The organism is Corynebacterium sp. HMSC05D08, from assembly GCF_001807215.1.
Taxonomy (GTDB): domain Bacteria; phylum Actinomycetota; class Actinomycetes; order Mycobacteriales; family Mycobacteriaceae; genus Corynebacterium; species Corynebacterium striatum.
On the sequence record NZ_KV788364.1, the window covers coordinates 1 to 55,643 of the forward strand.

57 protein-coding genes and 3 tRNA genes (1 of these 60 running past the window's edge) are annotated in these 55,643 nt (G+C 58.4%); 33 read left to right on the plus strand and 27 right to left on the minus strand.

All coding sequences use genetic code 11. From position 1 onward, the window contains the following. Positions 1–128 precede the first annotated feature (128 nt). Positions 129–1,355 carry a dicarboxylate/amino acid:cation symporter gene (locus tag HMPREF3148_RS12645; RefSeq protein ID WP_049064428.1) on the minus strand — a complete coding sequence of 409 codons (1,227 nt, stop codon included), beginning with the start codon at positions 1,353–1,355 and terminating at the stop codon, positions 129–131. 167 nt (positions 1,356–1,522) lie between these two features. Between HMPREF3148_RS12645 and HMPREF3148_RS12650 the strand changes: the two genes are divergently transcribed. The 3 genes from HMPREF3148_RS12650 to HMPREF3148_RS12660 all read left to right on the plus strand — a co-directional run bounded on the left by HMPREF3148_RS12650 (position 1,523) and on the right by HMPREF3148_RS12660 (position 2,838). Continuing rightward, entirely contained in the window at positions 1,523–1,978 is a 456-nt protein-coding gene (locus tag HMPREF3148_RS12650; RefSeq protein ID WP_005530735.1) for an SdpI family protein, read from the plus strand. A gap of 237 nt (positions 1,979–2,215) precedes the next feature. Next, a complete protein-coding gene (locus HMPREF3148_RS12655) occupies positions 2,216–2,428 on the plus strand; it encodes a hypothetical protein (RefSeq protein WP_115340962.1) in 213 nt (70 codons plus the stop codon). Between the two features lie 38 nt (positions 2,429–2,466). Further along, positions 2,467–2,838, plus strand: coding sequence for a Rieske (2Fe-2S) protein (locus tag HMPREF3148_RS12660; RefSeq protein WP_049064430.1), 372 nt, complete (start codon positions 2,467–2,469; stop codon positions 2,836–2,838). A 120-nt stretch (positions 2,839–2,958) separates the two neighbouring features. Here the strand turns inward: HMPREF3148_RS12660 and HMPREF3148_RS12665 are convergent, their stop codons facing one another. Continuing rightward, on the minus strand, positions 2,959–4,023 hold the full coding sequence (locus HMPREF3148_RS12665; RefSeq protein ID WP_049064432.1) for an NADH:flavin oxidoreductase/NADH oxidase: 1,065 nt from the start codon (positions 4,021–4,023) through the stop codon (positions 2,959–2,961). Between the two features lie 28 nt (positions 4,024–4,051). Here HMPREF3148_RS12665 and HMPREF3148_RS12670 point away from each other — a divergent pair, with 28 nt between their 5' ends. Both HMPREF3148_RS12670 and HMPREF3148_RS12675 read left to right on the plus strand, forming a co-directional pair. After that, positions 4,052–5,011, plus strand: coding sequence for a bile acid:sodium symporter family protein (locus HMPREF3148_RS12670; protein ID WP_049064434.1), 960 nt, complete (start codon positions 4,052–4,054; stop codon positions 5,009–5,011). Continuing rightward, positions 5,008–5,319, plus strand: coding sequence for a hypothetical protein (locus tag HMPREF3148_RS12675; RefSeq protein WP_046646425.1), 312 nt, complete (start codon positions 5,008–5,010; stop codon positions 5,317–5,319). Before HMPREF3148_RS12670 ends, HMPREF3148_RS12675 begins: the two co-directional genes overlap by 4 nt. Here HMPREF3148_RS12675 and HMPREF3148_RS12680 read toward each other — a convergent pair. The 4 genes from HMPREF3148_RS12680 to HMPREF3148_RS12695 are packed head-to-tail and all read right to left on the minus strand — an operon-like array spanning position 5,316 to position 8,373. Further along, positions 5,316–5,648: a branched-chain amino acid transporter permease gene (locus HMPREF3148_RS12680; protein WP_005530729.1), complete on the minus strand. Its 333-nt coding sequence runs from the start codon at positions 5,646–5,648 to the stop codon at positions 5,316–5,318. The genes HMPREF3148_RS12675 and HMPREF3148_RS12680 overlap by 4 nt on opposite strands. After that, positions 5,648–6,352 (minus strand): AzlC family ABC transporter permease, encoded by a 705-nt coding sequence (locus tag HMPREF3148_RS12685; RefSeq protein WP_049064436.1) that lies wholly within the window; start codon positions 6,350–6,352, stop codon positions 5,648–5,650. Before HMPREF3148_RS12685 ends, HMPREF3148_RS12680 begins: the two co-directional genes overlap by 1 nt. Before the next feature lie 17 nt (positions 6,353–6,369). Further along, positions 6,370–6,966, minus strand: a complete 597-nt coding sequence (locus HMPREF3148_RS12690) for a YqgE/AlgH family protein (RefSeq protein WP_049064437.1) — start codon at positions 6,964–6,966, stop codon at positions 6,370–6,372. 3 nt (positions 6,967–6,969) lie between these two features. Further along, positions 6,970–8,373 (minus strand): CCA tRNA nucleotidyltransferase, encoded by a 1,404-nt coding sequence (locus HMPREF3148_RS12695; RefSeq protein ID WP_070509281.1) that lies wholly within the window; start codon positions 8,371–8,373, stop codon positions 6,970–6,972. Between the two features lie 28 nt (positions 8,374–8,401). On the opposite strand from HMPREF3148_RS12695, the gene HMPREF3148_RS12700 reads away from it, so the two are divergent. From HMPREF3148_RS12700 to HMPREF3148_RS12740, 9 genes are all read left to right on the plus strand, one after another. Next, positions 8,402–8,986 (plus strand): NUDIX hydrolase, encoded by a 585-nt coding sequence (locus HMPREF3148_RS12700; protein ID WP_005530725.1) that lies wholly within the window; start codon positions 8,402–8,404, stop codon positions 8,984–8,986. Beyond that, positions 8,983–11,010 carry a DUF6049 family protein gene (locus tag HMPREF3148_RS12705; protein WP_049064441.1) on the plus strand — a complete coding sequence of 676 codons (2,028 nt, stop codon included), beginning with the start codon at positions 8,983–8,985 and terminating at the stop codon, positions 11,008–11,010. Before HMPREF3148_RS12700 ends, HMPREF3148_RS12705 begins: the two co-directional genes overlap by 4 nt. Before the next feature lie 20 nt (positions 11,011–11,030). After that, positions 11,031–14,171: a murein biosynthesis integral membrane protein MurJ gene (gene murJ, locus HMPREF3148_RS12710; RefSeq protein WP_049152010.1), complete on the plus strand. Its 3,141-nt coding sequence runs from the start codon at positions 11,031–11,033 to the stop codon at positions 14,169–14,171. Positions 14,172–14,386: 215 nt separating this feature from the next. After that, positions 14,387–14,914 (plus strand): YceI family protein, encoded by a 528-nt coding sequence (locus HMPREF3148_RS12715; protein ID WP_049064445.1) that lies wholly within the window; start codon positions 14,387–14,389, stop codon positions 14,912–14,914. 110 nt (positions 14,915–15,024) lie between these two features. After that, entirely contained in the window at positions 15,025–17,505 is a 2,481-nt protein-coding gene (gene pepN / locus HMPREF3148_RS12720) for an aminopeptidase N (protein WP_070509296.1), read from the plus strand. A gap of 81 nt (positions 17,506–17,586) precedes the next feature. Further along, entirely contained in the window at positions 17,587–18,141 is a 555-nt protein-coding gene (locus HMPREF3148_RS12725; RefSeq protein ID WP_005530716.1) for a sigma-70 family RNA polymerase sigma factor, read from the plus strand. A 142-nt stretch (positions 18,142–18,283) separates the two neighbouring features. After that, complete coding sequence (gene trxB, locus HMPREF3148_RS12730) at positions 18,284–19,210, plus strand: thioredoxin-disulfide reductase (RefSeq protein ID WP_005530714.1); 927 nt, start codon at positions 18,284–18,286, stop codon at positions 19,208–19,210. Between the two features lie 6 nt (positions 19,211–19,216). Beyond that, positions 19,217–19,546: a thioredoxin gene (gene trxA, locus HMPREF3148_RS12735; RefSeq protein ID WP_049064447.1), complete on the plus strand. Its 330-nt coding sequence runs from the start codon at positions 19,217–19,219 to the stop codon at positions 19,544–19,546. A gap of 61 nt (positions 19,547–19,607) precedes the next feature. Then, the gene (locus tag HMPREF3148_RS12740) at positions 19,608–20,789 is read left to right on the plus strand and encodes an N-acetylmuramoyl-L-alanine amidase (protein ID WP_005530710.1); all 1,182 of its coding nucleotides are present in this window, start codon (positions 19,608–19,610) and stop codon (positions 20,787–20,789) included. 29 nt (positions 20,790–20,818) lie between these two features. Here HMPREF3148_RS12740 and HMPREF3148_RS12745 read toward each other — a convergent pair whose 3' ends face one another. Genes HMPREF3148_RS12745 through rpmH form a run of 8 tightly spaced genes read right to left on the minus strand, consistent with a single transcriptional unit; the run spans position 20,819 to position 25,677 of the window. Next, entirely contained in the window at positions 20,819–21,394 is a 576-nt protein-coding gene (locus HMPREF3148_RS12745) for a hypothetical protein (RefSeq protein ID WP_005530708.1), read from the minus strand. Continuing rightward, positions 21,394–22,407, minus strand: a complete 1,014-nt coding sequence (locus HMPREF3148_RS12750) for a ParB/RepB/Spo0J family partition protein (RefSeq protein WP_049064449.1) — start codon at positions 22,405–22,407, stop codon at positions 21,394–21,396. The genes HMPREF3148_RS12745 and HMPREF3148_RS12750 overlap by 1 nt, the downstream gene beginning before the upstream one ends. A 6-nt stretch (positions 22,408–22,413) precedes the next feature. Next, positions 22,414–23,262, minus strand: a complete 849-nt coding sequence (locus HMPREF3148_RS12755) for a ParA family protein (RefSeq protein ID WP_049160470.1) — start codon at positions 23,260–23,262, stop codon at positions 22,414–22,416. A gap of 10 nt (positions 23,263–23,272) precedes the next feature. Beyond that, positions 23,273–23,881 (minus strand): 16S rRNA (guanine(527)-N(7))-methyltransferase RsmG, encoded by a 609-nt coding sequence (rsmG, locus tag HMPREF3148_RS12760; protein ID WP_034657290.1) that lies wholly within the window; start codon positions 23,879–23,881, stop codon positions 23,273–23,275. Positions 23,882–23,906: 25 nt separating this feature from the next. Then, the gene (yidC, locus tag HMPREF3148_RS12765) at positions 23,907–24,899 is read right to left on the minus strand and encodes a membrane protein insertase YidC (RefSeq protein ID WP_005530700.1); all 993 of its coding nucleotides are present in this window, start codon (positions 24,897–24,899) and stop codon (positions 23,907–23,909) included. A gap of 9 nt (positions 24,900–24,908) precedes the next feature. Next, on the minus strand, positions 24,909–25,124 hold the full coding sequence (yidD, locus tag HMPREF3148_RS13400; RefSeq protein ID WP_005530697.1) for a membrane protein insertion efficiency factor YidD: 216 nt from the start codon (positions 25,122–25,124) through the stop codon (positions 24,909–24,911). A gap of 47 nt (positions 25,125–25,171) precedes the next feature. Further along, positions 25,172–25,531, minus strand: coding sequence for a ribonuclease P protein component (gene rnpA, locus HMPREF3148_RS12770; protein ID WP_034657288.1), 360 nt, complete (start codon positions 25,529–25,531; stop codon positions 25,172–25,174). 2 nt (positions 25,532–25,533) lie between these two features. After that, positions 25,534–25,677 (minus strand): 50S ribosomal protein L34, encoded by a 144-nt coding sequence (gene rpmH, locus HMPREF3148_RS12775; protein WP_005530694.1) that lies wholly within the window; start codon positions 25,675–25,677, stop codon positions 25,534–25,536. A 611-nt stretch (positions 25,678–26,288) separates the two neighbouring features. Between rpmH and dnaA the strand changes: the two genes are divergently transcribed. From dnaA to gyrB, 5 genes are all read left to right on the plus strand, one after another. Beyond that, positions 26,289–27,902: a chromosomal replication initiator protein DnaA gene (gene dnaA / locus HMPREF3148_RS12780; protein ID WP_005530692.1), complete on the plus strand. Its 1,614-nt coding sequence runs from the start codon at positions 26,289–26,291 to the stop codon at positions 27,900–27,902. A 593-nt stretch (positions 27,903–28,495) separates the two neighbouring features. After that, entirely contained in the window at positions 28,496–29,677 is a 1,182-nt protein-coding gene (gene dnaN, locus HMPREF3148_RS12785; RefSeq protein ID WP_005530690.1) for a DNA polymerase III subunit beta, read from the plus strand. Next, positions 29,677–30,855, plus strand: coding sequence for a DNA replication/repair protein RecF (recF, locus tag HMPREF3148_RS12790; RefSeq protein ID WP_049064454.1), 1,179 nt, complete (start codon positions 29,677–29,679; stop codon positions 30,853–30,855). Before dnaN ends, recF begins: the two co-directional genes overlap by 1 nt. Then, positions 30,848–31,369: a DciA family protein gene (locus tag HMPREF3148_RS12795; protein WP_049064461.1), complete on the plus strand. Its 522-nt coding sequence runs from the start codon at positions 30,848–30,850 to the stop codon at positions 31,367–31,369. Before recF ends, HMPREF3148_RS12795 begins: the two co-directional genes overlap by 8 nt. A gap of 135 nt (positions 31,370–31,504) precedes the next feature. Beyond that, a complete protein-coding gene (gene gyrB / locus HMPREF3148_RS12800) occupies positions 31,505–33,559 on the plus strand; it encodes a DNA topoisomerase (ATP-hydrolyzing) subunit B (protein ID WP_005530684.1) in 2,055 nt (684 codons plus the stop codon). A gap of 98 nt (positions 33,560–33,657) precedes the next feature. Here the strand turns inward: gyrB and HMPREF3148_RS12805 are convergent, their stop codons facing one another. From HMPREF3148_RS12805 to HMPREF3148_RS12820, 4 genes are all read right to left on the minus strand, one after another. Beyond that, positions 33,658–33,864 (minus strand): nitroreductase family protein, encoded by a 207-nt coding sequence (locus HMPREF3148_RS12805; protein WP_005530682.1) that lies wholly within the window; start codon positions 33,862–33,864, stop codon positions 33,658–33,660. A 20-nt stretch (positions 33,865–33,884) separates the two neighbouring features. After that, positions 33,885–34,325 (minus strand): DUF6918 family protein, encoded by a 441-nt coding sequence (locus tag HMPREF3148_RS12810; protein WP_005530680.1) that lies wholly within the window; start codon positions 34,323–34,325, stop codon positions 33,885–33,887. A gap of 69 nt (positions 34,326–34,394) precedes the next feature. Then, positions 34,395–34,664, minus strand: coding sequence for a hypothetical protein (locus HMPREF3148_RS12815; RefSeq protein WP_005530678.1), 270 nt, complete (start codon positions 34,662–34,664; stop codon positions 34,395–34,397). Next, positions 34,661–34,873 carry a hypothetical protein gene (locus HMPREF3148_RS12820; RefSeq protein WP_005530675.1) on the minus strand — a complete coding sequence of 71 codons (213 nt, stop codon included), beginning with the start codon at positions 34,871–34,873 and terminating at the stop codon, positions 34,661–34,663. Before HMPREF3148_RS12820 ends, HMPREF3148_RS12815 begins: the two co-directional genes overlap by 4 nt. A gap of 77 nt (positions 34,874–34,950) precedes the next feature. Here HMPREF3148_RS12820 and gyrA point away from each other — a divergent pair, with 77 nt between their 5' ends. The 7 genes from gyrA to HMPREF3148_RS12855 all read left to right on the plus strand — a co-directional run bounded on the left by gyrA (position 34,951) and on the right by HMPREF3148_RS12855 (position 41,047). After that, positions 34,951–37,521: a DNA gyrase subunit A gene (gene gyrA / locus HMPREF3148_RS12825; RefSeq protein WP_049152009.1), complete on the plus strand. Its 2,571-nt coding sequence runs from the start codon at positions 34,951–34,953 to the stop codon at positions 37,519–37,521. A 3-nt stretch (positions 37,522–37,524) separates the two neighbouring features. Beyond that, positions 37,525–37,869, plus strand: coding sequence for a DUF3566 domain-containing protein (locus HMPREF3148_RS12830; RefSeq protein ID WP_034657287.1), 345 nt, complete (start codon positions 37,525–37,527; stop codon positions 37,867–37,869). A 123-nt stretch (positions 37,870–37,992) separates the two neighbouring features. Further along, a tRNA-Ile gene (locus tag HMPREF3148_RS12835) sits at positions 37,993–38,069 on the plus strand. A 9-nt stretch (positions 38,070–38,078) separates the two neighbouring features. Then, positions 38,079–38,151, plus strand: a tRNA-Ala gene (locus tag HMPREF3148_RS12840). Between the two features lie 302 nt (positions 38,152–38,453). Beyond that, complete coding sequence (sucC, locus tag HMPREF3148_RS12845; protein ID WP_049062958.1) at positions 38,454–39,626, plus strand: ADP-forming succinate--CoA ligase subunit beta; 1,173 nt, start codon at positions 38,454–38,456, stop codon at positions 39,624–39,626. A gap of 8 nt (positions 39,627–39,634) precedes the next feature. After that, positions 39,635–40,519 carry a succinate--CoA ligase subunit alpha gene (gene sucD / locus HMPREF3148_RS12850; protein WP_070509283.1) on the plus strand — a complete coding sequence of 295 codons (885 nt, stop codon included), beginning with the start codon at positions 39,635–39,637 and terminating at the stop codon, positions 40,517–40,519. Between the two features lie 42 nt (positions 40,520–40,561). Further along, positions 40,562–41,047 (plus strand): MarR family winged helix-turn-helix transcriptional regulator, encoded by a 486-nt coding sequence (locus HMPREF3148_RS12855; RefSeq protein WP_070509285.1) that lies wholly within the window; start codon positions 40,562–40,564, stop codon positions 41,045–41,047. Between the two features lie 6 nt (positions 41,048–41,053). Here HMPREF3148_RS12855 and HMPREF3148_RS12860 read toward each other — a convergent pair whose 3' ends face one another. From HMPREF3148_RS12860 to HMPREF3148_RS12870, 3 genes are all read right to left on the minus strand, one after another. Next, positions 41,054–41,602 carry a DNA-3-methyladenine glycosylase gene (locus HMPREF3148_RS12860; RefSeq protein ID WP_070509287.1) on the minus strand — a complete coding sequence of 183 codons (549 nt, stop codon included), beginning with the start codon at positions 41,600–41,602 and terminating at the stop codon, positions 41,054–41,056. Continuing rightward, on the minus strand, positions 41,602–42,450 hold the full coding sequence (locus tag HMPREF3148_RS12865; RefSeq protein WP_070419736.1) for a polysaccharide deacetylase family protein: 849 nt from the start codon (positions 42,448–42,450) through the stop codon (positions 41,602–41,604). The genes HMPREF3148_RS12860 and HMPREF3148_RS12865 overlap by 1 nt, the downstream gene beginning before the upstream one ends. 132 nt (positions 42,451–42,582) lie before the next feature. Next, on the minus strand, positions 42,583–42,855 hold the full coding sequence (locus HMPREF3148_RS12870) for a class III extradiol ring-cleavage dioxygenase family protein (protein WP_005530660.1): 273 nt from the start codon (positions 42,853–42,855) through the stop codon (positions 42,583–42,585). Between the two features lie 171 nt (positions 42,856–43,026). Between HMPREF3148_RS12870 and HMPREF3148_RS12875 the strand changes: the two genes are divergently transcribed. Next, positions 43,027–43,099 (plus strand) — tRNA-Ala (locus HMPREF3148_RS12875). Between the two features lie 85 nt (positions 43,100–43,184). On the opposite strand, the gene HMPREF3148_RS12880 is transcribed toward HMPREF3148_RS12875, so the two are convergent. The 5 genes from HMPREF3148_RS12880 to HMPREF3148_RS12900 form a co-directional block, all read right to left on the minus strand. Next, positions 43,185–43,664, minus strand: coding sequence for a GNAT family N-acetyltransferase (locus HMPREF3148_RS12880; RefSeq protein WP_049192035.1), 480 nt, complete (start codon positions 43,662–43,664; stop codon positions 43,185–43,187). A gap of 10 nt (positions 43,665–43,674) precedes the next feature. Further along, complete coding sequence (locus HMPREF3148_RS12885) at positions 43,675–45,360, minus strand: ABC transporter ATP-binding protein (RefSeq protein ID WP_236081530.1); 1,686 nt, start codon at positions 45,358–45,360, stop codon at positions 43,675–43,677. Positions 45,361–45,452: 92 nt separating this feature from the next. Beyond that, positions 45,453–47,027: an ABC transporter transmembrane domain-containing protein gene (locus tag HMPREF3148_RS12890; RefSeq protein WP_070509290.1), complete on the minus strand. Its 1,575-nt coding sequence runs from the start codon at positions 47,025–47,027 to the stop codon at positions 45,453–45,455. A 64-nt stretch (positions 47,028–47,091) separates the two neighbouring features. After that, complete coding sequence (locus HMPREF3148_RS12895) at positions 47,092–47,295, minus strand: hypothetical protein (RefSeq protein ID WP_046646015.1); 204 nt, start codon at positions 47,293–47,295, stop codon at positions 47,092–47,094. Between the two features lie 114 nt (positions 47,296–47,409). Then, positions 47,410–48,222, minus strand: a complete 813-nt coding sequence (locus HMPREF3148_RS12900) for a hypothetical protein (protein WP_049146247.1) — start codon at positions 48,220–48,222, stop codon at positions 47,410–47,412. A 386-nt stretch (positions 48,223–48,608) separates the two neighbouring features. Between HMPREF3148_RS12900 and HMPREF3148_RS12905 the strand changes: the two genes are divergently transcribed. Together HMPREF3148_RS12905 and metE are read left to right on the plus strand one after the other, a co-directional pair. Next, positions 48,609–49,532, plus strand: coding sequence for a methylenetetrahydrofolate reductase (locus tag HMPREF3148_RS12905; protein WP_049062924.1), 924 nt, complete (start codon positions 48,609–48,611; stop codon positions 49,530–49,532). Next, the gene (metE, locus tag HMPREF3148_RS12910; RefSeq protein WP_070509292.1) at positions 49,529–51,793 is read left to right on the plus strand and encodes a 5-methyltetrahydropteroyltriglutamate--homocysteine S-methyltransferase; all 2,265 of its coding nucleotides are present in this window, start codon (positions 49,529–49,531) and stop codon (positions 51,791–51,793) included. The genes HMPREF3148_RS12905 and metE overlap by 4 nt, the downstream gene beginning before the upstream one ends. On the opposite strand, the gene HMPREF3148_RS12915 is transcribed toward metE, so the two are convergent. Further along, positions 51,790–52,428: an HAD family hydrolase gene (locus HMPREF3148_RS12915; RefSeq protein WP_034657349.1), complete on the minus strand. Its 639-nt coding sequence runs from the start codon at positions 52,426–52,428 to the stop codon at positions 51,790–51,792. The two genes, metE and HMPREF3148_RS12915, sit on opposite strands and share 4 nt — an antisense overlap. Positions 52,429–52,496: 68 nt before the next feature. Here HMPREF3148_RS12915 and HMPREF3148_RS12920 point away from each other — a divergent pair, with 68 nt between their 5' ends. The 4 genes from HMPREF3148_RS12920 to HMPREF3148_RS12935 all read left to right on the plus strand — a co-directional run. Further along, complete coding sequence (locus tag HMPREF3148_RS12920) at positions 52,497–53,027, plus strand: peptidylprolyl isomerase (RefSeq protein ID WP_005530645.1); 531 nt, start codon at positions 52,497–52,499, stop codon at positions 53,025–53,027. 67 nt (positions 53,028–53,094) lie between these two features. Next, positions 53,095–53,739: a rhomboid family intramembrane serine protease gene (locus HMPREF3148_RS12925; RefSeq protein ID WP_070509293.1), complete on the plus strand. Its 645-nt coding sequence runs from the start codon at positions 53,095–53,097 to the stop codon at positions 53,737–53,739. Between the two features lie 518 nt (positions 53,740–54,257). Further along, positions 54,258–55,544: a hypothetical protein gene (locus tag HMPREF3148_RS12930; protein WP_049062928.1), complete on the plus strand. Its 1,287-nt coding sequence runs from the start codon at positions 54,258–54,260 to the stop codon at positions 55,542–55,544. A 55-nt stretch (positions 55,545–55,599) separates the two neighbouring features. Then, positions 55,600–55,643, plus strand: the beginning of a protein-coding gene (locus tag HMPREF3148_RS12935) for a hypothetical protein (protein ID WP_070509294.1). It continues 526 nt past the right edge of the window; the window shows 44 of its 570 coding nt (coding positions 1–44); the start codon lies at positions 55,600–55,602; its stop codon lies beyond the right edge, outside the window.

Sequence of the window (55,643 nt, forward strand, 5' to 3'; positions counted from 1 at the left end):
CGCCGCCAACATCCGACACAGAATCAATGCACTCCAAAACCGGAAGAGCCACTTTTTCATCGTTCTTCTACTACCCCAAAAGGGCATAAAAATGACCCGGTAAGACCGGGTCATCGGGAGCAAAGAGTCTAGCTCAGTTCTTGGCGAGCAGGTTCAGCATCAGCCTCAGCCTCAAGCCCGTCAATCTTCTCGCGAGCAAAGCGGTCCACAATCATGGCGATAGCACCATCACCGGTGACATTAGCAGCGGTTCCCACTGAGTCGATTGCAATGTAGGCGGCGATCATGAGAGCAACGAGAGATTCATCGAAGCCCATGTTCGCCTGCAGTAGGCCAACTGCCACCATTACAGCACCACCTGGAACACCCGGTGCAGCAATCATCATGATGCCCAGCAAGAAAATGAAGCTCATCGCCTTGCCGAAAGAAACATCCATATCGGTCATCGTGACGATGGCGAAGGCATAAAGCGTCAGCTTCATCATCGATCCGGACAGGTGGATGGTGGCACACAGCGGGATGACAAAGCCCGCAACTGGCTTAGAAATACCGTTCTTTAATGAGGATTCAAGTGTCACCGGAATGGTAGCCGCGGAGGATGACGTACCCAGTGCAGTGAAGTACGCAGGAGCCATATTCTTCAAAGCGGTAAACGGATTTTTGCCTGAGATGATGCCAGCAAGGATGTACTGGAAGATCAGGTAAACGATGGTCATAACGACGGCAAGGATCAGCACCTTTGCAAATGCAACCAAAACATCGCCCAGGTTTCCATTCATACCCAACGACAGGAACATACCGAAGATGTAGATAGGCAACAACGGAATGACGAAGCCCCAAATCACCTTGACTACAACGTTCTCAAATTCCTTAGTTATTGCGTAGAGATTGTCAGACTTTACCGCAGTCATGGCTACGCCAATGCAGAAGGAAAGCAACAACGCCGACATGACCTCAAATGGCGCCGGCATCTCGACGGTGAAGTAGGGAGCGAGTGCGCCTTCCTCAATATCGGAGACATTAGTGTTGATGGACTGACCCGCCAGAAGGGTGGGGTAGAGGGCAATCGAGAGACCGTATGCGATCAGACCGGAAATGATAGTAGAGCCATAGGCAATTCCGGCGGTGATGCCAAGCCACTTACCGGCACCGCGGCCGAGGCCAGCGATAGCAGGAGCGACGAGAGCGAAGATCAAAACTGGGATGAAGAAACCCAGGAAGTTACTGAACAATCCGTTAAAGGTGGCAAAAAGACGGCCGGCCCACTCCGGGAAGAAAGAGCTGGCAATGATACCTAGAATGATCGCAACGATGATCTTGAAGAGCAAAGAGTTAGTAATACCCTTGAGGTTCATATCGTTTTCTTTTCATTGTCGTGCGCTGAGTGTGACCACAAATTTCTATTGGTCGACACGCTCAGAATATTACCAAAGTACGTGAATAAATTACATATAACTGATGGATTATTTTGGCAGGCTACCCTCGATTTTCTTCTGACAAATTCAGGGTTAAACTAAGGGGCATGCTCGCGATCGCAATCATCTTCTTTATCCTTGCCGCTATCCTCCTCGTTGTCGGTGGACTGGCCACCGCACGAAAACTTCCGGGCAATAGCGTTGTAGGACTTCGCCTGGTGGAAATCCGCAAATCCAAAGAGGCTTGGGATAATGCACACGCGATCGCCGGCCCGTTCTGGGCACTCGCAGGAGTCTCCCTTGTTTTCGGTGGCATCGTAGCAATCTCCGCCTCTGGTTGGATGTGGACAATCCCGGCGTTGACTTTCGTCATCGCGGTGCTCGCCCTGTCCATCGGTTCCAACATGGGCTCCCGCGCTGCATTCCTGTGGGACGAGGCCCACAAGGAAGAAGAGGGTTGCGGCGATAGCTGTAATTGCGGCGACGGTGGTTGTGGTTCGGAGGCACCCGAGGTTGATCTCGGCGCACTCCGCAAGGCCGCTGAAAAGTCAGACCACGCCTAAAAACAGTTTCAGCCCTCGATTTCGGGGGCTATCTTTATACCCAATTTTAAAGACACAGTGACTAAAACGGCAGGGCCCGCTCTACAGGTTAAAAACTACGTCAGTGGTGACGATATTCTGCCGTTAATCAAATTCTGAAAATCTGAAGCTGGGTAAAGTCTGGGAAGATTGCACCAAGCCGCTTGGAAACGGCGCGGAAGCGTGCCGCACGCAGAACTCGCGCGCACAATGGATGACATGAAAGAAATGAACATCAAAAGCCTCGCCGTCGCGGCAGTAGCGGTATCCGCGATCGCCGTAGGCGCCATCATCAACAACGTAGGCACCAGCGGCGCCGACAAACAAGATTCTGCATTAGCCATTTACGATGATCTCGGAAACGAGGTTGGGTCTTACGATCTCGGGGGAGCAAACGCAGACTCTGTTCCCACTTGGGACCTAGAAGTCTAAAGAGTGAGATAGCTTAGAGAGTGAGATAGTCTAGAAACATGAATACGTGCTCTCGTCGTATGTTCCTCCTCGGCACCGCAACAACATTCGCCGGCGCCTACCTTGCTGCGTGTGGCAAGGAGCCAAGCGCAGAGATTGCCGCCACTGAGATCCCAGTGGGCTCGGCGGTCATGGTGGACAAAGTGATCTTTGTCCAGCCAACAGAAGGGGAGTTTAAGGCATACTCCCAAACCTGCCCTCACCAGGGAAGCTTGATTACCAAGATTGATGGCATGACCGCCACCTGTACTTCCCACTTCACGTCTTATAACCTTGCTGACGGTTCGGTCATCGACGGCCCGGGCACCAAGCCACTGACCGAGTACGGCGTCGAGTCGGACGGCACCACCGTCAAGAACGTCTCTGCTTAAGCCACAACAGCGCTTTAAGTTAGCACTATTGAATTACGGCGCTGACCCTCTAGAGCTTTAGGCACCCGGTAGCATCAGAGCGTTTCACGTGAATCCATTGTTTCACGTGAAACATCATAACTACTTTGCACGGCTATAGGAGGGGAGGGGCTCCAATGGCTCACCCAGTTCCTCAGCCGCGTGGCGTGCCCAGTAGGCGTCCTTCAATGCGGCACGCCCAATCTCGATGACATCAGCACGATCATCTGAAAGAATCTGCTCCGCGTGCTGCGCCTCGGTAATGAGACCCACCGTTGATACTGGAAGCCCCGCCTCTCGAACGCGCGTGGCGTACTCCACCTGATACTCGTGACCCACGGGGATCTCGGCGTGCTCGTTGCCGCCAGTAGAAACATCGACGAAGTCAACGCCATGTTCCCGCAAGAGCCTGGCAAATTCGACGGTTTGCTCCACGTCCCAGGCAAGACGGTCAGTAACCCAATCAGTCGCCGAAACGCGCATGATCAACGGCATCCCCTGAGGGATAACAGCACGAACCGCATCAACCACCTCAAGAGGGAAACGGACGCGGTTCTCAAAGCTGCCACCGTAGGAGTCGATACGCTGATTGCTCAACGGACTCAAGAAGTTGTGTAGCAAGTAGCCATGGGCACCGTGCAGTTCAATGGTGTCGAATCCTGCCTCCACGGCACGCTTTGCCGCAGCGGCAAAATGCTCAACTGTTGCAGCAATGTCTTGCGTGCTCATCTCGCGTGGGGCAGTGTAACCCGGGTAGCTAATCGCGGAAGGGCCTATCGTTTCCCAGCCGCCCTCCTCTAGCGGGACCGAGCCACGGGCGTAGCCAGGCAGCATTGGATAAGTCGATGCCTTGCGGCCGGCGTGGCCAAGCTGGATGCCGATCGGCGCGTTGAGGCTGTGGGAAAACTCGACAATCTCTTTCCACTTGTCGCGCTGTTCATCATTCCAGATTCCGGCGCACTTAGGGGAGATCCTACCTTCGGGGGATACAGCGGTAGCTTCAACAATGATGAGGCCGAAACCACCGGCCGCACGGGAGCCGTAATGAACTAAGTGCCAATCCTGCGGAAGACCCTCCACCGCCTGGTACTGACACATCGGCGGTAACCACGCACGGTTCGGGAACTCGAAGTCACGCAGGATAATCGGAGAAAATAGTTTAGTCATGGGCCTATGCTACCGATATGCTTTGAGGATGACTTCGCGCCTAAAGAGGATAGATCCGCTTATTCTCCTCATCATTTCCGCAGTGGTCGTGGCGATCATCTTTCCGGCACGCGGCCACTTTGCAGAGGTCTTTGACTCGCTGACCAACGTGGTCATCGCGTTGCTGTTCTACCTCTACGGCGCGCGCCTGTCCACACAAGAAGCCCTCAACGGTCTGAAGAACTGGCGCCTACACCTGACTATCTTGGCGTTTACCTTCGTCCTGTACCCGATCCTCGGCTTGGCTCTGCGCCCACTAACGCTGTTCATTTCCCACGACATGTACCTCGGCATCTTGTACCTCACCTTGGTGCCGTCCACCGTCCAGTCCTCCGTGGCGTTTACGTCAGTAGCCAAGGGAAACATCGCCGGCGCAATCGTGTCAGCGTCGGCATCGAACCTCGTGGGCGTCATCATGACGCCACTGTTGGTCATGGCTCTGATGGGCGCCGGAAATGGCATCTCTATCGACAGCTCAGTCTTCGTCGAAATCAGCCTCCTGTTGCTTGCACCATTCATCCTCGGCCAGCTGACCCGTAAGTGGGTCAAGGACTTCGCAGCAAGCAAAGGCACGAAGATTGTCGACCGCGGCTCCATCACAATGGTGGTCTACGCCGCGTTCTCCAAGGGAGTAGTCGATGGCATCTGGGGCTCAATCAGCATCTGGGAGATTGTGTTCTTGGTGGTCCTATCGATCTTGATGGTCGCCTTTATGCTCTGGCTCACCAAGATCCTGGGCTCCAAGCTTGGCTTCCCCCGCGCAGACGTCATTGCCATCGAATTCTGTGGTTCTAAGAAGTCCCTCGCTACAGGACTACCGATGGCCTCGGTCATCTTCGCCTCCGGCAGCACCTCGCTGGGCCTGCTGATTCTGCCACTCATGATCTACCACCAGGTTCAGCTCATGATCTGCTCCTGGCTCGCGGCCCGGTATGCTGGGCAGTCATGAGCACTCTGATGTACGTCCGCACCACCATGGAAGTTCCCGGCGTAGGTTCCGCCATCCACATCGCGGAGATGGAAGAGGTCGATGCTAATACCTGCACCATGCTGCGCATGATTGCGCTGGCGCCAAACGACGCCGTCGCAGGCGCAGCCACTCCTTCCAAAGCCGTGGGAAACGCAGACATTCCCCAGCGCCAGGTGCCACATCCCAACACCTACAACGACTTCCCCGACATCACGGCAGAGCACATTTCCGCTGACGAATTCGCGGCGCTATGGCGCGAAGCAGTGGCTCTTTACGGAGAGCTTTAGAATACGAAGTTAACCAGCACCATGTAGGCAGCGGTGCCGCCAAAGATGGAGAGGGCGGAGTCCTTCCGCCACCAGTGCAGCCCGGCAGTAATCGCCACGCCAATCAGAGCGGCGAGGATTCCGCCGGGCGCTTCTTTTTGCCCAAAGACCGTATAGACCACGAGCACTGTCATAACGCCGACAGGCATCGTCATGCCAAGCAGGCCAATAAACTGACTGCCCTTGAGCGCCTTGATGAAGGAATAGGGAAGCTGCCTAAGCAACACGGTAACGATGCAGACCGGGATGAGGACTGCAGCAACCATGGAGAGGGTTACACCGGCTGGCATTAGCGCTCACCCTTTCGCAGCACCATCGCAGAATCCAGACGCGGCGAGAAGTAGCGCAGGAGGAGCAAGCAGAAATAAGCCACCAACGCCACCATGAGAACCTGGCCAGGAAAGAGCACCGTGGCGAGAATGCCGCAGACTGCAGCAGAAAAAGGCAGCGAGTAGTCCTTATTGTTGTGAAAAGAATCCATGGTCAAAACTACGAAGAGCGCCACGAGAGCGAACTCGAGTCCTTTTACGTTTGGCGGGATAATCTGCCCAGCCAGCGCACCTACGATGCCGCTGAGCACCCACAATAACTGACAAAAGGCCTGGATGGTGAGAATGTTCACACCGGACAATCGCTCGTCACGCGGCTTGGCGGAAACGATGGCATAAGACTCGTCCGTGAGGGCATACGTGGAATAGGCGCGGCCCAAGAAGCTCTTAATATTGTCCCGCGGGAACGTGAGGCCATAAAAGATGTGGCGGAAGTTCACCATGAAAGCGGTGACCAACGAGGTAATCGCACTCGTTCCACCAGTGACCATGCTGATTGCGAGAAACTCCATCGAACCGGCGTAAATCACCACCGAAAAAATGGGTGCCCACCACCATGCGAAGCCGGTTTGGACAATCAAAATTCCGAAGGCGAGGCCGAGTGGGACAAGACCCACGGCCACCGCCCATGTATCTTTCAGTCCCTTCAGTATCTCCTCGCGCATGAGGAAATACTAGAACACTAGTTATCGTCGATGTTCGCAGGGTAAGTGGAATACAAAGGCAGCGGCATCGGCTGGCGCTTCATCACGTCGCCCCACAGATCCGCCGCGCCAGGTGTCAGGACATCTTGAGCAAGTGCGGGAGCCACGTACCAATCGCCCCGCTCAATCTCTTCTGCGAGTTGGCCAGGGCCCCACTCGGCGTACCCGGCGAAAAGCCGCGCGCCGGTGACGAGTTCAGCGATGTCCTCGGGTTCTGAGCGCAAATCGACATGAACGAGACGCGGGGCCAACTTGTTGAGCTGCGGGTGCTCCTCGATGCGAACGCCCTGTTTGGCCATTCCGAGGGCCACGACGGACTGCTGATTCAGCGGTCCACCGATGTACAGGGCCTGGGGCTTAGCCACGACCGGCAGCCACTCGGGCAGCACGTTAAAGACGGCCACCTCCGAGCGCTTGGTCAGGTCCACGCCAAAGGTCATCATGTCATTGTGCTCAATGACAAGGATGACGGAGCGAGCAAACTCAGGGGAAAGCGTTCCCGGCGCGGCGACGAGCAGCTGACCCGGTCCTGGTTCGTTGCGCTCTAGGGCGTTGAAAAGTCTGTCGGCATACATGTTCTACCTAGACTCCCACCACTCGCGCAGCTTCGCAATAGCAACGTCACGCTCGAGGGGTCCTTCCTCCAAGCGCAGCTCCTTGAGGTAGGACCACGCTTGACCCACCTCGGGCCCTGGGTTGAGCCCGAGGATCTCCATGATCTCGTTACCGTCGAGGTCAGGACGTACGCGGGCGAGGTCCTCCTTGGCGGCGATCTCAGCGATGCGCTCCTCAAGATGGTCGTAGGTGCGCTGCAGGCGCCGTGCCTTCTTGGCGTTACGGGTGGTGCAATCCGCGCGCACGATCTTGTGGAGGCGGGGGAGCAGGTCACCAGCATCGGTGACGTAGCGGCGCACAGCGGAGTCGGTCCACTGACCTTCGCCGAAGCCATGGAAGCGCATATGCAGGTACACCAGCTGCCCGATGGCCTCGATGGTGGCCTTGGGGTACTTCAGCTTCCGCAGGCGCTTGCGCACCAACTTCGCACCAACGACTTCGTGGTGGTGGAAGGTCACCTTGCCGTCGGTGGTGTCACGCGTGTCAGGCTTACCGACATCGTGAAGCAGCGCCGCCCAGCGCAGGATCAGGTCGGGCTCCTCCTCCTGATCGATGGCCTGGCGCAAGACCGTGAGGGAGTGCGCGTAGACATCTTTGTGCTGCGCGTGCTCGTCGGGAGCCATGCGCAGGGCAGGAATCTCGGGGAAAATATGATCCAGAATTCCCGTATCAACCAGCAGTTCAATGCCGGTTTCCGGGTTCTTGCCCAACATGAGTTTGTCGAGCTCCCCCTGCACGCGCTCGACGGTGATCCTGCGGATTTCACCCGCCATTTCAGTCATCGCGGTCTTGACGCGCTCGGCCACGTCAAACTCCAGCTGGGAGGCAAAGCGCGCTGCACGCAGCATGCGTAGCGGATCGTCGTGGAAGGAGATCTCCGGCTTATCCGGGGTATCGAGGATCTTGTTCTTGAGATCCGTCAACCCTCCCATGGGGTCATGGAATTCGTAACCATCCTCTTTGAGCTCGATGGCCATGGCATTGACCTTAAAGTCACGACGCACGAGGTCGCCCTCCAGGGAATCACCGAAGACAACCTCCGGATTGCGGGAATCCCCGTCGTAGGAGTCGGAGCGGAACGTGGTGATCTCGATCTGCTGTCCCTTATATACAGCCGAGACGGTACCGAAGTCGATGCCTGTGTCCCAGACAGTCTCGGCCCATCCATCGAGGATTTCCTGGACCACCTCGGGGCGAGCGTCGGTGGTGAAATCTAGATCGTGGCCCAAGCGCGACAACAACGCATCACGCACGGAACCGCCGACGAGGTAAAGCCGGTTTCCGCGAGCTCGTAATTGCTCTGCGAGGCCACTGAGCGAGGCAAGAGTCGTTTCAACGCCGTTTAGCTGAGTGTCCTGAAAATTCACGGGTGTTAGTCTACTACGATTAGCAAGGATGACTAAGCACGAACAAGGCTCCCGCAGGCGGCGTCGCGGCCGCCGCCCGGAAAGGCGCCCGCAGCGCAACTCCATCACGCGCATGACAACGCGTGATGAGACCTCCGCGGGTGGACTTGTCGTGTCTGGGCTCGCTGAGGCAGTCGACGGAGACAACGTCGATCTTTCGCGCATTTACGTAGCCCTGATCGGCCGCCTCGACCGGCGCGGCCGCCTGCTGTGGTCGATGCCCAAAGGCCACGTGGAAAACGGCGAAGATAAACACGTCACCGCCGAGCGTGAGGTCTGGGAGGAAACCGGCATTCACGGCAAGGTCTTTGCGGACCTGGGCATGATCGATTACTGGTTCGTCTCTGATGGGGTGCGCATCCACAAGACGGTGCACCATCACCTGCTGCGCTTTGTCGACGGCATCCTCAACGACGAGGATCCAGAAGTCACCGAGGTTTCGTGGGTTCCTGTCTCGGAGCTCATCGAGCACCTCGCTTACGCCGACGAACGCAAGCTGGCGCGCATCGCTCATGACCTCTTGCCGGACTTGGCACGAAAGGAAGCCGCCGCAGGAAAGGCGACTCCGCGGTGAAGCGGCTTTCAGCGCTGATACTCGCAGGCCTATTAGCAGCCCCGGTTCCTGCGCAAGCGCAAACCAGACTTCCGGGCACCCTCGACTTCGATCTGCTTTCTGAAGCCACCGAAGACGGGGTCATGGAAGCGACCTTCCGCATTCACAATCCCACCGAGAACAAGGTGGAGGATCTCCAGATCAACAGCCGCCGCAACGATGCGGTGTCAACCACCGAGCAGGCTCAGGAAGAGCTGGCGGCGGGCGCCTACCCGTATTATGGGGCGTCGCAAAGCATAGGCTCAATCGATCCTGGTGAGACCAAGGAAGTAACTTTCAAGGTCCCGCTCTCGCTGGGGCAGGAACCCACGCTGGCCATGACGGAGCCGGGAAACTACCCGCTCCAGTTCACCCTGACGGGAATGCAGGAGGGCCAAGCCAACAGCTTCGCCGACGAGCGGATGATCTTTGAATTCAACGCCGAGAAAGCACCAAGCGCTGAAACAGAAGATGCCGCGGATCTGCCTGAAGAACCGAACGCACTGACAGTGATTTACCCGATCACCTCGGAGATCAACATCGTGCCTGGAGAAACCGGGGGAGAGTCGCTCATCTTGAGCGATGATCACCTGGCGGAGGAGCTGCGCGAAGGCGGCCGCCTTGATAAGCTGCTGGATTCCTACCTCGATCACGATCTCAAAGGCGCAGGCTGCGTCGCACTGGATCCCGCGTTAGTGGATACCGTAAACCGCATGGCCGAAGGCTACACGGTCAATGACACGCGTCCCTCCATCGCCGAGCGCCCCAAGCGCTTACGTGACTCCTGGTTCAATGACGACGCTTCGCAGCGCGGCAAGCCGGGTACTGGAGCAGCCGATGCCAAGGCTTGGATCGAGCGCCTTCAAAACCTGCAGTGCCACATGCCGCTGCCGTGGGCAAACACGGACATTAATGCCGTAGCTCATGTTAATAATGACTTCCTCACCTACGAGGCGCTCAATCGCACTTACGAAGACATCGTGGGCAAACCCACGTCCACATTGCTGCTTCCCAGTTCAGGGTACGTAAACCACAAATTTAAGCGGCCGGCGCTCGTAGCAAATAACACCGGTTGGGTGGGTCAGGCAGCCACTTTCGACGCCTCTCTTGGCTCCCTGCTAAACCCCGGCGCAGGTTACACGAACCCCTTCCTGCGCTATGATTTCGCGCAAGACTCGCCGGCCTCGCAGGCCTTGACCAGCGCGGCGTCGGTTAGCGTGGCGGCATCCGAGGGTGACGTGGTGGCAAAGCTGCCGAACTATCTGAGCCCGGAAACAGGGGAGCAGGTCCTCGACACAGCAACGAAGCTGTTGGACGCCGGAAAGGTGCGCCCCCGTGCGGTGACGGATCTGCCACTTGAAGAGACCGACCGCCCATTGGGCACGCCCTATGAGGACGAGTCTGCTTTCAGTGACGCCGACATCGTGCGCGTGGAACAGCAGGCGCGCTACACGGACGAGTTGACCAACATCATGGTCAACGATCCGGCTATTGCGATGACGCGCTACGACTTCACGCTCCCACTACGCCGCGACCTCCTTGTGGCGCTGTCGGGTGACTTCAACGACCGCCTGAGCAAGCAATCTGAGGTGTTACGCACGTTGCGCTCCTCAGTGTCGCTGATCCCACCTGGCAACGTTTACACGCGCGTCTCGGAGTCATCGCCGCTGCTCATCGTGGCAGAAAACGGGCTTCCGCTGCCTGTCGACGCCTCGCTCATCTACGAATCTGAAACAGCAACGCTTAACACTCCGTCGCGCGTGCGCATACCGGCAAAGGGTTCCATTACGGTATCCATGACCGCAAACATGCCTAACGTCGACCGAACTAACATCAGCTTGTGGTTGGCCACGCCGTCCAAACAGGCCATCTCCGAGCCGGTAAATATCGCAGTTCAGACCCGTGCCGGTATCGTAAGCGTGTACGGAGTCGGCGCCATCGCCGCTCTAACTCTCATTTTGGCCCTGCTATTCCGGCTGGGGCGGAGAAAAAAGAAAAGTTCCTAAAGAGATAGTTAGTTCCTTTTATGACTAATGAAAATGGCTCTCGTCGTCGCATTGTGACGCCCACGCCGCCGGCACCTGTGCCGGAAAAGAGGGTTGCACCGATGCCAGTGGCGGAAGACAAATCCGCGTTGAAAGGCGAACATGTAGAGACTGCTACTTCCGACGGCGCGGTTGTTCGCGCCACCGGATCCATGGCGATTGCCACGCTGATCTCCCGCATCACAGGCTTCCTGCGCAACGTTCTCATCGGTTCGTCGCTCGGTCCCGCGATTTCTTCCGCGTTCACCACAGCGAACCAACTTCCCAACCTCATCACTGAGATTGTCCTCGGAGCTGTTCTAACTTCCTTGGTCGTCCCAGTCCTGGTGCGTGCCGAGAAGGAAGACGCGGATAGGGGAGAGAACTTTGTACGTCGCCTCTTTACCTTGGCGTTCACTTTGCTGGGTATTGTCACGGTGGCCTCATGCATTTTTGCGCCCCAACTGACAACAATTATGTTGACAGATGACGGCGAGGTTAATGCCACCCAGGCAACGTCCTTCGCATATCTGCTTCTCCCGCAGATCTTCTTCTACGGCCTCTTTGCGCTTTTCCAAGCGGTACTCAATACCAAGAATGTTTTTGGACCTGGTGCTTGGGCACCGGTGGTCAACAACATCATCTCCATCGCGGTGCTGGTGGCATATCAAGTGGTACCAGGGTCCTTGCACCCAGAGGCACCATCTCCGGTTTCTGACCCTCACGTTCTCTTGCTGGCACTAGGTACCACTTTAGGTGTCATTGTCCAATGCCTGATCTTGTTCCCATACTTAAAGAAGGCAGGCATCAACCTCAAACCGCTGTGGGGTTTGGACGATCGCCTCAAGCAGTTCGGCGGCATGGCCATGGCGATCGTGGCTTACGTTGCCGTATCCCAGCTGGGCTACATCATCACCTCGCGTATTGCATCGCAGGCAGATGAAGGTGCTCCCTTTACTTACCAGCAGGCATGGCTGTTGCTGCAGGTTCCATATGGCGTTATTGGCGTCACGTTGCTCACCGCAATCATGCCACGCCTGTCCCGCAATGCAGCGGACGGTGACGTCAAGGCAGTCGTACGCGATCTCACCTTAGGCACCAAGCTGACCTTCATCGCGCTGATTCCAATCGTCATCTTTATGACCGGATTCGGCATTCCGATTGCCCGCGGCCTCTTCCAGTACGGTGCCTTTGACGCAGATGCCGCTGAGCTGCTGGGCCTAACCCTCAGCTTCTCGGCATTTACACTTATTCCTTATGCGTTGGTGCTACTGCATCTACGCGTGTTCTATGCCCGTGAAGAAGCCTGGACACCGACCTTCATCATTGCCGGAATTACCTTCACCAAGGTTGTTCTATCCATGCTCGCACCACACGTGGCGGATTCCCCAGAGCGCGTTGTTATTCTTCTGGGTACGGCAAACGGCTTTGGTTTCATTGCCGGTGCGGTTATCGGCGGCTTCCTCCTCAAGCGCAAGCTGGGCAGCCTCGGTGGAAAGGAAGTCCTGGGCACCACCTTGTGGGCCACGTTGTCTTCCGTAGCTGGCCTCGTTGTGGCCTTTGTCCTCAACATGGTCATCAATCTCGTTCTACCGGACTCCCTACCGCCTTTCGTCGAGCTCATCCGCTTGATGGTGGTAGGACTTACCTTCGTTATTGCAACTGGCCTGGTGCTCTCACGCTCTGGCTTGCCAGAGGTTATCAACCTGGGCCGCCAGCTGCAGCGCATTCCGGGAATGAACCGTCTTATCAAGATCGACGACGCCGAAGCCATCGAGGTCGAGGAGCCGGAGATCCAGGAAATCCAACCGATCTTCAACCAGGATGCGTTCAACTCCTCGCCAGTCCCACCGCCTATGTCGGCCGGCATTGTCCGCGGCCCGCGCCTGGTACCAGGTGCTCCAGTATCCGACGGACGCTTCCGCCTCCTTGCCGACTACGGTTCGGTCCCCGGCGCTCGCTTCTGGAAGGCCCGCGAACAAGCCACCGGCCGCGTCGTTTCCCTGACCTTCGTAGACACAACGGGCGAGGCTCCGATGGCTCCGGCAACCCCAACAGTGGCAGCACGTCGTTCTGCCGACATTTCTCGCAACACCCGCAAACTCGCCGAGCTTGGATTGGAAGCGGTGGCATCCAACATCCAGATTCTGTCCTACCGCCAGGGTTGCCTTGTGGTGGCCGACTGGATTGAGGGCACGCCGCTTAAGACGGTTGCGGAAGAAGGCGACCTCGATCCGCGTGCAGTAGCACGTGCGCTCGCTCCGCTGGTCGACGCCGCAACTACAGCGCACGAGCACGATCTTGTACTGGGTATCGATAACCGCAACCGCATCCGTATCGCTACGGACGGCGTCGCCAAGCTGGCGTTCCCTGCCGTACTCGAGCGCAATAGTGTGGAAACGGACGTCGATGGAATCAACTCCACCATTACGTTGCTGACCGAATCCACGGCATCTACGCCACAGGAACTACGCGACGTTGCACATTCTGAGCAGTCGCTCGAGGAGCGCGCAAAGGTCTTGCATGCATATGCAAACGAGACTGAGCAGACTCTGGAAGTGCATGAAGAAAAGGTCGAAGCTCCTGAAGCCACTCCAGGCTTCGGTGGCCGCGGCTACTCGGGATCGGGCGCGATCATCTTGGGTGTCTTTGCCACCATCTTTGTTGTGGGTATGGCTGCACTGACCGCGTGGATCATGTCTTTGGTGGGGGAGGAGTCACCCGTAACCAAGCCGACGCAGACCGTGACCAGCTTCCCGAACACCCCGCCGGTGCTACTCAAGGAAAAGTCAGCGTTCACTGTTCCGGATAACAAGGAACAGAAGGCACTCGTCGACGGCAAGGGTTCCGCGCGAGTAGACATCGCCGAGGGCGCACTCGTTACCTTGGAGAAGCCGACTCAGCTGCATGTGCTGCAGGTCAGCCAGTACGGTTCCACGGGCACTAAGTTCACCGTCTATGGCGTGAACACTGATAAGTTTGATCCGGAGGACCCCGAGGGCACCGAGCTGGCTAAGGGCAAACTCAGCGCCAGCAAGCAGGACATCGAGCTGAAGAAGGTGCAGAAGGGCTTCGACGGAGTCCTCATCATGTTCGACGGCAAGGTCGCAGTCTCCGAACTACAAACCGTGGGCTTGTCCTAATTTTATTCATCTCCTTATAGCGCCATCATGTCAGTTCAGGCATGGTGGCGTTCCCTTTTGGAAATAGCAACATTACTTCAAGCGTTGACTAATTTAGTGGCGCGAGTAAGCTATATGTTGTTACATCAACAAACGACAGTTTCGACCGCGCGGTTTCAAGAACTCGTTTCCGGAACTCGCCGTCACAGACAAAGCAGAATTTTTAGGAGAACATCATGATTGCAGGTACCTACGTACTCGACCCAGCACACACCACCATCGGCTTCGTTGCTCGCCACGCAATGGTTACCAAGACCCGCGGCAAGTTCGAGGACTTCGAGGGCACCATCACCGTTGCAGAGAACATCGCTGATTCCAAGGCTGACGTCACCATCAAGTCCGCTTCCATCAACACCGGCAACGATGACCGCGACGGCCACGTTAAGGGCGACGACTTCTTCGCAGTAGAGAAGTACCCGGAGCTGACCTTCACCGCTATCTCCTTCAACGTTGACGAGGCTGGCAACGGCACCGTTACCGGCGACCTCACCATCAAGGGCGTTACCAAGCCGGTCACCCTGGACGTTGAGACCGAGGGCCTCGCTGAGGATCCTTTCGGCAACACCCGCTTCGGCTTCGAGGCAACCACCAAGATCAACCGTCTTGATTACGGCATCGACTTCAACGCACCGCTGAAGACCGGCGGCGTCCTGGTCTCCGAGGAGATCAAGATCGAGCTCGAGGTCTCTGCAATCAAGCAGTAAGTCACACAGCACACTGCTGCTAACGCGCAACGCCCCAGGAAAACCTGGGGCGTTTTTCGTATGCAGCCAGGTGCTAGCCACTGCCACAGCCAGGTTCTAAAATGACCGTCATGTCTAACTCGAACTCTTCTCACCAGGCTGGCAGCCTCACGCATGCTGAAGCCATCGCCCGCACCCAGGCGATCGATCTCAGCTCCTACCATCTCCACCTCGATGTTTCGGGAGCACAAGACAACCTGACCTTCCCTGTAACCTCCCGAATCACCTTTAGCACCCAGGAGCCCGAGCTCTTTGTGGACTACCTCGGCGAGCAGGTTACGAGGGTCGCTGTGCAGGGCGAGGACGTAGAGGTCGACTTCCACGACAGTCGCATATACCTCCACGAGCTGCCGGTGGGAGAAGAGATCACCGTGGAAATCCAAGGTGTCTCTGCGTTCTCCCGCACCGGCCAAGGCATGCACCGCATGGTGGACAACGCGGACGGCAACACCTACCTGTACTCCCACTTGGAGCCATCCGATGCCCGACGCATCTTCCCGTGCTTTGACCAGCCGGATCTCAAGGCGGTCTTCTACACCACCATCACCGCGCCAGAGGGTTGGCAAGTGCTCTCCAATCAGCCGGAGGTGCGTCGCCAAGCAGCGGAAAACGCAACTGCCGCGAACGCTGTAACCGTGGAGTTCAACGAGACCCCACTGCTGTCCACCTACCTAACCTCCTTTGCCGCCGGTCCCTACATTGTTAAGACGCGCACCTGGCGCGACATCGAGCTCCGCGCCTTCGCGCGCGCCTCGATGGAGGGCTACCTCGATGACGAGATCCTGGAAATCACCGCTCAGGGCATGGATTTCTTCGACGAGGCCTACAAGTTCCCATACCCGTGGGGCAAGTATGACTCCATCTTCGTTCCCGAGTACAACCTCGGGGCCATGGAGAACCCAGGCCTCGTGACCTTCACCGAGACCTATCTTTTCCGCTCCCGCGCTACCCGTGCGCAGCGCGCGGGCCGCACGAACACCATCCTTCACGAGATGTCCCACATGTGGTTCGGCGATCTCGTCACCCCGCAGTGGTGGGATGACCTATGGCTCAAGGAATCCTTCGCCGAGTTCATGGGCGCAGATTCTTCTGTCGAGGCCACCGAGTACACCGAGGCATGGACCAACTTCGCAGGTCAGCGCAAGAACTGGGCGTACCTGCAGGATCAGCTGCCCACCACGCACCCCATCAAGGCAGACATCCCTGACGTTGACGCCGCCCGCCAGAACTTCGACGGCATCACCTACGCCAAGGGCGCTTCGGTGCTCAAGCAGCTGGTGCATTACGTGGGCCGCGAAAACTTCTACGCCGGCGCCCGCGACTACTTCCGCAACCATGCTTTTGCGGCCGCGACCTTCGACGATCTGCTCAGCGCCCTCAAACAACACACCGACCGCGACCTGGATGCCTGGTCCACCGCATGGCTCAAGACCTGGGGCCCGGACACCCTGACACCGGAGCTGCACGTTGAGGGTGACAAGATCACCGAGCTAGCGATCCTCGCCGAGGCAGAAGACCGCACGCGTCCGCACCGCTTGAACGCTGCGCTTTTCGACGCCTCCCTGCACAAGTACGCAGTCCTCGACATCGATGTCGCTGGCCCGCGCACGATTGTCGACGAGGCTTCCGGCCTGCAGGCACCGGCGCTGTTGTTGCTTAACGACGGCGACCACACCTACGCCAAGGTGCGCTTCGACGAGACCTCCTTGCAGACCATCCAGGACAAGCTCTCTGATATTGATGACGAGCTCTCCCGCGCGGTCATCTGGACTTCCCTGTGGAACCTCACCCGCGATGGCGAGTGGCCGGCCCAAAACTACGTCGACACCGTGCTTAAGCACGCCGTAGGGGAGGCTCCCTCCCTGCTCACCACTGCTTTGTCCAACGCCCAATTCGCGGTCAACCACTACCTTCCGGAGTCCCCGGATTATGCCACCCAGATCTGGGAGCTGCTGCAGCAAGCGGAGAAGGGCACGGATACGCACTTGCTGCTGACCCGCGCCGCTATCAATGCGCTGGGTAGTACCCCGGAGCCGGGCAACGACCGTTTGCGCGCAGTGCTTGACGACGCCACCGATCCCGACATCCGCTGGGCGGTGCTGCGTGCGCTCGCGGCACGCGAAGCGGTCTCCCAGGAAGAACTCGACGCCGAGAAGGAGCGCGACAACACTTTGACCGGTGCAGCTGCTTACCTGGGCGCTTCCCGCTCCTTCCCGGGCTGCAAGCGCGAGGTCTTCGACATGGTCCGCGAGCCGGGCGCCTACTCCAACGCAGAGGTGGATTCCTTGCTCGCCGCATTCAATGCGCCGCGTTCGAAGCACCTCACCGAGCCTTTTGCGGAGGAGTTCTTCCAGGTACTCGACAAGATCTGGCAGGAGCATCCGATCGAAATCGCCAATCGCCTGGTCCGCGGCCTTTATCCGGAGCTCGAGATGGCCGATGCCGCCACCGACGAATTCCTGCGCGAGGAGCGTCCGCGTGCGCTGCGCCGCGTGCTGCTCGAGTGCCAGGATCACCTGCGCCGCACCTTGCGCGTGAAAAATGGTCAATAGAGTAGACACTCTTCGCTAGCGTCCGGTAGAACCCCTCGGATAAAACAGGTTTAAGTACTTGTTGATCCGGGGGGAATCTACATGGCTGATCGCAGTGATCACGAACTTGTTGACGCATTCATAGCAGGGGATAACAAAGCCTTTTCGCTCATCGTGGAAAGACACCGTGCCAGGCTGACCATGGTGGCACGACGCTATACGCACAACGACACCGATGCGCAGGATGTACTCCAAGAAGCACTCTTGCGCGCAAGCTGCAACCTGCACAAATACCGCAGGGAATCCGCGTTATCTACATGGCTGCACCGTTTGGTGATGAATTCGGGATATGACTTCCTCAACCACCGAGCCAACCGCGAAAATGCTTCGCTGGACGTGGACTTTGTCGAAGATGACAGAAATCATCTCTTGGCTCACAACCCCAACGAGAACCTCGAGGACACACTGGCCGTCCGGGAGGCCATGGAGCTTCTCCACAAAGACCACCGCGAGGCCCTGTATTGGACCGACGTCGAGGGCTACGCCATCGCCGAAGTAGCTGCTTTCCAGGGAGTCGCTCCCGGCACCATTAAGTCCCGCCGCGCACGGGCGCGGCGAGCGCTTCGAGAAGCAATGCTGCAGGGAGCAAATACTTAAAAAGGAATAACGCTCCCTGACCTCTCGTTGAATGAGAGGTCACGTTTAAGCATCAACCCCGTTTCTGATACCCGTAATTTAACGTAGCGCGGGTAGGATCTGTGGGGTTGATCCAGCAGTACATTGCAAGGGAGTTATTTAAATGACCGTCCACGATGTCGCCATCGTAGGCTCCGGCCCTGCCGGTTACACCGCTGCGCTTTATGCCGCGCGCGCTGAGCTCAAGCCGATCGTATTCGAGGGTTTCGAGTACGGCGGCGAGCTCATGAACACCACCGAGGTGGAGAACTACCCAGGCTTTCAGAAGGGCATCATGGGCCCAGAGCTCATGGAGGAAATGCGCTCCCAGGCAATCCGCTTCGGCGCTGACCTGCGCATGGAGGTTGTTGACTCGGTCGAGCTCGAAGGCGAGATCAAGAAGCTGCACGTAGGCGACGAGGTCTTTGAGGCCCGCGCCGTCATCCTCGCCACCGGCGCCGCTCCACGCTACCTGGGCATTCCAGGCGAGGCAGAGCTTTCCGGCCGTGGCGTTTCCGCCTGCGCTACCTGCGACGGCTTCTTCTTCAAGGGTCACAACATCGCCGTTGTGGGCGGCGGCGACTCCGCAATGGAGGAAGCAACCTTCCTCACCAAGTTCGCTGAGACCGTCACCATCATCCATCGCTCTGAGAACTTCCGCGCTTCCAAGATCATGCTGGAGCGTGCAAAGGCCAATCCACAGATCAAGTGGGCTACGAATAAGACAGTGGAGCGTGTGATCGAGGGCGAAGGCAAGGTCGCCGGGCTCGAGATCAAGGACGCAATCACGGGTGAGGTTTCGACGCTGGACGTAACCGCAATGTTCGTTGCCATTGGCCACGATCCGCGCTCCGCCTTCCTTGAAGGCCAAGTCGCGCTCAACGAAGGCGGCTACGTCGTTGTTGATCAGCCTTCCACCAAGACCAACCTTCCGGGTGTCTTTGCCTGCGGCGACTTGGTCGATGACCACTACCAGCAGGCTATTACCGCAGCAGGCTCCGGCTGCCGCGCAGCCATCGATGCTGAACATTTCCTCGCAGAAAGCCGTTAAACATTCATGAGCAACGTAAAAAACGTAACCACCGACTCCTTCCGTACCGACGTAATCGAGTCCTCCGCCTCCAAGCCTGTCGTCGTTGACTTCTGGGCTGAATGGTGTGGCCCTTGCAAGAAGCTTTCACCAATCCTCGATGATGTCGCGGGCGAGCTTGGTGACGACGTCAAGGTCGTCAAGGTCAACGTCGATGAAGAGCGCACTCTTGGCGCCATGTTCCAGATCATGTCGATCCCTTCCGTGCTGATTTTCCGCAACGGTGAGAAGGTCGACGAATTTGTTGGACTTCGTTCGAAGTCTGACATCGTGGCGCAGATTCAAAAGCAGCTCTAGCTGGTAGCCTTATTCACATGCGTCTCAGGACGCACAGTATTAACACGAGAAAGGGGTAGGTGTGAATCGCGTCCTTCACATTGGCGACCAAAGTGTCCGAGTCGCTGAGGCACGTGCAACCCTCGCCCGCCTCGGCCTCATGAAGGATTACCAGGGAACTCTGTCCGACTGGAAACAGCAAAAGTACTCCGAGTCAGACAAAATCTTTGACGCCGAACTATCCGAGGTCATCAAGGCCTTCCAGCAGTCCCGCGGCATAGTGCCCAGCGGCGTCATTGATGATCTCACCCTTCGTGAGCTGCGCCAAGCGTCTTATACCCTTGGTGCACGCGTACTGGCGTACGAGCCGGGCAACGTTCAGGTTGGTGACGATGTCGCGCAACTCCAACAGCAGCTCCAGGAGCTTGGCTTTTATCAACAGCGTGTGGACGGTCACTTCGGCCCAGACACTCACGCGGCGCTGGCTGAATACCAATTGAACTACGGGCTGCAAAATGATGGTGTCTGCGGCCCCACGACCATCAATGCGTTGAGCCTGTTGGGGCGCCGCATCACGGGCGGTTCTGCACACAACATTCAGGAGCGCGAGCGAGTTCGCAACGCTGGCCCAAAGTTGGCCGGCAAGCGAGTGGTCATCGATCCTGCGCTCGGCGGTGCGGACAAAGGCCAACGCGTTAAAGGGCGCTTTGGTGAAATCAGCGAGGAAGACCTCTTGTGGGATCTTGCCGAGCGCGTCGCCGGCCGTATGATTGCCGCGGGCATGGAGACCATCATCTCCCGCCCTCGCACGGATAACCCCACCACTAAGGACCGCGCTGAGCTGGCCAACGCTTTCGGCGCTGATCTTGTCATTTCTTTGGCTTGCGACAGCTACCAAAATGACAAAGCTAACGGTGTTGCGACCTTCTACTTCGGATCAGAGCAGGGCAACTCCTCACTGATCGGTGAGACCCTCTCCGGCTTCATCCAGCGTGAGATTGTCGCACGTACGCCGTTGCAGAACTGCTGGAACCACGGTCGCACATGGGATCTGTTGCGTCTTACTCAGATGCCGGTTGTGCAGGTTGTCATGGGCTACCTCACCAACCCAGGTGACGTGGCTATCTTGACCAACCCACACATGCGAGATGACATCGCGGAGGCAATCGTTGTTTCCGTTAAACGTCTCTACCTGTTGGATGAGGACACCGCAGTAACAGGCACCTACAAGTTCGACGAACTACTGCGCGCCGAGAAGGCCTAAGCCCCCTTTGGCCAACGTGGGCCAAGGGCTTAGGCCAAGGCCCTAGCCAGCATATCTTCCACTGCCGCATCCGAAAGCAGATCGAATGCTGGTGGGAGATCAAGGCGCAGACGAGGCGTAATTGGGTGGTCTTGCACCACCATGAAACCCGCTGATTCGAGTGTTTCCACTGGAAGCAACCCGATGAAGGCGGGTTTTTCGCGTAGGAGGAACTCCGCTTCCTTGGCGTCGCGGTAGCCAAAAGCCTCGACAGCGCTGAAATCGCGCGAGGTAAGGTTCATCACCGCGGCGTCGAGAAGCACTGCTTCTAAACCCCGCGCCGCACGGTGCGATTTCACAAACAACGAGGACAAAATAGCCGCATCTTCAGATACCGGTGAGGAAGGAAGTTTCGCGGCACCTGGTGCGTACTCGGAAGGGCAAAAGAACACCGTGGCTTCATCGCCAACGGTAAGTCCACAGTCGCCGTGGCTGAGCAGCATCGCCGAGATCCAAGCCTCCTTCTCAAAGGCCGGATCAACGACGGCAGTTTTGAGCTCCCAGAAAACAGATCGAGCCGCCAAGGGGTTGATGGTCACCCCTTCCTTGACGGACTCGACCAGCATTACTTGCCCTCGATGAGCGCGAGGATGCGCTCAAAGTCTTCCTGATCTCCGAACTCCACGACCATCTTGCCCTTACGCTTACCCATGGTCACGGTGACCTTGGTGTCAAAGCGATCGGAAAGACGCTCAGCAGAGTCGGTGAAGTATTGCGGCTGGGCAGCAGCAGGCTTCCTTTCCTGCTGTGGCTTCTCGCCCTTCTTGTAGAGGGTTACAGCCTCCTCAGTAGCGCGCACGGAGAGGCCCTCTGCGATGACGCGGTTAGCCACGATCTCCATGGCCTCGGTGTCCGGAAGACCAAGAATTGCACGGGCGTGGCCGCCCGACAAGGTGCCGGCCGCAACGCGCTTTTGGACGTTGACCGGAAGCTTGAGCAGGCGAATCATGTTGGTCACCTGCGGGCGGGAACGGCCAATGCGATCAGCCAGCTCGTTCTGGGTGACACCGAACTCTTCCAGCAACTGTTGGTAGGCATGCGCCTCTTCCAGCGGGTTCAGCTGAACGCGGTGGATGTTCTCCAGCAACGCATCACGCAGGAGGTCGTCATCCTTGGTGTCGCGGACAATCGCCGGGATGGTTGCAAGCCCTGCCTTGGAGGATGCACGCCAACGGCGCTCACCCATGATGAGCTCGAAGCCGCCCTCATCAGCCGGGCGCACAACGACCGGCTGCAGGAGACCAAACTCCTTAATGGAGTGAACAAGCTCTGCGAGGCCCTCTTCGTCAAAGACGGTACGTGGCTGCTTAGGGTTCGGAATGATGTCACCGACCGCAATCTCACGGTAGGTGGCTCCGATGACGGAAGGCTTGGCCTGACGCTTTTTGGAGTTGGACTGCTGGATAGTCGGAGCACCCTTCACGCGGCGCTTATCACCAGCTGGACCGCCGGTAGCAGCACCAAGGATGATGTCAGCAGCGTCGTTGCCCAGGCGCGGCTTACGGGAGGGTGAATCAGGGCCGGAGGGAATAAGAGCTGCCAGACCTTTACCGAGTCCACCTTGCTTATGTTCTGCCATGCTTTATTATCCTTCCAATTCCGCGTAAATCTCTGGGCTAACACCAATGGCGCCAGTGGTGGGGTGTGGGCGATAATCACCGCGGGAATTCAGTTCCCGGGCCGCCGCCGAATAAGCTCGCGCACCGGTGGAGGTTGGGTCATATTGAATAACAGTCTTGCCATAACCTGGTGCCTCGGACACACGCACCGAACGCGGAATTACATTACCAAGAACTACGGCACCGAACTGTTCGCGCACTTCACTAGCCACTTGCTCGGCCAACTTCGTGCGGGCGTCATACATGGTGAGCAATACCGCGGAGATGTGTAGCTCCTCGTTGAGGTGCTCACGAATCATGGAGATGTTACCCAACAGCTGGCCCACCCCCTCCAGGGCGTAGTACTCACACTGAATAGGAATGATGACCTCTTCGGCACACGTCATTGCGTTGATGGTGAGCAAGCCGAGGGAAGGCGGGCAATCGATGAAAACGTATTCGAAGCCATGCTCCTCAAGGAAGCCCTTGTGCAGCGCGTCATAAAGACGGAACTCACGACGCACCAAGGAGACCATTTCGATCTCAGCACCCGCCAAGTCAATCGTGGCTGGGATGCAGAAGAGGTTAGGGCTGCCGGGGGAGGACTGCATAGCCTGTTCCGCGGTGCGGTCCCCGAGAAGTACCTCATAGCTAGAGTCAGTGCCCGAGGTATGAGCAGCACCCACGGCAGTGGAGGCATTGCCCTGCGGGTCCAGGTCGATCACCAACACTTTCTTGCCGGCTTCAGCAAGTGCCGCGGCAAGATTGACAGCCGACGTGGTCTTGCCGACGCCGCCCTTCTGATTCGCGATGGTGATAAGACGTGGATTAGTCATGCCGTCTACTCTAGTTCACGCGAGGGACACGGATGATAGTCGTGCCCTTAATGGTTGTGACCTCGGCTTTTCCGCCGCCCGCGCGTTTGATGTCAGCGGCGTCACGCTCCAGCTCCTCATGAACCGAGGAACCCTTGAGTGCAATCATCTCGCCGCCAATCTTCACCAACGGCAGAGACCACTTGGCGAGCTTGCCCAGCGGAGCGACTGCGCGGGAGGTAACGATGTCAGCACCCTTCACAGCCTTCTTCACAGGGCCTTCCTCGGCGCGGCCACGGATAACGGTGACGTTGTCGAGGCCGAGCATCTCCTTGACCTCTAGGAGGTAATTAGAGCGCTTGAGGAGTGGCTCAATCAAAGTGATGTCGAGATCTGGGCGGGCGATAGCCAGTGGGATGCCAGGCAGGCCTGCGCCACTTCCGACGTCGATGACGCGGGCGCCTTCCGGCATCACTTCGCCGATCACGGCGCAATTCAGGATGTGGCGATCCCATAGGCGAGGCACTTCGCGGGGGCCCATAAAACCACGAATGGACCCGTCTGTAGCGAGTGAATCGTGGTAAGTCTGCGCGAGGTGCAGACGGGAGCCAAATACTTCAGACGGGTCCAATTCGGACACTTAAAACTCCTGTGTGAGGTTGTGTTTAGTTGTTGTTGCTGTTCTTGCGCTGCTTCTTGGTGCGGTTGTCCTTCTTGCGAACGCCCGGCTTAGGAGCAGAGGTGCGCTTAAGCTCAGCCTTAGCAGCCAGCTCGCGCTCTTCTTCCTCGTCCATCTTCTTGTACACGATGCGAGTCTGGAAGAAGGTCCAGACGGTATTGGCCAACATGTAGAACAGCAAACCAATAGGCCAAATAGCACCGGAGAAGACCAGCATGCCTGGCATGACCCAGAGCATCATCTTGTTCATGATGGCCATCTGCTGCTGCATCATCTCCGCGTTCTGACCCTGCGGGGCGGCAGTCTTACCGGAAGCACGGCGTGCCTCCTGGCGGTTGAGCGACATACGGGCATTGAAGTGGGTCAAAACCGCAATGATGACAATCAACGGAACGATGATGACCGCTGCCTGCGACATCGTGATGCCCTGCTGATCCAGAATCGGCGAGTTCACGCGCAAGTTAGCAATCAGCGGAACGCCAAAGATCTTGGCGTCCAGGAACTGCTGCACCAATTCCGGCTTGAAGATGTAGTTCGCAGTGTTCGCGTTGGCGTCGACGCTCATCGGCTCGCCTGCTGGGTGTCCAATGCCACCTGCGACCTGAACCGTACGGTCGAAGGAGCGCAGAACGTGGAACAGACCAATGAACATTGGGATCTGAGCTAAGACTGGCAGGCAGCCTGCCATCGGGCGAACGCCAGATTCCTTGTAGATGCGCTGCATCTCTTGCGCAGCCTTGGTTTGGTCATTCGCGTACTTGGTACGCAGCTCCTGGATTTGCGGCTGGATTTCCTGCATCTTGCGGGACGAGCGCAGCTGGGTAATGGTTGGCTTGACCATCACAGCCTTCAGTGTCCACGTCAGCAAGACAATGGATAGAATCCACGTGATGCCCTGGGCGGGATCCATCACGAAGCTCAACAGCCAGTGCCAGAACCAGAGGACGGCCGAGATTGGCCAGTAGATGAAATTAAGCAAGGATTTTCCTCAGTTGTTGTTCGTGCCGGGTACAGGATCAAATCCTCCCGGATGCCAAGGGCCGCATTTGCAGACCCTAGCGATGGCCATGCCGGTGCCTTTGAAAGCTCCGTGAACGGAGAGTGCTTCAAGGGCATAGGCACTGCATGTCGGTTCAAAACGACAGGTGGAAACCATCTTAAGGGGTGACAGATACTTTTGGTAGAAGCGCACCGCCTTCACCATCGGTTTTGCCGCCCCATGCGCGTGCGGTATTTCCTCACCGGAGGAATTTAGATATCCCATTTGCGCAGTGCCTTACGGATATCTTTTGCGAGTTGCTCACTAGAGGCCGCTGCGCTAGCAGGAAGCGCCCGGATGACAATGTCGGCGGTGGGAGGGAGGGCGTCGAAAAGCGACATGCACACATGCCGAAGCCGCCGGGAGGTGCGGTGGCGAACCACTGCGTTCCCGACGGCTTTCGAGACCACAAGTCCGAATCGCGGGCCAGAGGCTGCGATGTCGTGACTTAAGTCTTGGCTTTTGTTGTTACGGTAGTGCACAACAACAGTGCGTGTACCCGCCCGGCGCCCGCCCTTAATCGTCCTGCGGAATTCCGCGGGTGAGGTGAGCTTATGCTGGGCTGGAAGCACGATTATGCCGACAGCTTTGCGCGGCCCTTCTTACGGCGAGCTGCGACGATTGCGCGACCTGCACGGGTGCTCATGCGGGTGCGGAAGCCGTGCTTACGAGCACGACGACGGTTGTTGGGCTGGAAGGTACGCTTACCCTTTGCCACGATTATCTCCTTGAAGTTGTGCGCAGGGCTCCGGGAAGTAAATTCCTGAGCCCCACTGATGAATGGTTGCGTGAGTGGTTAGTAACCCTCGGATGGGTTCACCCTCACGCGCAACATCGGTTTGTTGCGATAGACCATGACAGATTACGTGACGAATGCACCCTGAAACAAATCGACACCCGGGTGTACCCAGAATTACAAAGATGTTTTTATCTGCAGCTAAACGGCTACTTTGCGGGGTCAGAGCACATACGGCGGCTTGCATTTTAAGTTCACGCCGTGCAAGCGCCGAAAAGCGTTAGACAGTCCCGCTAACTCGGCGGTAAAACTAAAGAATCGAATTCCACAGCTACCCACAGACTGTGAATAACTCTAAATCTACACTTTAGACTTTTTGCATTTTAGCAGCTAAAGACCCTAAAGTACCCTATAGCGAGTTATCCACAGCTATCCGATAGGCTGTGGATAAACAATTCATCCACACTTGTGGATAACTCTGTGGAGATCGAGGTCGTACCGCAAATCCCAATGTGGATACTTCCGTGAAATTCACTGTTATTTTCTCCGTCCAAACTAGGGTCCCACACTAGGGTCCACACAAGGTAGGCGCTTTGTCTGATCAACAAGCGGTGCTTAACGCCAGCTGGCGAGCAGTAGTCGAAGACCTGCTCGCTCAATCTGAGAAACCCAACTCAGATGTACCGAACTTTAACCACACGCAGCGGCTGTACCTGCAGCTCGCGCGACCCATCATGATGATGGATGGTTATGCGTTGCTGGCAGCACACAACGAAACGGCCAAATCCGTCATCGAGAATGACTTAGGTCCGCACATCTCGCGCGCCCTCGCACGCCATTTGGGTCGCCCATGTTCACTCGCTGTAACTCTGGCGAACCCGGAGGATGACGCAGCGCTTAACGACACCGCCAGCACTCAAAGCCAGCCTCAAAACCAGGCGCCGTTTCAGTCATCTGCTTCGACGCAGCACTACGGGCAGCACTCTGTGCCGCAACCTAACCAGCAGCAGGTTCAGCGTCCCATCCAGCAGGAAGCCAACCAAACACAGCCACCAGCCTGGCAAACCAGCCACGCTCCGGCCAGCTTGGATGAGCTTGCCAATCACTACAACCAGCAACAACACTCCAATGCCCGCATTCCGCGCGAGGCACCGGCTCATGATCCCAATAGGGAAGAGTCGCTGAACCCGAAGCACACTTTCGAAAATTTCGTTATTGGTTCTTCAAACCGCTTCGCCAATGGCGCGGCCGTGGCCGTGGCTGAGAACCCTGCGCGTGCCTATAACCCGTTGTTCATTTGGGGCGGTTCTGGCCTGGGTAAGACTCACCTTTTGCACGCTGCCGGAAATTACGCGCAGCTGCTGCATCCGGGCCTGCGCGTGAAGTACGTATCCTCTGAGGAATTTACGAACGACTACATCAACTCCCTGCGAGATGACCGCCAAGAGTCATTCAAGCGCCGCTACCGCAACCTCGACATCTTGATGGTTGATGACATTCAGTTCTTGGAAGGCAAGGAGTCCACGCAAGAGGAGTTCTTCCATACCTTTAATGCGTTGCACCAGGCCAACAAACAAATCATCTTGTCCTCCGACCGTCCGCCAAAGCAGCTGACCACCCTGGAGGATCGCCTGCGTACCCGCTTCGAGGGCGGCCTCATCACGGACATCCAACCGCCAGATCTCGAAACGCGCATTGCGATTTTGATGAAGAAGGCTGCCGCGGATGGCACGGAAGTCGATCGCTCGGTGCTCGAACTGATTGCTTCGCGCTTTGAATCTTCGATTCGTGAGTTGGAAGGCGCGCTCATTCGCGTCTCTGCTTATTCCTCCTTGGTCAACGAGCCGATCAGCTTGGAGATGGCAGAAATTGCTCTGCATGATCTCGCTCCGGACTCCGCGGGTCGCGAAATTACAGCAACCGCCATCATGGAGGTCACCGCAGAGTACTTCAATATCGACGTCGAGACCCTGCGCGGTGCTGGAAAGAAGCGCGCCGTCGCGCACGCGCGTCAGCTCGCCATGTACCTGTGCCGCGAGCTCACTGAATTGTCATTGCCCAAGATCGGTGATCAATTCGGAGGCAAGGACCACACCACTGTTATCTATGCAGACCGCAAGATCCGTAAGGAGATGACAGAAAATCGCAATACCTATGACGAGATCCAGGCGCTGACCCAACGCATCAAGAATCACAGCCACTCTTAGTTCTGTATTCGGTGTTCTGTATTCGGTGTTGAGTATTCACCGCCAGCTTCTGTTTAAAACCGCCCGCCACCTGCCTAGGTGGCGGGTTATTTTTTATCCACAGCGTTATTCACAGTTGTGTAATTTCATTGTTGTAATTCGTAGATCTTCCTCACAAATTTCTTTTCCACAGCGCATTCCCGCTGATCAGGAGCCTGTGATCAGCGCTGTGATCAAATTCCACAATTCTGGGGATAGGTTGTGGATAAAACCGACACCCGCCCAGTTACTCACAATTTTTGTCATTTGATCACACAGATCCCACAACTCAGATCACAACGCTGATCAGTGCAAAGAGCTTGTCATTTACAGGGTTATCCACAGATCTCACAACGGTTATTACTACTACTAACTAAATTCTCTGATCTATGAAGTAAAAAGAGGATGTGTGTAATTCGACGCTCCGCTGGGCCCAAGGCCCAGAGCAAAGAGTGAATTACAAAAGTCTGTCGTGTCGGAGCTATGCGGTAAGTTGGAAACAGCTTTTGTGACTTACAAAAACACCGCGTTAGAACGCCTCACCACAACAACCCAGCAAGGAGCTCGTCGAGACCATGGACCAATCTGTGTCATTTCGTGTTGCCAAGGATGATCTGGCCAACGCAGTTGCTTGGGTAGCCCGCAGCCTGCCCTCCAAGGTGACGCAGCCAGTGCTTCGCGCAATGCTGATCACCGCGGATGACAATGGTTTGGAATTCACGGGCTTTGATTACGAGGTTTCCACCCGCGTCCGCATCGCTGCCATGGTCGATGAGCCAGGCCGCATCGCCGTTGCAGGAAAACTCCTCGCGGACATCGTTGCCTCTCTTCCGAACAAGGAGGTGGAGATGACTCAGCAGGACTCCAAGGTGCTGCTGACCTGTGGTTCTTCACGTTTCGAGCTGCCTGTCATTCCGCTTGATGATTACCCGCAGCTGCCAGTCTTGCCCGAGGTCACCGGCACGGTGAACCCACAGCTCTTCGTTGAGGCCATCAGCCAGGTTGCCTCTGCAGCAGGCAAGGATGACACCCTGCCTATGCTCACCGGTGTGCACATGGAAATCCACGGCTCTCACGTAGAAATGACAGCCACTGACCGTTTCCGCCTGGCCATGCGCACCTTCGAATGGGAGCCCACCTCACCTGACGTCGAGGCCAAGCTCTTGGTCCCTGCAAAGACCTTGCAAGACACCGGCCGCTCCCTGGATACTCACCTCAACATCCCGGTTGAGATCGCGGTGGGTACCGGTGAGAACATCGGCGCTGAAGGCCTGTTCGGTCTGCACGCAGACAACCGTGAAACCACCACTCGCATGCTCGATGCAGACTTCCCCAACGTCTCCCCGCTGCTGCCAAAGACGCACACCGCTATGGCAAGCATCGAGGTTGCGCCGCTGCAGGAAGCCATCCGCCGTGTGTCCCTGCTGACTGACCGCAACGCGCAGATCCGCATGGAGTTCTCAGAAGGCCAGGTCACCCTGGCTGCTGGTGCAGATTCCGGTAAGGCCGATGAGACCCTGCCATGCGCTTTCACCGGCCGCGATGAATTCGTCATCGCCTTCAACCCGAGTTACCTGAAGGACGGCTTGGCCGTCGTTCATACCGACCGTGTTGTCTTCGGATTCACCGAGCCTTCCCGCCCAGCCATCATGATCCCAGAGCCGGAAGAGATGCCTTTGGCAGATGAAGATGGAGTCTTTCCAACCCCGGAGACTAACTTCACCTACCTTCTCATGCCGGTTCGCTTGCCAGGTTAATGTTCATCCGCGAACTCGACGTCCGGGATTTTCGCTCGTGGCCTGAGCTCAGCATTGAGCTCGGCCCGGGAATCACGTTGTTCGTCGGACGCAACGGCTACGGCAAGACCAACATCGTCGAGGCCATTGGATACGTAGCTCATTTGTCCTCGCACCGCGTCAGCCATGACGCGCCGTTGGTGCGACAAAGTGCAGTAAATGCACGCATTTCGACGACGGCCGTAAACCAGGGCCGAGAGCTGACTGCCCATCTGCTCATCAAGCCGCATGCAGCCAACCAAGCGCAGATCAACCGCACGCGGCTCAAGAGTCCGCGTGAGTTACTCGGCGTGGTTAAGAGCGTGTTGTTCTCCCCGGAGGATCTTGCGCTCGTGCGCGGCGAGCCCGCTGAGCGCCGCACCTATTTGGACAACATCATTGCGTCGCGCACCCCGCGTTTAGCAGGCGTAAAGGCCGATTATGACAAGGTCTTGAAGCAGCGCAATGCGCTGCTGAAGTCGGCGTCGTCAAGCTTGCGTCGTGGGTACGGGGACAGCGATGGTGCCTCGGCCTTAGCCACCTTGGACGTGTGGGATGCGCAGCTGGCACGTCTCGGTGCGCAGGTCATCGAGGCACGTTTGGCGCTTGTCGACGCCCTGTCGGAACTCATTCCTTCCGCCTACGCAGGTCTGGCGCCGGAGTCGCGGCCGGCTCATATCGAGTACAAGTCCACCATCGATGTTTCTGATCGGGAAGTTCTGGAAGCCGTGATGCTGACAGAACTTGCTGCTAAGAGGCAGCGTGAGATCGAACGCGGAGTTTCCTTGGTGGGGCCGCATCGCGACGATTTGGTGTTGAACCTTGGTACGCAACCCGCCAAGGGCTTTGCCAGCCACGGCGAGACGTGGTCATACGCCATTTCTTTGCGCTTGGCCGAGTTCAATTTGTTGCGCCAAGATGGAACCGACCCGATTCTCATCCTTGATGATGTCTTCGCTGAGCTGGACGCCAAGCGCAGGGAAAAGCTCGTGCATCTTGCTGCAGAGGCCGAGCAAGTGTTAATTACCGCTGCCGTTGATGAAGATCTGCCGGGCAACCTGGAACCCATCGTGCGCTACGAGGTCACGGTGACAGACACCGAGGATGGCAGAATTTCTGAAATTTCAAAAGTTGATGACCAAGTGAGTGGCGATGACTGATCCCGTCAAGGACTTCTTTGATCGTGTGCGCGCGAATTCCAAGAACGCGCCAAAGCTCAACAGACCTGCGCCAAAGATGAACGTCGAGGCTCCCAAGGAGCAACGGAAATATCAGGTGGGAAGGCCCACTGGACCCGATGGCCGGCGCCTGCGCCGCAGCCTCGACGTCCCTAGTCTCGGGGCCGCATTGAGCAAGGAAATCTCCCGCCGTGGCTGGGAGAGTGATCTTGCCGATGGATGGGTCATGGGCAACTGGACCAATTTGGTGGGGGAGCGGATCGCCGCCCACACAAAGCCCGAGCGCATCAAGGATAAAGTGGTTTATATTTCCTGTGATGCTTCCGTTTGGGCCACCGAACTGCGATATCTGCAGCGCCAGATCCTTAAGAAAATTGCGGAGCGCTTAGGTCCCGATGTCATCGTTGAGCTGCGGATTCAGGGGCCAAAGCAGCATCGAAACTACCAAGGCCGGCAGTGGGTAAAGCCCCAAGGATCGCAAGATACTTACGGATAGGCTATAAAACTCGGATCGAAAAATCGGGCTAAATTCCGCCCTCTGACTGGTGTGGAGTGCTCTTCAGTAGGGGGACACCGTGTAGAATGGCTAAAGTCTTAGATTTTGCTATAGCCAAAAGGAGTACACGTTTCCGTGGCTGAAGAACACGCATATGATGCCGGTTCAATTACCATCCTGGAAGGCCTCGAGGCCGTCCGCAAGCGCCCGGGTATGTACATCGGTTCTACCGGTGTGCGCGGTCTACACCACCTCATTTGGGAGGTTGTAGATAACTCGGTGGACGAGGCAATGGCTGGCTATGCCACCAAGGTCGTCGTCAAGCTGCTCGCTGACGGTGGCGTCGAGGTCATCGATGATGGCCGCGGCATTCCTGTTGAGATGCACGCTACCGGTGCTCCAACCGTCCAGGTTGTTATGACCCAGCTGCATGCCGGCGGTAAGTTCGACTCTGATTCCTATGCCGTTTCCGGTGGTCTGCACGGTGTCGGTATCTCCGTCGTGAATGCACTGTCGACCCGCGTCGAAGCAGAGATCAAGCGCGATGGAAAGCACTGGTACCAGAACTTCTCTAACGCTATTCCTGATGAACTGGTCGAGGGCGGAAACGCGCGCGGAACGGGTACCACCATCCGTTTCTGGGCTGATCCAGAGATCTTCGAGACCACCGAGTATGACTACCAGACCATTGCTCGCCGTCTCCAGGAGATGGCCTTCCTGAACAAGGGTCTGACTATCGAGCTCATCGACGAGCGCGTGACCAAGGAGCAGCTCGAGCTCGAGGCAATCGCCGATGCTGAGTCTGGTGAGACCGCTCTCGAAGCTGAGTCCTTCGATGACATTGACGTTGACGCTGAAGCTGATGGTCCGAGCGAGGAAAAGCCGGCAAAGAAGCTGCAGAAGAAGGTTGTCTACCACTACCCAGACGGCCTGATTGACTACGTAAAGCACCTCAACAAGACCAAGACCTCCATTCACCCGACCATCGTGGCTTTCGATGTCAAGGGAGAGGATCACGAGGTTGAGGTGGCGTTACAGTGGAACCAGGGCTACAAAGAGTCTGTTCATACCTTTGCGAACACCATTAATACCCATGAGGGCGGTACTCACGAAGAGGGCTTCCGCGCTGCGTTGACCTCCTTGATGAACCGTTACGCCAAGGAACACAAGCTCATCAAGGAAAAGGATGGCAACCTTTCTGGTGAGGACTGCCGTGAGGGTCTCTCCGCAGTCATCTCGGTCAAGGTCGGTGACCCACAGTTCGAGGGCCAGACTAAGACCAAGCTTGGTAACTCTGAGATCAAGGGCTTTGTCCAGCGTGCCGTAAACGAGCACGTCAACGATTGGTTCGATGCTAACCCGGCTGAGGCAAAGGCCATCATCAACAAGGCTGTTTCCTCCGCGCACGCACGTGTTGCAGCGCGTAAGGCCCGTGAGATGGTGCGTCGCAAGTCTGCAACGGACCTGGGTGGTCTGCCCGGTAAGCTCGCTGACTGCCGTTCCAAGGACCCGAAGATTTCGGAGCTTTACATCGTGGAGGGTGACTCCGCAGGTGGTTCCGCAAAGGCAGGCCGTGATTCGATGTTCCAGGCAATTTTGCCGCTGCGCGGCAAGATCCTGAACGTGGAGAAGGCCCGCATGGACAAGGTTCTGAAGAACGCCGAGGTCCAGGCAATCATTACTGCTCTGGGTACCGGTATCCACGAAGAGTTCGACATTGAGAAGCTGCGCTACAACAAGATCGTGCTGATGGCCGATGCCGACGTTGACGGCCAGCACATCGCAACCCTGCTGCTGACACTGCTCTTCCGCTTCATGCCGCAGCTGGTTGAGGATGGCCACGTCTACTTGGCTAATCCGCCGCTGTACAAGCTCAAGTGGGGCAAGGGTGAACCTGGCTACGCCTTCTCTGACGACGAGCGCGACAAGCTGCTCGCCGAGGGCCTGGAGAACAACCGCAAGATCAACAAGGATGACGGCATCCAGCGTTACAAGGGTCTGGGCGAGATGAATGCGTCCGAGCTGTGGGAGACCACGCTCGACCCGTCCACCCGTATCCTGCGCCGTGTCGACCTTGAAGACGCGCAGCGTGCTGACGAGCTCTTCTCCATCCTCATGGGTGACGATGTCTCGGCTCGCCGTTCCTTCATTACTCGCCGCGCGAAGGACGTTCGCTTCTTGGACGTTTAATTTTAGGTGTTCGGACCTGCACGCAGACCGATAAAGCTAAAGGCCTTGTAGAAACATGATCTACAAGGCCTTTAGCTTGTTTTAGCGGTTAATACGTCTTACAGTTCCACGTCGATTCCGGGAAGCGTGACGCTCTCGGAAAGGTCAGCATGGCCCGGCTCAACGTTGAAGATGGAGCTAGACGGTGCCGATTGGGCGTCGATAAGCACCTGCTCAATTACCTCTGCCGGGATGGATTCCGGCAGGTAGGCACGGGCAGAGTGGCGGCTGCGGATGAATTCAGAATAGTTATTGCTTGAAGTCATGCGGGCCAGACTACACCCCTTTAATGCATGTGCTTTTGTAGGATGCGGCCGAACTCAGGGACGTGAGGCTCAACGATCTTGGAGACCTTGTTGCGCAGAGAGTTGTAGGCCTTAGCCAGGGCCGCGTTGTTGATCTGATCGGCGTTGCGGTCTGCCACGTTCATCAAGGAATCCGTGACCCGCTTGTCATTGCCGCCGAGGTAGGAGCCAAAATCATCCTGTGCGGAAGACTGGAATTCCTGCCAGTAAGACTCCAGCTCACCGAGCAGATCTGGGAGCATGCGGTTGATGCCCTTGGAAACGATGTCGGAGTCGACCTTCTTTGCCGCGGAAACCGCGCCCTTGATGGCCATGCCGGTGATACCGGACTGCTCAGCGACGACCTTGTCCACCAAAGAGACGAGTTCTGCCACCACAGCAGTGCGGATGGGGGTTTCCAGGAGCTGGGAAAGACTAGACATGCGCCTAATCCTACTGAAGCTGCAAGGTTTCGGAGGTGGCGCGTTTGAGAGAAGCTGGGCAGTAATAAGTCAGCGTAAAGAAAGCCTGTCTTCTATTTCCATGTAGACGCGCGCGCAGACAGTGGCAAAGGCGTCGTTGTGCGCGTTTAAAGCGGGGTAGGCCACGAGCAGGTCGCGCATGGCCCGGGCGGCCTGGACCCTGTTTCCGTGGATTGCGATTCCCTCCATTTTCGCCGTGCTTAACGACGCCGCGGCCACCAATGCCCCAAAGTTCGTCACCGTCACCTTGTGCTGGGCGCAGAACTCGCGGGCGACGAGAAGGAGCTGCTCAGGCGTCATGGGCGGGCCCTTCGGATTTCGGCTTCCAACTCGGCACGGCCGGGGAGGAGGTGGCGTGCGGTGTCTTGCACGGCGGCGTCGGAAAGCGTGCGTGCTGCAGCCGCAACTACCGCGCGCACCACCGCCTCGTGCTTGGAGGTGCCTTGGGCGGAGGCGAGGAGCGTGAGCGCGTGGTCTTGTTCAGGTGTTAAACGAAGGGTCATGGCCATGCCTAAACGGTATCACTGTGATATCACCAGCGCGGCGTAAGAGGCGCTGGAGGCCTCAGAGGGTAGAATTTGCGGTTATGAGTGACCAAAATGGCGATCTTTTTGATCGTATTCAACCGATTGATATCAACGAGGAGATGGAGTCGAGCTACATCGACTACGCCATGTCCGTCATCGTCGGCCGTGCGCTTCCGGAGGTTCGCGATGGCCTCAAGCCCGTGCACCGCCGCATCCTTTATGCGATGTTTGACTCGGGTTACCGCCCAGAGCGCGGCTACGTAAAGTCCGCCCGCCCGGTTTCTGACACCATGGGTCAGTTCCACCCGCACGGTGACTTCGCAATTTATGCCACGTTGGTGCGTCTGGCGCAGTCCTGGAACATGCGCTACCCGCTGGTTGACGGCCAGGGTAACTTCGGTTCCCGCGGCAACGACGGCCCAGCGGCAATGCGTTACACCGAGTGCCGCATGACCCCGCTGGCCATGGAAATGGTCCGTGACATTCGCGAAAACACCGTCGACTTCTCCCCGAACTACGACGGCAAAACCCAGGAACCTGACATCCTGCCTTCCCGCGTTCCGAACCTGCTGATGAACGGCTCTGGCGGCATCGCCGTTGGTATGGCCACTAACATCCCGCCGCACAACCTGAACGAGCTGGCTGAGGCTATCTATTGGCTGCTGGATAACCCAGAAGCCTCCGATGAGGAAGCACTTGCAGCCTGCATGGAGCGCGTGAAGGGCCCAGACTTCCCAACCGCAGGTCTCATCGTCGGCGATCAGGGCATCAAGGATGCCTACACCACTGGCCGCGGTTCCATCCGTATGCGCGGCGTGACCTCCATCGAGGAGTCCGGCAACCGCCAGACCATTGTCATCACCGAGCTGCCGTACCAGGTCAACCCGGACAACATGATCTCCAACATCGCAGAGTCCGTGGCTAACGGCAAGATCGCCGGCATCGCCAAGATCGAGGACGAGTCTTCCGACCGCGTCGGCATGCGCATCGTGGTCACCCTGAAGCGCGATGCCGTCGCTCGCGTCGTGCTCAACAACCTCTACAAGCACTCCCAGCTGCAGACCTCCTTTGGTGCCAACATGCTCTCCATCGTCGATGGCGTGCCGCGTACCCTGCGTCTGGATCAGATGCTGCGCTACTACGTTGCGCACCAGATCGAGGTCATCGTTCGCCGTACCCAGTACCGTCTGGATGAGGCCGAAAAGCGCGCCCACATCCTGCGTGGTTTGGTCAAGGCCCTCGATATGCTCGACGAGGTCATCGCGCTTATCCGCCGTTCCCCAACGGTCGACGAAGCGCGAGAAGGGTTAAAAACCCTTCTCGCGGTAGATGATGTACAGGCAGACGCCATCCTGGCGATGCAGCTGCGCCGTCTGGCAGCCCTGGAGCGTCAGAAGATCATTGACGAGTTGGCTGAGATCGAAGAGATCATTGCTGACCTCAAGGATATCCTCGCCCGCGAGGAACGCCAGCGTCAGATCGTCCACGACGAGCTCGCTGAGATCGTCGAAAAGTACGGCGATGAGCGCCGTACCCAGATCGTGGCCGCTTCTGGCGACGTCACTGACGAGGATCTTATCGCCCGCGAGAACGTGGTCGTCACGATCACCTCTACTGGCTACGCAAAGCGCACCAAGGTTGATGCCTACAAGGCGCAGAAGCGCGGCGGGAAGGGCGTGCGCGGTGCGGAGCTCAAGCAGGACGACATCGTCAAGAACTTCTTTGTCTGCTCCACGCACGACTGGATCCTCTTCTTTACCAACTTCGGCCGTGTTTACCGCCTCAAGGCTTATGAGCTGCCGGAGGCAGGCCGCACCGCACGTGGCCAGCACGTGGCTAACCTGCTGGAGTTCCAGCCGGAGGAGAAGATCGCACAGGTCATTCAGATTCAGTCCTACGAGGACGCTCCTTACCTCGTCCTGGCCACCAAGCAGGGCCGCGTCAAGAAGTCCCGCCTCACCGACTATGAGTCCGCTCGTTCTGCTGGCCTCATCGCTATCAACCTCAACGAGGGCGATGCGCTCATCGGTGCTTCCCTCGTCGACGAAGGCGATGACATCCTGCTGACCTCTGAGCAGGGCCAGGCCATCCGCTTCACGGCTGACGACGACCAGCTGCGCCCGATGGGCCGTGCAACAGCCGGTGTGAAGGGTATGCGCTTCCGCGGCGATGACCAGCTGCTGTCGATGTCCGTGGTCCACGACGGCGGGTACCTGCTCGTGGCCACCTCCGGCGGCTATGGCAAGCGTACGGCGATTGAGGAATACACCCCGCAGGGCCGTGGCGGCCTGGGCGTGATGACCTTCAAATACACCCCGAAGCGCGGCAAGCTCATCGGTGCGATTGCAGTGGACGAGGAAGACGAGATCTTCGCAATCACCTCTGTTGGCGGTGTTATCCGTACTGAGGTTAACCAGATCCGTCCTTCTTCCCGTGCGACCATGGGCGTTCGCCTGGTCAACCTTTCCAACGACGTCGAATTGCTTGCAATCGACCGCAACGTTGAGGACCATGGTGAGGAAGACGCTCAGGCTGTGGCCAAGGGCGAGAAGTCCGTGGAGGATGTTCAGCAGGAGCACCTGAAGATTGCGGATTCGAAGAACACTAATGATGAGGGCAACGAGGAGTAATCCATGGCAAGACGAGACGTAACCCTTACGCGAATCTCCCCAATGTCGGCGTTTCGCGTGGGCTTGGCGATGTCCCTCGTCGGCCTCGTCGCATGGATCCTCGCGGTATGCATCTTGTACTTCGCCTTGGACCAGGCGGGAATCTGGGATTCCCTCAATAGCCTGGTTGGCGGCGTGGGTGGCGCTTTCGAGGTCACTTTTGGTGTGGTCTTGTCCATCTCGGCGTTGATCGGTGCCATCGTGGCCGTGTTCGGCACGTTGATGGCTCCGCTACTGGCGTTCATCTACAACTCCATCGTGGACGTCTTCGGTGGTTTCAAACTGGGTATCCAAGAGAGCGTCGACTAAGACGAAAAGCATTTAACCGGCACCTGATTTTAAGTGTCGGTTTTCTGCTTTTATTAGCCCTCTGACCATACGATTTGTGTTATCTCGCAAAGAGTATGTAAAGTTACAACTCGTTCCGCACAAGGGCCTATAGCTCAGTCGGTTAGAGCGCATCGCTGATAACGATGAGGTCGCAAGTTCGATTCTTGCTAGGCCCACCACGGAACAATGGGGCATTAGCTCAATTGGTAGAGCATCTGCTTTGCAAGCAGAAGGTCAGGAGTTCGATTCTCCTATGCTCCACAGCCCGGAACCCGGCACCGTAATGGTGTCGGGTTTCTTTGTTGTTTGGGGGCGTGCACCGTTCCCGGCACTCATCGACAGGATGAAGAGCAGGGGGGGCGGGTGCCCCCAATGGCGAACTTAGCTAATTGCTATTCGTCTAGAGAATCGAATAATTGAGCAGGTTAGGACAAAATTTCAGCGAACCGTAAAGCTTGTTAAGTTGCCATTTACGAATGTCTCCTAACCTGTTGATTCGGTGCCAGATTTCCGCGATTCTGTGAAGAGTTGTCCATCCAGAAATTGCGAGAAACGGAGATCCAGTGGACCTCTACGAGTATCAGGCCAGGGACCTTTTCGAAAAGCATGGCGTACCCACCCTGCGAGGCATCGTCGCTACCTCGGCCGTCCAGGCCGAAGAAGCAGCCGCCAAGCTCGGCACGCCCATTGTTGTGGTCAAAGCCCAAGTCAAGACTGGCGGCCGCGGCAAGGCTGGCGGTGTGAAGCTGGCTAAGAGCCCAGCTGAGGCGGCAGAAAAGGCCGAGGAAATCCTCGGCCTCAAGATCAAAGACCACACCGTGCGCAAGGTCATGGTGGCCGAGGGCGCCGACATCGCCGAGGAATACTACTTCTCGATCCTCTTGGACCGTACCAAGCGCCGCTACCTAGCGATGCTCTCCAAGGAAGGTGGCGTGGAGATCGAAAAGCTCGCCGCGGAGCGTCCTGAAGCGCTCATTCGCCGCAGCTTCTCTCCCCTCGATGGTATGACAGACACTCTCGCCCGCGACATGGCCTATGAAGCAGGCTTTGTGGAGGAGGACGTCGCCAAGCTTGTGCCCGTCTTTAAGCAGCTCTACAAGGTCTACACTGCGGAAGACGCCACCCTGGTGGAGGTTAACCCGCTGGTGAAGACCGCACAGGGTGACATCATCGCCCTCGATGGCAAGGTGACGCTCGATGGCAACGCGGAGTTCCGCCACAGCGAGCATGCCGCCCTGCACGATCACGGTGCCACGGATCCGCTGGAGCTCAAGGCGCAGCAGATGGGCCTGAATTACGTAAAGCTGGATGGCTCGGTGGGCATCATCGGCAACGGCGCGGGCCTGGTGATGTCCACGCTCGACGTCGTGGCATATGCGGGCGAGGATCTGCCTAATCAACCCAAGCCCGCGAACTTCCTTGACATCGGCGGTGGTGCCAACGCAGAAGTCATGGCTAACGGCCTCGAAGTGATCCTCGGGGATCCCCAGGTCAAGTCCGTATTTGTCAACGTCTTCGGCGGAATCACCGCCTGCGACGAGGTGGCCAAGGGCATCGTGCAGGCCTACAAGATTCTGGCCTCCGATGGAATCGAGCCGAAACCGCTCGTCGTACGTCTCGACGGCAACAACGCAGAGCTTGGACGCAGCATTCTCGACGACGCGCACCTGCCCAAGCTGGAGCAGGTTTCCACCATGGACGCAGCGGCTCGCAAGGCCGCGGAGCTGGCTGAATAGGAGTAACAATGTCTGTTTTTCTCAACAAGGATTCCCGCATCATCGTCCAAGGTATGACCGGCGCCGAGGGCATGAAGCACACACGCCGCATGCTCGCCTCCGGATCAAACATCGTGGGCGGCGTCAACCCCAAGAAGGCCGGTGAGCGCGTCGACATCGAGGGCCAGCAGATTCCAGTCTTCGGCTCCGTGCGCGAGGCTATGCAGGCAACCGACGCCAACGTCACCGTCATCTTCGTCCCCGCCAAGTTCACCAAGGACGCGGCTGAGGAAGCCATCCGCGCGGGCATCGAGCTGGTCGTCATCATCACCGAGGGAGTTCCAGTCAAGGACACCGCGGAGCTCTTCGCGCTTGCGCGCGAGTCGAAGACCCGCATCATTGGCCCCAACTGTCCAGGTCTTTATAGCCCTGGCCAGTCCAACGCAGGCATCATCCCAGCGGAGACTGCTCCGAACCCGGGCAAGATTGGTTTAGTGTCCAAGTCTGGCACGCTGACCTATCAGATGATGTATGAGCTCTCCGACATTGGATTTAGCACCTGCGTGGGCATTGGCGGTGACCCAATCATCGGAACTACCCACATCACGGCCATCGAGGCCTTTGAGAAGGACCCCGAGACCGAGGCCATCATCATGATCGGCGAGATCGGCGGCGACGCCGAAGAATATGCCGCACGCTATATCAAGGAGCACGTGACCAAGCCGGTGGTGGCCTACATTGCTGGTTTTACCGCGCCGGAGGGCAAAACCATGGGGCACGCAGGAGCGATTGTCTCTGGAGGATCCGGAACCGCAGAGGGCAAGAAGGCTGCGCTTGAGGAGGCCGGCGTGAAGGTCGGCAAGACTCCGAGTCAGGCGGCGCAGCTTCTCCGGGAAGCGCTGAAATCTGCCTAGCAGATGCTTAACCTCTAAACCTTCGTTGCTAGAATAAATTTCATGACCGAGAAGGACAAGAAGTGGCTCGATGAGGAGGAACTCTCTTCCTTTGTATCCCTCATGGGAGTCACCATCCGCTTAACCAGCATTCTGGATGCCCAGCTGCGTGACGACGCCGACTTGAGCTTCTTCGAGTACACCGTTCTGTCTCGTCTTTCCGAGTCGGAGAATCGTGAGATGCGCATGCGCGACCTTGCGTACACGGCGAACGGCTCGCTCTCTCGGCTTAGCCAGGTGGTCACGCGTTTGGAGAAGCAAGGTTGGGTTACGCGCCGTCCAGATCTGAATGATGGCCGCACCACGCTGGCGCAGCTTACCGACGCCGGCTGGGATAAGGTTGTCGCCACCGCGCCTGGGCACGCCGCCCAGGCGCGTCGTTCCGTGATGGACAACCTCACTCGCACGCAGGTGCGCCAGCTCAACCAGATCAACGATCGCATCCTCGCGGCCATCGAGAGCGATGAACGCTACGGCGGGCGTTACTAGGCCTCATTAGCTCGGCGGCAGGCCTCTGCGCGCCGAGACGGTCTTGTCGAAAGGAATCCAAAAGCGCAAAGGTGCTTGTTTATTCTTACTGATGCCAATTCGCGGCCCGCAGACCCACTCCGGCTCTTGCTCACGCTCGGTGAGTTGAATTGGTGTGCCGTTATCTTCCAGCGTGAATCCCAGTGCTTTTCCGAGGTTCCCCGGCCCACGGGCGAGGTTATGGAAGTCGGTGGTGCCGCGGCGTCGGAAAGCGAGCTCGGTACCTTCGATGACCTCGCCGCCGCGTAGTAGACATCCTTGGCCCGTGCCCTCCGGGGCGCACACGATGTTGCCGTTGCGGTGGATGCCGTAGGAGGCGTAGACGTAAAGGCGCCCGGGTGGGCCGAACATCGTAGCGTTGCGCGGGGTCTGGCCGTTGTAGGTGTGCGCTGCCTCGTCATCCTCGCCGAGGTAGCCCTCAACCTCGGTGAGGCGGATGCTGACGCCGTTGAAGGTGAGAGTTGCCCCCAAGAGTTGGGGTGCAACGACATCTGCGGGGGCCGAGAAATCAATCATTAGCTCCGAGAGTAGTACTGCTTTCCGGGCTGTGGGTTGGGGATAAGAGTATCGAGGCTGACCGGCTCGAGGCCCTTGGCGCGCAGACCGTCGATGACGCAGCTGGCAGCATTAACCGTGGTGGCGTGGATGTCATGCATGAGGATGATGCTGCCTGGCTGCGCGCCGCTGACGGCAGCGCTGCATACGTGCTCGGAGTTGCGGTCCTTCCAGTCCAGCGTGTCCACAGACCACATGGCCTCGGCTTGGCCGTTGGCTTTGGCCGCGGCGTCGACAGTGCCGTTGGTGGCGCCGTACGGCGGGCGCAGCCAACGAGGGCTCTGGCCGGTTGCCGCCTTGATGGCGCCGGCACCTGCCTTGATTTCCCCGTCGACGTCGCCGGCAGCGAGCTTGTTCAGCTCACGGTGCGTGTTGGTGTGGTTGCCGATGGTATGGCCCTCCGCCTGCATGCGACGCAATAGCTCCGGGTGCGCGGTGGCGTTGGGCGCTAGGACCATGAAGCTGGCGTGGGCATTCTTGGACTTCAGGGTGTCGAGGAGCTGGTTGGTGAGGGGGCTGGGGCCATCGTCATAGGTGATGGCCACGCAGTTGGCGCAGTTGGGGGCGGTTTTCGCTGCGGACTGTGCTGGTTGTGCGGGGTGCTGAGCGGGCTGCGCTGCCGGTGCTGGCCGCGAGGAACCCCACTCCGGCGGAAGGGTGTTGAGGAAGCGGTCGGCTTCTTGCTGGAGGTTAGGCAGCTGAACTGCCGGTAGTTCAACCGTGGGCAGCGGGGGAAGAGCGGCCTGTGCCGTCGCGGGTAGGGCCGCGGCGGTGAGGAAGGCAACGGTGGCAACAGCGAGGCGGCGCATGGTGAAGGACCTTTCTAAGCGAGGAGTGGACAGATCCTTGATTATGGTGGCTACTTCCTATAAAAACCCTAGTGACACGCAACAGAAGTGAAAATTGTTATCTTTTGTGGCTAATGTGACTCGCGTAAAAGCCTATGCCACCTGGATCGAACGGATGTGGTTGCCCAGTCCGCGCCGAGTAAACACGGTCTTGGCGGTGCGAGGGTCGTCGGCCGCGCCCATGGTCAGCAGCAACGGCACGTAATGATCGGCGGTGGAGTGGGCAATGCGCGCGCCCGGTGCTTTGTCCATGTAGGCCATGAGCTTGTCGACGTCGCCCGCGTGAATGGCATGCGCCGCCCACTCATCGAAGGCATCGAGGTGGTGTCCGGCGTAGGCACTGTGGCTGACGAAGAGGGCGGGCATGGGTCCGTCGCTGGGCTGCCAACGGCGGTGCTGGTCAGCTAGGGGAATTGCCCGTTCACGGAGATCGAAGATTGCGCCTGCTGGGCGGGTTACTTTAAAAGTAAAGTAAATTAGGTGTGTTGTGGTGGGGATTTTTTCGCGCGGGCTCGGTGGAGTAGTATTAACCGCACTGGGGCATTAGCTCAATTGGTAGAGCATCTGCTTTGCAAGCAGAAGGTCAGGAGTTCGATTCTCCTATGCTCCACAGCCCGGAACCCGGCACCGTGATGGTGTCGGGTTTCTTTGTTGTTTGGTGCATGCACCGTTCCTGACACGTTTGCTACTTAGACCTAGAAGCGCTTCACCAGCACCACATGGCCCTCCGACTCACCGACCGGCTCGAACCCCATAAATAGGTAGAGCCGGTGCGCACGCTCATTGGCCAGGGCCACCGAGAGCGAGGCGCCGGGAGCGCCTAAGTCGCGGGCGAGGTCCGTGGCGGCGCGAATAAGTAAAGTGCCCATGCCCTGCGAGCGGTAGCGCGGCTCCACAGCAAGGGCGAGCTCCGGAATTCCCTCTTCCACGTGCCCGTAGCCGTGGCGCTGCTCAGTTCCCCAGTTCAGCCACACGCCACCAGCGGGAACGTTGCCCTCCCACGCGATGAAGCCGCCGCGGGAGGGCTCCCATCCGGCGAGGTAGTAGTCGAAGTCGGCGTCGAATTGCGGCGTGAGCTCCTTGTGCTCCTCACCGAAAGTGTCCGTGAGGAAGTTGAGGCGGGCCAAGTAGGTGCGGTCCGCCTCGCTTAAGGGGCGCAGTTCGAAATCAGACATGGTGGCCAGCTTAGTGGCCGTGCTCCCACTGCGCATAAGCCTTGGCATAGCGGCCGCCGAGCGCCATGAGGGAGGCGTGCGTGCCGTCCTCTACGATTTCGCCCTGCTCCATCACGATTATGCGATCCGCCTCGCGGGCCTGGTCTAAGCGGTGAGCCACCACCAACGCAGTGCGCCCGCGGGTTACAGCACGTGCCGCAGACTCCAGCACCGCAGCATGCTCGGAGCCGGCTTCCGACGTCGCCTCATCCATGATGAGCACCGGCGGCTGACGCAAAATCATGCGCGCTAGCGAAATTTGTTGTGAGGCCTCCGCTCCGATTTCCTCGTTACCTGCGCCGATGAACGTATCGAGACCGTCAGGCAGCCAGCGCGAGGACTCGTCCAGGCCGACTTCGTGCAACGCCGCCCACAATTGGGCGTCGGAGGCGCCGGGGAGGGCGAGGAGGAGGTCGTCGCGAAGCGTGCCGGAAAACAGGTGAACCTCCTGGGTGATGAGCGCGACGTGCTCGGTCACCCACGTGTTGGGAACCGTGGCGGTGTCCACCGCATCGAGGTGAATGGTGCCGGTCGTGGGGTACTGCAGGCCCGCCACCAGCGCCGCCAGAGTGGACTTGCCCGCACCCGAGGTGCCCACCAGCGCGGTCGTGGTACCAGCCTCTAAGGTGAGGTCTATGCCGTGCAGAACCTCCGCGCCGCCGGGGTAGGAGTAGGTGACGCCGTCGATGCGTATCGCTGGCGCAGCCGAAAGAGAGTCCTGCTCTTGGTCCGGAACATCACTGCTCAACAGCGCCAACGCAACCGCGCGGCCTAGGGAAGTGACCGCATGCTGGATCTCGCCGGCAAAGAACAAGATGTTGAATACGTGCACCTCAAGGCGCATGACCAGCAGCACCGCAGCCGCCGCCTGGCCCTGCGTGACCCAGTCCCAGGCCACCATCGGCACTGACATGGACAAGGTTCCGAGTAGCAGCACCGCGAAGCTGATGGAGCCCTGGCCGATGATGCGGTTGATGAGCGGGACCTTATCGCCCCAGGCCTGCACCGTATCCCAGGAGTAGCGCTCCATGCGCTGCTCGGCCCAGCCGCCGAGCTTGAATTGGCGCAGGGTGTCCAAGGCGCGGATGGTGTCGAGCAAGACGTTGTTGCGGCGCGCCTCGACGGAGGAGACCTCATTTGCTATCTCCGGGATGTCGCGGATGGTGCCTTTGATGAACGGGTACATGATAAGCACCGCCAACGCGAAGATCAGCAGGTAAGCCGGGTGGATGAGCACCATGCTCAGCGCGGTGAGTGGCAGGATGAACAGGGTGACGGCCAGGCGCTCGCCCATCATGGAGATAGAGGTGACCACGGTGTCGATGTCCTTGGACAAACGCGTAATCACGTTGCCCGTGCCCAGCTCCATCACGCGGGGAACCGGCGCACGCAGCACCGAATCCAGCGCCGCGGTGCGCAGGTCCACGGCTAGGCGCCGCGCCTTGGCATTGATCATGTAGCCTCCGATGGCGCGGCCGGTAACCTCCGCGATAAGCGCTGCGGCAATGATGCCTAGCGCCGCGAGCATCGCTGGGCGGCCCGAGCCGATGACAGGCAGCTCCATTCCTTGGATGATGTCCACCACGCGGCCCAAGACCTGGGAGCCTAAGTTCATCATCACGATGGTGACGGTGAAAACGGCAAAGACCAGCAGCATCTTCGGGCGCGTTGGCGCCGAGGGCAAAGTCTTGAGGAAGCGCCACGATTCGCGCGCTGAAGCCGGCGCAAGTGCATCTGCACGAGACTGACTCACAGCGCCACCACCTTGTCCGCGTTGGCGGCCCACGTCGGGGCGGCGGTTATCACCACGGTCACGCGTCCGCGGCGCAGCTTAGCCACGCGCTCGGCCACGGTGGCCAAGGTCAGGGAGTCGAGACCCGTGGTGGGATTATCGAGCACAAGCACCTCGGGATCCTGCGCGAGCGCACGGGCAAGAGCCACGCGTTGCCGCTGGCCACCGGAAAGGTTCAGGCCGGCCTCGCCGATGGGGGAGTCAGGCAGAGTGCCGTCGTGCCCAAAGCCGCTCAGGCGCGTCACGATGTCGCCGCAGGCGGCGGCCTCCAGCGCAGCGTGCACCTGCTGTGCGGGGAGGGTGCCAAGCGGGTCGATGTTATCGGCCAGGGTGCCCTCCAAAACTGAGATGCGGTGCGGCGGGCAAAGAGCACCGTGGGCGGAAAGGTGGGTGGTCCAGGCGTCGACAAGCGCGCGGCCCTTAGCCGTCTCCGGTATCCACACGTTGAGCCCTGGTTCAAGGTCTACCGGGGTGCCCTGCTTGGCGACGTCCCCTTTGCCCAGGTCCTGCAGCAACTCACCCACGCGTTCCACCGACGCCTGGCCCTTTGCCCAGTTCTCTGTGAGATGGCCGAGCGACAAGCCCAACGCGGTGAGCGCGGGAGGAGCGAGCATCGTAATAGACATCATGCCGCCGGGCTCGATGTTTCCTTCGAAGGTCTGCCAGGCCGTCCACGTGAGAAGGAAGACGGCAAAAAGGGTGGGCACCATTTGGCGCAGCCACGACAACAGGACGCTCAGGCGCAGTTCGCGGAGCATCGAAATAAGGGCGTCGTGGGCAGCCAGAGTGAAGCGTTCTTTGGCCACCTCGTTGGCTCCGAGACCTTTGATGACGCGCGAGCCTTGGGCAAAGTCAGTGGCCAGGGCCAGCGCAGTGTTTTCCTTGGCGCGCCGGGCAGATGCAACGCCCGTCAGGGGCTTTGCGGTGGCCCACGAAGCAATGGCGGTCAGGATCGCGCCCACGATGAGCCCGAGGGAAACCACCCAGGAAATCGGAGCCAGGCTGAAGATGGCACCGATGAGATATCCCGCCATGAAAAGCGGGAAGTTAAGCACCTGCTTGAGTTGGCCGATGTAGTGCGAGTCCTCGTCCATCGTGTTGAGGAGGCGGCCGGGGCTGAGTCCTTTGGTGGAGGCGTCGAGAAGCTTGTGTAAAAGGCCCAAGCGCAAGGTATGCGTGGTGCGAGCTTGGCTAAGATCCGTGAAGGCGTCCGCTGTGGCCTCCGCTAGGTACATGATGTAGAGCAGCAATGCCGTGACCAGTACGGGAACGCCCAGTGTTCGCCAGGAAGGATCGCTGAATGCGTACTGCGTGGCCTGACCAATGACCACGGAGACCAGCGCACCCAACGGTGAGTTGATGGCGGCCGCTATGAGTAGGCCCACCACGCCAACAGGCTGGGCAAACAGCAGCCGCCGAGTGGCAGCACCAGGCTTTGCCCAATTGGTGGTTTCGGTGAGAGAAGTTTCCCCGGTGGGAGGCTGATCTGGTAGATACCAGGACCAGGTTTTCATGCGAGGATAGACAGTCATAGCTGCATATCCTATAAGAAAAGGTCGCCTTCTAATTCACTAGAAAGGCGGCCTTTAAGGGCTCTTAAGCGAGGTGATAATTCGACACGTCGTAACCCGAGAACTCGCGGTCGATGCCACTGTCATCCACGGAGTGGAACGTGGTGCCGTTCTCGATAGCAAAGCGGAGATTGTCTACTCGATGCGAAGGATCGCCGCTGACGGAACCAGCAGGGAAGTAGTAGGTCGCACCGCTCTTGAGCTTGACAATGAGGGACTCGAAGCTCATCAATTCTCCTTGGGATTGTTTCGAAATACCCAAAAATTCAATCAGCTTCGAGTCCGTCGAGCAAAGGATTGAGATCCAGACAACGTTCGCTTTACCCCCTTAAACGGGGTGGATTTACTCCTGCTCGTTGGTCTGCAGGCGGTGCTTGCCCTCGTCATCGCGGTCATCGGTGATGCGGGAGGTATCGGCGTCGGCAGCAGCCTCGGCTTCTTCCTTGTGCTTAGCTAGCTGCTCATCGATGGAGCCCAAGAGCTCTTCGTCGCGCTCGACGACGCCCTCTTCCGCGAGGTCGGAGACCTTGTGGTCGTCCTCGGTGGTGGAGGTGTAGACCAAGGTGGAGCCCTCAGTTGCGGCATCGGCACCGGTGGTGAAGTCCTCGACGCGCGGCGGAACCTCGGAAGCCTCTTCCTTGCGGATCTTGAAGAAGTAGTAGAGGCCGCCACCGATAGCGGAGATCAGGGCGAGGATCAGCGCGAACGGCCAGAACTTGGAGCTCTTCTTCTCCTTGCCGAAGTTGATGTTCTTGAGCTTCTTAGCGCTGCGCTTCTGGGCCTTGTCAGCAGCCTTGCGTGCGGCCTTTGCCTGTTTGCGGGACTGCTTCTTGACGTTCTTCTGTGCTTTCTTCTGGGCCTTCTTTGCGTCCTTGCGCGCTTCATCGAAGCGCTCGGAAGCCTGCTTGCTAACTTCCTGACCCCGGTCCTTGAGCTCCGCGATGCTACGCTCCAAGCGATCGTGAGCTGCCTGGGTGACGGCGCCGGCGCTGCGGCGAGCCTCAGGGAAGGCGTCCTTGCTGCGCTCTTCTACCTCTGCTGCAGCAGCTTCCAGGGCGGTGTAAGCCTCGAGAGCTTTCTCGTCGCGGTAGTCCTTAAACCTCTTCCACAGGTTGGTGGCCAGGCCGACGGAAGCGGAAATTGCGGTGGGGTTCATGCGAACGCTCCTTAAATTAGCTTTATCGTGTGCTTCCCACCAGCGTAGTGGCGGGCGTTAAGGCCCGCCACTATACGTATGAAGGAAAAGCAAAGGGTCACCCCTGCATGATGCGGCGGTGACCCTTGTTGTGCTTGATTATGACTCAGCGGGCGAGAACGTCTCTTTAGCTCTAGTCTGTAGAGCCGGACTTTTGCACGTAACAAGAGCTGATTACTAGACAGCTTGGTATGCAACCTTCTATTTTTATTCGTGCCAATTTTTAAAAAGCCTGCAGGCACGCCACTTTTAAAAGTACTATTTAATAAGTTACTCTTCCCCGAAAAATGGACAGCTTGGTACATTTCATCGCAAGCAAAATCCGTTGACCAGTAAGGGAGGTGAACATGACCCCGCGTCTCTCCGCTTCAGCACCACTAGACCAATTCAGTGAAGTATCTGTTGAGCCGCGCCAAAGAACCGCGCTCTCTTTCGAGGTGATTCCACCGCGCAACGATGCTGATGCGAGCACTACCGCCGAGCTCCTAAAGGTGTTGCAGGGGTACAACCCGGACTACATTGCGGTGACGAGCTCACAGCGCTCCGGATGGCTGGAAGGCACCGCGGCATTCATCGAACAAATCTCACGCACCACGTCCATGCGCCCGCTTGCTCACCTCGCCTGCACGGCTGGCACGCGGGAGGAGCTCATCGGCTGGATCGATGCGCTTGTCGACGCCGGCGTGCGCGGCCTGCTCGCCCTTCGCGGCGACCTGCCCGAAGGCGGCATGCCGGCGCACTATCTGCAGCATGCCGACGAGCTGGTCCGGCTCATCCGCCACCGCGAGGCGGGCCAAGCCGCACGTTTCGCCGCAGGCAGCCTCGCGGTGGGGGTGGCTTGCTATCCCAACGGCCACGCGGAGTCCGCGAACCTCGACGAGGACTTCGACGTTCTGCTTGCCAAACAGCGACTCGGCGCGGACTTTGCCATCACCCAGCTTTTCTTCGACGCCGAAGACTACGCCCGCTTTGCCCAACGCGCCCGGCTGGCCGGCGTGCGTATTCCGCTCATCCCGGGAATCATGCCGATGACCAGCGTGGCCCGGCTCGAGCGAATGGCCAAGCTGTCCGGGTTGCAGGTCCCACCCCGTGTGCGGGCCGCACTCGCGGCAGCATCCACCCCAGATGAAGAACATGAAATCGGAATGGAACTCACCGCCGAGCTGACTCGAAGCGTACTGCGCTCAGGGGCAGACGGCCTCCATATCTATACCCACAACAACCCTCACATCACTCAAGACCTTTTGAATCGAATTGGAGTACACCCATGAACGCACCATTTCCTAAGGCCACCATCGAAGGCTACCCACGCGTCGGCGCGAACCGCGAGCTCAAGCGCGCACTAGAGGCCTACTGGCCCGGCAAGATCGACGCCGAGACCTTTGAGTCGGCAGCGCACTCGCTGCGTCTTGACACTTATGCGCGCCTGCGCGACCTCGGGCTTAACGAGGACTACGCCATCCCAGCAGACGTGGCTTATTACGACCACGTCCTCGAGACCGCGCTGACCGTTGGCGCGGTGCAGGGAGAGACCCTCGATGACGAGTTCCGCCTGGCCCGTGGCAACGCCGACTCCGCGCCTCTCGAAATGACTAAGTGGTTCGACACCAATTACCACTACATCGTCCCGGAAATTGCCGATGACCAGACGTTTAACGCCCGCCCGCAGCGCGTTCTCAAGATCGTGGAAGAAGCTCGCAATGCCGGCCACGCCGTGCGTCCCGTGCTCGTGGGTCCGGTGACCTTGCTGGCTTTGTCCAAGCAGGCAGACGGATCGAGCACGCAGCCGCTTGAGCACCTTGATGCCGTGGTCGATTCCTATATATCTGTCCTCGAGCAGCTCCACGCTGCCGGGGTGGAGTGGGTACAGCTCAACGAGCCCGCTCTGGTCGCGGATCTTGCCGCGGCTGACGACGCCGCCCTTGCCCAGGCACTCCAGAGCGCTTACCGCCGTATCCTCGCCGCGGAAAAGCGCCCGCAGGTTTACCTGACCACGCCTTATGGCTCGGTGCGCAAGGGTCTGGACGCCATCAACGAGCTGCAGCCGGAGGCGGTGCAGGTGGATCTTTCCGTGGGCACCCTCGCGCTGGATCCGAGCTACCTGGAGCGCGTGGCTGGACTGAAATCCCACCTCAGCGCCGGACTGGTTGACGGCCGCAACGTCTGGGCGGCAAATCTGCGTGACTTGCGAGCCAAGCTGGAGACCCTTCCGGGCGCATCGGTAACCACCTCGGTCTCGCTGCAGCACGTTCCGCATACCGTGGAAGCAGAGACTTCGCTTCCCATTGACGTAGCCAACTGGTTCTCCTTCGCCAATGAAAAGGTGCGCGAGGTCGTCGCCCTGAGCTCCGGCCCGCTTGCAGCACCGGAGGCGTATGCCCAGGCCGACCGTGCAGTGCGCACCCGAGCCGAGTCGGCCCGTACCCACAACGAGGCGGTGCAAAACCGCACCGCGCAGTTGCCGGAGGGCGAGGTGCAGCGGCAGCCGCTGTTCGCCGAGCGCAATGAAGCGCAAAAAGCTCTTGGCCTGCCGCTGCTGCCGAGCACGACCATCGGTTCCTTCCCACAAACGCAGGAGATCCGTGCGGCACGTGCGGCTCACCGCAAGGGCACGCTTTCCGACGCCGCCTACGTCGACGCCCTGCGCGACGAGGTCAAGCAGGTCATCGAGCTGCAAGAACGCCTGGGCTTGGACGTGCTGGTGCACGGCGAGCCAGAGCGCAACGACATGGTGCAGTACTTCGCCGAGCTGCTCGACGGCTTCGTAGTCACCGAGAACGGCTGGGTCCAGTCTTATGGCTCCCGCTGCACCCGCCCGCCAATCGTGGTGGGCGACATCTCCCGCCCGCAAGCGATGACGGTGGAGTGGGCACGCTATGCGCAGTCCCTGTCCGAGAAGCACGTCAAGGGAATGCTCACCGGTCCAGTAACCATCCTTGCGTGGTCCTTCGTGCGCGATGACGTTAACCAGTCCGTCTCCGCGGATCAGCTGGGTGTGGCTCTCGCCGACGAGGTGCGTGATCTCGAAGAGGCTGGCATCGACATCATCCAGATTGACGAGCCCGCCCTGCGTGAACTGCTGCCACTGCGAGAGCAGGATCGCAAGGCCTACTTGGACTGGGCGGTGCGTTCCTTCCGACTCGTTGCTTTGGAGGCAAAGCCCACGACGCAGATTCACACGCACCTGTGTTACTCAGAGTTCGGCCAAATCATCGATGCGGTCGCTGGCCTTGACGCCGATGTCACCTCCATCGAGGCGGCGCGTTCCCGCATGGAGCTCCTCGAAGACATCGACGACAAGTTTCACTCCGAGATCGGCCCAGGCATCTATGACATTCACTCGCCGCGCATCCCATCCGTGGCGGAGATGGCAGAACTCATCCGCGCGGCCCTGCGCAACGTTCCAGTCGAGCGCCTATGGATCAACCCGGACTGCGGCCTGAAGACCCGCGGCTACGACGAGACCGAGGCCTCGTTGCGCAACATGGTCTTGGCCCGCGAAGAGGTGCTCAGCTCACTCGTTCCCGCTTAGAAGCTCAGCTCGTCCAAGCTCGAAATCTCGCCCGATCCGTCGCGTTGCAGGTACACCGCCTGCAGCCCGGCGGCGCGGGCGCCTTCGACGTCGTTAGCCAGGGAATCGCCCACCATGAGCGTGTGCGCAGGCTCGCTTCTCAGCACGCGGCAACCCTCGTGGTAAGCCGCAGCCTGCGGCTTGGGAATGCCCAAATCTACGGTGGCAATCAGTTGCACTTCCGGAAGATTAAGTCCGCCCGCGCGGAGCTTGCCCTCCTGCATCCCACGGGCACCATTGGTGAGAATCCCAACGTTTAGCCCAGCCGCCAGTGCGCGGCGCAATGCAGGTAGAGCATCCGGAAATGCCCGCCAATTGCGCTGATATGCAGCCAGGTAGCCGTCGTAGGCGGCGAGGGAGGCGGCGTCGTCAAGCGTCTGCCCCAGAAACTCGCGGCAGCGTTCAATGCGTTGCCCCTGGTGCGTGACCTCTCCACGCTCATAAGCACTGAACCATTTGCGCTCGAGGGCGGAGAAACGCGCGTGCTGGCCCTGCGCAACGCCTAGCTCTGCACACCATTCATCCAATCCGGCGTGCATGGCGGAGGTGTGGTCCATGAGGGTGTCGTCGAGGTCGAAGAGCACGGCACGAATCATGGGGATAAGCATAGTGATCGCTTAGGGCGTTATGTCATTTGCGGCGCGCGAGCAAGAAATTCCATACAATGGTCGGCATGACTCAGAAGACCGCAACTGCAACGATGCACACCAATCACGGTGATATCGTTATCGACCTTTTCGGTAACCATGCACCGGTAACTGTGGAGAACTTCGTCGGCCTGGCCAAGGGCGAGAAGGACTACTCCACCCAGAACGCAAAGGGCGAGCAGTCCGGCCCGTTCTACGATGGCGCAATTTTCCACCGCATCATCGACAACTTCATGATCCAGGGTGGCGACCCAACCGGTACCGGCCGTGGCGGCCCTGGCTACCAGTTCCAAGACGAGTTCCACCCGGAGCTGCAGTTCGACCGTCCGTTCCTGCTGGCCATGGCTAATGCCGGCCCAGGCACCAACGGTTCCCAGTTCTTCATCACGGTGGCTCCGACTCCGCACCTGAACAACCACCACACCATCTTCGGTGAGGTCACGGACCCGGCTTCCCAGGATGTCGTTTCCAAGATTGCCAAGGTTGCAACTGACCGCATGGACCGTCCGCGTGAGGACGTCATCATCGAGTCCATCGAGATTGCATAAGAGCTCCTGCGTTGAGCCCACCGCCACTTTTTAGTGGTGGTGGGCTCCTTCCAGTTTTGGGGGAAAGTTGAAGAACTACATCAAACAAGCGCCCGTCACCGCAGCAATCGTAGCGGTGTGCTTTCTGGCTTGGGCAGTGACAGCTATCCAGTCCCGCTCTCTTTTAGGGTCCTACTATGACTCTTCTTTGGCTTATGCGTGGACTCTGTGGGGGCCAGAGTTTGCCGCCGCCCCGGCCACGGCCATCACGGCCGGCTTCATGCACATCGACGTCGGGCATCTGACACTCAACATGTGCCTTCTCGTCTTTATCGGGCGTGAGATCGAGCAGGCACTTGGGCATGCGCTTTATGCGGCGAGCTATGTGGTCTCCGTCTTGGGCGCCTCCGCGGCTGTGCTGTGGATGGACTACGACGCGCCGACTGTGGGGGCGTCGGGCGCGCTTTATGCCTTGCTGGCGATGCTGGTGGGTGTTTACCGCAGCCGAGGAATGGATCTGCGCGCGCCCATCTTCTTGGTGCTCGCAAATGTGGTTTACACGTTCATCATGAGTGGCGTCTCCTTGTGGGGACACCTGGGTGGGCTTTTAATCGGCATTGTGCTGACTCTGTTCCTGTTTTCGCGCCGGAAGGCTGTGCACTGGATTGGAGTTGCTGCAGTGTTCGGGGTTGTCGGCGTGTTGTTGGCCTTGAGAGCTGGGCTTTGGGGATAACTCCGGCGAGTTATTCACCAAAACGCTTGTGCGAAAGAATTCCACAATAGTTATCCACAATGTGGATAACTACATTTTTGTAATTTACCGAACGCATGGCCGGAGTTTTCCCTGATCATGCAGGCAAGAAGACTTACATCCTTGTAATTTAGCCCTTGTGGAAGTGGGTGAAAACAGTTATCCACAGGCTGTGGAAGAAACCTGGGGAATTTGATTTTCACAGAGTTATCCCCAGCCTGTGGATAACTTTCCTCCCATCTTGTTGGCAACTCGGGAAAAGGGGGCAGAAGCGGGTGTGTACGAAAGGACATTTTCGAGTGTTTCTCGAATGGCAATTAGCTGGGAAAAGCCTGTAAAGATCCAGCTCAAGGGGCAATTATCCGAAAGTATCTGAGGTATTGAAGGATGTGATGGTGGCCGTCTAGCGTCATGTGAGTAGTTCACAGCGCGTGGAGGGAGAGACCGTGCCGCTGTGAACCTCAAACTGCAAAAAATAGTGAATAAAAGGAAACGTAGCGATGCGCATTCCCCGCCTCCATCTCAGCTACTACGTAGCAGCCGCCGCGCTGTCTGCGGCAAGCCTCGTTGCCCCTGCTGCGGCGCACGCAGAGATCCCCGCCATGCCACAGGGCTATCCGATTGAGAATCTCTACCAGGAGTGCAGCCCAGCAGAAGCTACTGCAGCGGGTTATCCGGATTGGCATTTTGGTGAAACTGGCCGCCGTTACCTTTCGGATGGCACCATCCAGTTCACCAACACCACCAAGCAGACGGTTCCGTACACCGCCACCATCGAATCCGGCACCAATCACGAGATCGAAGCAAACTCTGCCGCCAAGTGGCCTTCCAACTGGAACACCACCGCAAAGACAGACATCGGTCTGACTCTGTCTAACGGCTGGATAGAGGGGGAAACCATCGGGCCCATCAAGCTTGCGCCTGGCGATTCCTTCCGCGTGGAATACGGCACCGTGGAAAAAGACTTCATTTCCATGTTCGTGGACTGCAAGGATGGCATCTATACCAATATCCCGGGTGCAAATGTCATCCGTGGTACCGCTCCGGCCGAGCGTTATGCCTGGGCAACCGTAATCCACGCCGACGGCACCGTTGATGACCAAGCGCTTGAGATTCCTTCCCGCGCGCCGGGTGCGAACAGCAAGGTTGTTGACGGCGGCTACAATGCCGTCTCCGGCCCAAGCCTGGAGAAGATTGCCGATGAAAAGCAGGACCATGTGGTCAAACCTGCGACCGAACTGCAGCGCGAGAATTGGCCGAGCGAAGGCGAAGAGTGCACCGCTGGTGATATGCAGTGGTACCCGAACACCATTGAGGGCGTAGCTCCTACCTTCCGAAAGCCGGGCTTTTCCCAGGACTTCATGAACTGGACTGAGGCTGACTACACCTATCGTGGCATCACCGACCACCTGGTGGGCGCGCAGTACAACGGCCAGATGAACTGGCTGGGCAATAAAGGCCGCCTGCCGGAGGGCTGGCTCGGCTCCATCGGTGCCGCACAGCGTGCCTACATGCCGGTGGGTACCGCATTGGCGCCACTCGACCTTAAGCCAGGTGAGCGCGCACGCATCGAGTACGGCACCACCATGATGCGCGTGAACTACAGCGAGTTGCACTGTGGCCGCGACGGTAAGTACAGCCTCGTTCACGACTTCAAACAGGCCTCCGCGCCGGCCGGATTCTGGGCAGAAGCCACCGTCACCGGCAAGGATGGCTCGACCCGCAAGGTTGACGTCACCCCAGATGAGTGGCGTGACCTACCAGTTGCGACCCAGACCGCTTATTAACACCACGACACTGCCTACCAACCTCACTGTCTTTCTCACTAAAAAGGAGTACATCATGCGCTTTAACCGCACCCTCGCCCTGGCAGCATCCGCAATTGC

What these genes read in the sequence shown, in the direction of transcription:
- HMPREF3148_RS12645 (WP_049064428.1), bottom strand. Translation starts at nt 1,355, where the DNA reads ATGAACCTCAAGGGTATTACTAACTCTTTGCTCTTCAAGATCATCGTT.
- HMPREF3148_RS12650 (WP_005530735.1), top strand. Translation starts at nt 1,523, where the DNA reads ATGCTCGCGATCGCAATCATCTTCTTTATCCTTGCCGCTATCCTCCTC.
- HMPREF3148_RS12655 (WP_115340962.1), top strand. Translation starts at nt 2,216, where the DNA reads ATGAAAGAAATGAACATCAAAAGCCTCGCCGTCGCGGCAGTAGCGGTA.
- HMPREF3148_RS12660 (WP_049064430.1), top strand. Translation starts at nt 2,467, where the DNA reads ATGAATACGTGCTCTCGTCGTATGTTCCTCCTCGGCACCGCAACAACA.
- HMPREF3148_RS12665 (WP_049064432.1), bottom strand. Translation starts at nt 4,023, where the DNA reads ATGACTAAACTATTTTCTCCGATTATCCTGCGTGACTTCGAGTTCCCG.
- HMPREF3148_RS12670 (WP_049064434.1), top strand. Translation starts at nt 4,052, where the DNA reads ATGACTTCGCGCCTAAAGAGGATAGATCCGCTTATTCTCCTCATCATT.
- HMPREF3148_RS12675 (WP_046646425.1), top strand. Translation starts at nt 5,008, where the DNA reads ATGAGCACTCTGATGTACGTCCGCACCACCATGGAAGTTCCCGGCGTA.
- HMPREF3148_RS12680 (WP_005530729.1), bottom strand. Translation starts at nt 5,648, where the DNA reads ATGCCAGCCGGTGTAACCCTCTCCATGGTTGCTGCAGTCCTCATCCCG.
- HMPREF3148_RS12685 (WP_049064436.1), bottom strand. Translation starts at nt 6,352, where the DNA reads ATGCGCGAGGAGATACTGAAGGGACTGAAAGATACATGGGCGGTGGCC.
- HMPREF3148_RS12690 (WP_049064437.1), bottom strand. Translation starts at nt 6,966, where the DNA reads ATGTATGCCGACAGACTTTTCAACGCCCTAGAGCGCAACGAACCAGGA.
- HMPREF3148_RS12700 (WP_005530725.1), top strand. Translation starts at nt 8,402, where the DNA reads ATGACTAAGCACGAACAAGGCTCCCGCAGGCGGCGTCGCGGCCGCCGC.
- murJ (WP_049152010.1), top strand. Translation starts at nt 11,031, where the DNA reads ATGACTAATGAAAATGGCTCTCGTCGTCGCATTGTGACGCCCACGCCG.
- HMPREF3148_RS12715 (WP_049064445.1), top strand. Translation starts at nt 14,387, where the DNA reads ATGATTGCAGGTACCTACGTACTCGACCCAGCACACACCACCATCGGC.
- pepN (WP_070509296.1), top strand. Translation starts at nt 15,025, where the DNA reads ATGTCTAACTCGAACTCTTCTCACCAGGCTGGCAGCCTCACGCATGCT.
- HMPREF3148_RS12725 (WP_005530716.1), top strand. Translation starts at nt 17,587, where the DNA reads ATGGCTGATCGCAGTGATCACGAACTTGTTGACGCATTCATAGCAGGG.
- trxB (WP_005530714.1), top strand. Translation starts at nt 18,284, where the DNA reads ATGACCGTCCACGATGTCGCCATCGTAGGCTCCGGCCCTGCCGGTTAC.
- trxA (WP_049064447.1), top strand. Translation starts at nt 19,217, where the DNA reads ATGAGCAACGTAAAAAACGTAACCACCGACTCCTTCCGTACCGACGTA.
- HMPREF3148_RS12745 (WP_005530708.1), bottom strand. Translation starts at nt 21,394, where the DNA reads ATGCTGGTCGAGTCCGTCAAGGAAGGGGTGACCATCAACCCCTTGGCG.
- HMPREF3148_RS12750 (WP_049064449.1), bottom strand. Translation starts at nt 22,407, where the DNA reads ATGGCAGAACATAAGCAAGGTGGACTCGGTAAAGGTCTGGCAGCTCTT.
- HMPREF3148_RS12755 (WP_049160470.1), bottom strand. Translation starts at nt 23,262, where the DNA reads ATGACTAATCCACGTCTTATCACCATCGCGAATCAGAAGGGCGGCGTC.
- yidD (WP_005530697.1), bottom strand. Translation starts at nt 25,124, where the DNA reads ATGGTGAAGGCGGTGCGCTTCTACCAAAAGTATCTGTCACCCCTTAAG.
- dnaN (WP_005530690.1), top strand. Translation starts at nt 28,496, where the DNA reads ATGGACCAATCTGTGTCATTTCGTGTTGCCAAGGATGATCTGGCCAAC.
- recF (WP_049064454.1), top strand. Translation starts at nt 29,677, where the DNA reads ATGTTCATCCGCGAACTCGACGTCCGGGATTTTCGCTCGTGGCCTGAG.
- HMPREF3148_RS12795 (WP_049064461.1), top strand. Translation starts at nt 30,848, where the DNA reads ATGACTGATCCCGTCAAGGACTTCTTTGATCGTGTGCGCGCGAATTCC.
- HMPREF3148_RS12805 (WP_005530682.1), bottom strand. Translation starts at nt 33,864, where the DNA reads ATGACTTCAAGCAATAACTATTCTGAATTCATCCGCAGCCGCCACTCT.
- HMPREF3148_RS12810 (WP_005530680.1), bottom strand. Translation starts at nt 34,325, where the DNA reads ATGTCTAGTCTTTCCCAGCTCCTGGAAACCCCCATCCGCACTGCTGTG.
- HMPREF3148_RS12815 (WP_005530678.1), bottom strand. Translation starts at nt 34,664, where the DNA reads ATGACGCCTGAGCAGCTCCTTCTCGTCGCCCGCGAGTTCTGCGCCCAG.
- HMPREF3148_RS12820 (WP_005530675.1), bottom strand. Translation starts at nt 34,873, where the DNA reads ATGGCCATGACCCTTCGTTTAACACCTGAACAAGACCACGCGCTCACG.
- gyrA (WP_049152009.1), top strand. Translation starts at nt 34,951, where the DNA reads ATGAGTGACCAAAATGGCGATCTTTTTGATCGTATTCAACCGATTGAT.
- HMPREF3148_RS12830 (WP_034657287.1), top strand. Translation starts at nt 37,525, where the DNA reads ATGGCAAGACGAGACGTAACCCTTACGCGAATCTCCCCAATGTCGGCG.
- sucD (WP_070509283.1), top strand. Translation starts at nt 39,635, where the DNA reads ATGTCTGTTTTTCTCAACAAGGATTCCCGCATCATCGTCCAAGGTATG.
- HMPREF3148_RS12855 (WP_070509285.1), top strand. Translation starts at nt 40,562, where the DNA reads ATGACCGAGAAGGACAAGAAGTGGCTCGATGAGGAGGAACTCTCTTCC.
- HMPREF3148_RS12860 (WP_070509287.1), bottom strand. Translation starts at nt 41,602, where the DNA reads ATGATTGATTTCTCGGCCCCCGCAGATGTCGTTGCACCCCAACTCTTG.
- HMPREF3148_RS12865 (WP_070419736.1), bottom strand. Translation starts at nt 42,450, where the DNA reads ATGCGCCGCCTCGCTGTTGCCACCGTTGCCTTCCTCACCGCCGCGGCC.
- HMPREF3148_RS12870 (WP_005530660.1), bottom strand. Translation starts at nt 42,855, where the DNA reads ATGCCCGCCCTCTTCGTCAGCCACAGTGCCTACGCCGGACACCACCTC.
- HMPREF3148_RS12880 (WP_049192035.1), bottom strand. Translation starts at nt 43,664, where the DNA reads ATGTCTGATTTCGAACTGCGCCCCTTAAGCGAGGCGGACCGCACCTAC.
- HMPREF3148_RS12885 (WP_236081530.1), bottom strand. Translation starts at nt 45,360, where the DNA reads ATGCTGCTGGTCTTTGCCGTTTTCACCGTCACCATCGTGATGATGAAC.
- HMPREF3148_RS12890 (WP_070509290.1), bottom strand. Translation starts at nt 47,027, where the DNA reads ATGACTGTCTATCCTCGCATGAAAACCTGGTCCTGGTATCTACCAGAT.
- HMPREF3148_RS12895 (WP_046646015.1), bottom strand. Translation starts at nt 47,295, where the DNA reads ATGAGCTTCGAGTCCCTCATTGTCAAGCTCAAGAGCGGTGCGACCTAC.
- HMPREF3148_RS12900 (WP_049146247.1), bottom strand. Translation starts at nt 48,222, where the DNA reads ATGAACCCCACCGCAATTTCCGCTTCCGTCGGCCTGGCCACCAACCTG.
- HMPREF3148_RS12905 (WP_049062924.1), top strand. Translation starts at nt 48,609, where the DNA reads ATGACCCCGCGTCTCTCCGCTTCAGCACCACTAGACCAATTCAGTGAA.
- metE (WP_070509292.1), top strand. Translation starts at nt 49,529, where the DNA reads ATGAACGCACCATTTCCTAAGGCCACCATCGAAGGCTACCCACGCGTC.
- HMPREF3148_RS12915 (WP_034657349.1), bottom strand. Translation starts at nt 52,428, where the DNA reads ATGATTCGTGCCGTGCTCTTCGACCTCGACGACACCCTCATGGACCAC.
- HMPREF3148_RS12920 (WP_005530645.1), top strand. Translation starts at nt 52,497, where the DNA reads ATGGTCGGCATGACTCAGAAGACCGCAACTGCAACGATGCACACCAAT.
- HMPREF3148_RS12930 (WP_049062928.1), top strand. Translation starts at nt 54,258, where the DNA reads ATGCGCATTCCCCGCCTCCATCTCAGCTACTACGTAGCAGCCGCCGCG.